Genomic DNA, 45,603 nt, shown 5'->3' on the forward strand with positions numbered 1-45,603 from the left:
GATCTCTGGAATCTCCAAATATAGAGGCAACTGCTTTTAGATCGAGGTTATCACTAATATCGCTATTATTTGCCCTTACAGTTGTAACATCCTGTGCAAAAACCTGACTTATAGTAAGCAGAGTAAAAAGGGCTATATGTGTTATTTTCGTTTTCATGATTAAAGTAATTTAGACGGTATGGTTAAATTATTTTATTGGTTGATTAGCATTATCCAATTACTGTGCCAATATTTTTTTTTACCTTTACACTTCTTATAAAAACCTGTAAATACAGGACTTTTTTAAAATTAATAATGATGGAAATAAGAAAAGCCGGCCTTGACGATTTTAAAACAATAAACGATTTAGCACTTAAAACATGGTATGATACCTATACCAGCATTCTTTCACCGGAACAGCTGGAATATATGCTTAAAGAGATGTACAGTCTGGAAGCCTTTACAGAACAAATAGCAGTAAAAGGGCATCACTTTTTACTTTTATCTGAAAATGATAAATACCTTGGCTTTGCCTCCTATGAGCTTAATTACACATCCGGCACCACAAAACTCCACAAACTATATGTTTTACCTGAAACGCAGGGTAGGGGAGCCGGAAGGCTGTTAATAACTACAATAGAAGGTTTAGCAAAAAAGAATGGTAATAATAAGGTAAGCCTTAACGTTAACCGATATAATGATGCTGTAAAGTTTTATCTTAAAAACGGTTTCGAAAAAGCCGGAGAAGAAGATGTCAATATTGGTAATGGTTACCTTATGGAAGATTTTATTATGGAAAAAGGCCTTTAAGGCCTTTTATATTTTTACTTTTTTTCATCAGTTGGCGGAATAGCATTTACGTTTTTTTCGGTTTCTTTTACTTCAATGAATACGGCATATTCTGCAGGTATAATTTTTGCATTATTAGCATTTGCATAAGCTCGTGTAAATTCTGCACCAAAGTAAAGAATGGCGGCAGTATAATACACCCATAATAAAATAATTATTATAGACCCCGCTGCTCCATAAGGCGATCCGGCTCCGGTAGTTACTATATACAACCCAATAACATAACGGCCCAGCATAAAGAGGCATGCTGTAAAAAAAGCTCCGGCACGCACATCTTTCCAGGCAATTTTTGCATCTGGCAGTACTTTAAATATTACTCCAAACAGAACAGTAATTACAAGAAAGCTCACTGCTACATTTATACCATTAAACAGTATAATTGTAAAATCGGGAAAATAGCTTTTAAGAATGTCATTAAGGGCTACAAGGACCCCATTTACAATAAGTGTAACAATAAGCAGGAACCCAAGTCCTATAATAATAGAACCCGAAAGCAATCTGTCTTTTACAAGTTTTAGCCATCCTTTTTGAGGCTTTGCCTTAACTTTCCATATAAGGTTGATGGAATCCTGAATTTCTCCAAAAATTGAGGTTGCACCAATAACAAGTGTTACAGAACCTATAATAACCGATAGTGTTGTTTTGCCTGAAAGTTCGAGGTTGCTGATTATCTGCTGAACCTGCATAGCAGCCTGACTGCCTATAAGTTCATTTATTTCTTCAAATATTCTTCCTTCACTGGCTTCTTTACCAAAGAAAGCACCGGCAAGTGATATAATAAGTAGTAATAGCGGAGCTAATGAAAATATAGTATAATAGGATAGAGAGGCACTTAATTTAAGTCCCTTGTCTGCCATAAATCCATTAAAGGTATCTTTGAGTATACCCCATCCTTTTTTTAAAGACGCTTTGCTGAAATATTTTTTCATAGTCTCACTTTAATTAGTGTTTAAAAATACAGATTACATCAGGCAAATACTACCATATTAACATATATATAAAATAGATAATGCAAAAAATTATAACCGTTTTTTGCTAAAATATAATTAGCATTTTAAAATCCCAATTATTTCACAAAATTGGTCTGTAATTTTACATTTGGTTGTCTGTCAACGGTAAAATCCGTAACTTTATATGAATATTAAGGCGCAGTAAAATCTTACGCGTATAAAAAAGTACTTCATGAAAATAGTGATAATTGGAGGTGGTTTTGCAGGTATAAATCTTGCACAGGATCTCGCCGGGAATAAGAATTTTGATGTTACACTGGTTGATAAAAATAACTACAATTTCTTTCCGCCCCTCATTTATCAGGTGGCCACCGCTTTTCTTGAACCTTCCAGTATCAGTTATCCTTTCAGGAAATTTTTCTCTAATAAAGAAAATGTTAGTTTTCGTTTAGGAGAGGTATTATCTGTTCGAATGAGCGATAATACTGTTGTACTTAATAACGGCGAACTTCAATATGACCGTTTGGTATTTGCTACCGGAGCAGAGACTAATTATTTTGGTATGGAAAACGTTCGAAAGAATGCTATCCCTATGAAAACGCTTAATGATGCCATCGAAATGCGAAACAAGTTATTGCAGCGAATGGAAAAAGCAGCAATATGTAAAAACAGCCGTGAACGAAGAAAATACCTTAATATAGTAGTAGCAGGTGGAGGCCCCACAGGTGTTGAAGTATCCGGTATGTTTGCCGAAATGCGTAATGGTGTGCTGCTTAAAGAATATCCTGAACTTTCTACAAGTGTTAGCAATGTTTATCTTGTAGATGGGGGTGATGCTTTATTGGCTCCGATGAGTAAAAAGTCACAACAGGATACTTATGATGCGCTTACTAAGCTGGGTGTTGTAGTAAAACTAAATACTCGTGTAGTTGATTATAAAGATGATACCGTATATTTTCAAAATGGAGATACCATACAGTCTAAAAATCTTATATGGGCAGCAGGTGTTTCTGCCAAAACTTTTGAAGGTATCCCACCAGAAAGCTTTGGCAGGGGAAAAAGGTTTAGTGTAAACGCTTACAACAAAGTTGAATTGACCGATAACATTTATGCACTAGGTGATACGTGTATTCAGTTAACCGATGACGCTTTTCCACAAGGCCACCCTCAGGTAGCACAGGTAGCCATACAGCAGGGAAAGAACCTTGCTAAGAACTTTATAAACGAAATTAAGAATAATCCGCTTAAAGCCTTTAAATACAAAGACAAAGGTTCTATGGCTATAATTGGTAAAAACAAAGCCGTTGCCGATCTTCCTAAACCCGAAATGCACTTTAAAGGTTTTATTGCCTGGGCAATGTGGTTGTTCATTCACCTTATGTCACTTATAAGCTATCGTAACAGAGCAACTACTTTTTACAACTGGATGGTAGCCTATTTTGCAAAAGATCATTCACTTCGAATGATTATCAGGCCAGATAAAAGTAGGAAAAAAGATAAAGAAGAAGTAAAAGTCTAATCGTTTAGAGACGAACTTATTTTAAATACTAATTCGGGGCATTCTATAATTATAGGATGCCCCGAATTTATTATGCTATTACTTGATATTTTTAAGTAAGACTTCTTTGTAGAGATAATTTAAAAAGGATATCCAATTGCAATATTAAATACAAGGTTTTCTCTACGCCAGTATTTGCTGCCAAAGTCGATGTCTTTAATTACCCATCGTTCACTTTCTGGTAAATAGGGCTTACGTAGCGGAAATGCTAAGTCGAAACGTAATACAAGGAAGGAGAGATCGAATCGGAGTCCTGCACCGGTACCTACAGCCATTTCGCTTAAAAAGTCTTTACTAAATTTCCCTCCGGGTTTATCCGGGTCGTCATTCCACAACCATATATTACCCGCATCTACAAATAAAGCTCCATGAACAATACTGAAAAGTTTAGCACGATACTCGGTACTCATTTCCAGTTTTATATCGCCGGATTGATCCGGTAAAAAATCATTCGCAGCAACTTCGGGTCTAAAGGACCCCGGGCCAATGGAACGTGCCCTAAATGCCCTGATACTATTTGAACCCCCAATAAAAAACTGCCTTATAAACGGTAATTCAGTTGAGTTGCCGTATGGCATACCAATACCTGCAACAAATCGTGTAGCCAACTGTGATTTTTCACTTAACTTTAAATAGTGCCTAAAGTCATGTTCCATCTTTATAAACTGACTGAAGGCAACACCTAGTACATGTGATTCCTTACCTTTTTTTACATTAGCACCCGTTACAAGGCCTGCTATAGTACCTGCCAAATCAAAAGATCCCTTATAATAAAATGTATTTTCTTTACGTTTTTGCGCAGTATTGGTGTAGGTATAGGAGTAGGTAGGGCCAAAGATCAGCTGCTTATCAATTACTTTTTGTAGTGCCGAATTGTTGTCTGCCATTTCCTGATATAACGGTGTTACATTGGCAGGACTCACATAATTAATATCGGTAACCATCAATTGGTGCTCAACTCGGGAATTATTTCTCCATAAATACCCAAAAGAACCTTTAAAGGAATTAAGGGCATATAGTTTTTGCCTTTTTTGATATTCATAACTTATAAGAGCACGGGTGCGGGGTATAAATGCACTCGAATCGGCTATTTTTATAGGCGATATAAATCGTGGCCAGGTAATACTGGTTTCACCCCCAACACGATATACATTAAATCCTTTATTTTGTCCGGCTACCTGTACTTCCAGACCGCCAAAGACAGACACGTTAACAAGCTCGGCTGCCCTAAAGGCACTTCGGTTGCTCCAGTTTACATTTACTTCAGATCCGTTATAGTTTGCTGAATTCGATTTACCCAGCACTTCAAAACGAAGTGATTTTCGCTCTAACGGAGTCATAAAATAATAGGCATCGAGCGAATTCTCTTCCGACTTTGAAAGGCGAAACTCATTTTTCACAAATTTAAATGTACCTAAACTCACCAATCTGTTTAACGAGAGGTTATGATCTTTACGACTGTATTTATCTCCTTTATGAAAAAATAAAGTGCGGTCAAATATTATAGGCCTGAACGTATGCTCAGGATCTATTATAGTAAAATCTTTGTATTTCTGAATAGAATCTGTAGAATAGCGAACGGTATCTTTTACATTCGATAATGAATAATTCGGGTAAACATAGATGTCGTTTATTTTGTAAACTTTTCTGGCTCTCTCCGGTGTTTCTTCTTTTACTTTTACAATAAGGTCTACCTCATTACTTCCTACTGTACTATCAACCTGAACTAATAAAAAGTCAGGGTTAAAATAATAATATCCTTTATTTTTTAGGCGCTGGTCTATACGTTCGCGTTCCTGTTTAATTACATCAAGACTATAAGGCTGTCCTTTTTTAAGAAGGCTTCTGCGCTTTACAGTTGCTATTGTACTATCTAGAGCCGATGTCATTGTATCCTTAGGGAATATTACTTTTCGGATAGTATATTGCTTTCCAGTAACTACTTTATATATAGCTTTCGCCCTGCGGTTTTTAGATACAGAATCGGTAGTAGTCCTGGTTTGAAAATAGCCTTGGTTTTCGACATAATTTTGTACCACATCGGCATTATAATCACGATCAACCTGACTAAAAAGCACTGGCGGTTCGCCAACTTTATTGCGAAGCCAGTAGCGCAGGCCTTTTTCTTTTTTAGGTTCGCCGGCAATATTATAGATATACAGTTTTATGCGAAGACCAAGAAAAGACTTGTTGGGTTTAGGCCTTAGCAAACCTTCAAGCTGCTGTTTAATTACTTTACGCTCTTTACCGGATATAAGAGAATCTTTTACAGTAACCTCACCTCCGGTATAAAGCATTTGGCCTTCTGCCAGATATTTGGTATTGCTGCAGCCATAAGCAAAAAGCAAGGCTATAAATAAAAGATAGTATATAGGCTTATTTATCATTATCAATGCTGTTTGGCGTTGTATCTTTTTTAGTCTCTTTCGATTTATTTTCTTTTTCCTGTTTCAGTTTTTCCTGTTCATTTCTTCTCTTTTCCATTTTCTCGCGCTGTTTGCGTTCTTTTTCTCTTTGTTTCAGCTCTTTTTCGGCCTCAGTCCTATGGAAAAGTTCCCTGAATTTATTGTAATCCATTGTGATCACAAATGCGACACCGGTTTCTACAACCTGCCCCTGCAATGCTACCTGATATTCATTTTTACGATAAGCCCTTATAAGATAACGTCCGTCGGGAGTTAATTGATAATCTGCCGATACATCACCTGCAATATTTGTTGCATCTTCATTAGATTGTTCCGGGCCTTCAAGACCAAAACTGCTGCCTACTGTTACTTTAAGCCTGTCATTTAAAAGTCGTTTAGAAACGGCTACATTCAGATCTGTCCTGTTTTCCTGTTTCCCTGTAGTGTAATCATCGGTCGATTCAAGATTAAAGTCAAGCTCTACACCTTTGATAAGATCACCTGCAAGATTATTTAGCTGCTGAGAAAGAATTTTACTAACACTCTGTCTTGCCAATGCTTCACCGCTTGTACCGCCAGATTCACTCGAAAATGGGTTTTCACCAATAAAACGGTTAAGCAGGAGCAGGGCAAATACCTGCTTGTTCAGCTCCGATGGTTCCTGACGTAATTGTGCCAGTTTTGCTTTGGTCCTGCTAATTATATCTGGTGAAATATTGTAATTACCATCAGGTAATACAATATCAAAAGAGATGTCCGGTTTTAACAGTTCACCACCTATTTTAAGTAGCGTCTGGAACGGTATTTTTTGTTTATATGTATTTCTTACTGTTGGCGACTCATTAAGCTGATCGTCTAAAAGATCTAATGGAGCTGTTTTAGTTTCATATACTGCTGTTATGTTAACATCTGCCTCAGTAGGTTCTCCTGTCCATAAAATGTAACTGCCTTCCTGTATGGTAAATTTTCGTTTAATTAAATTAAAGGTCATTTGGTAGGCACCTTCACTAAACTCATATCGACCTGTAAGAGTTGTTTTACCGGACTCGTCTATACCACCCGTAAGCTGTGCTTCACCTTTAAGCTGCAGATAATCTCCATTACCTTTATCGATTACAAGGTTTAGTTCTGCTTCTTTTACAATTTCAATATCTACAGAGGCATTAATGCCTTTCATCTGAGTCTGGTTAAGTCGCTGCTCTATTACCAGACGCTGCTGCATTTGCATATTGTCCTGATCAATGAATTCCACAATACCTTCCCTGTCTGCAATAGAAGGATCCTGTTGCGGCAGTACTACGGTAAATTTAGTGCCATCATTTATTTTAATCTTTCCACCAACCACAGGACTATCCATTGTACCCTTTATAGTAAGGTTAGTATCTAAAAACAGGTCACCATAATAAAAGTCATTTTCTTTGGCTGTAGAGTTTACCGCTCTAAAGTTTTTTGCAGTTATCTGCAGATCAAATCCATATTTCCTGTAATCTGTAGTAAGGACATCACCATCTATAGTAAGTGGATTATTTTTTTCATCTTCAATAGAGAAATTTTTAAGCGAAATTCCCTTATCAGTAAAACTGATATTGTCGTTCATTCCATCAAAGTAAGAATCCAGCTGAGTTACTTTTAATCCCACATCATTAAACTTAAGGTTTCCTTTTACATCAGGTTGTGTCGCCGTTCCTTTAATTTTAAAGTTTCCGGATAAGTAACCTCTACCATCTTTAATTGCTCCAAAGCTAAAGCCCTGAACGCTGGCTATGTTTATCCTTTCGATATCAAGGTCAAGGTCAAAAGTTTGGTTTGGAGCATTATAATTTCCATTTAAATCCAACTGATTTCCTTGTCCGGTTATTGAAACCTCGGCCGTGTAAGTATCGGCAATCTCATTGTTTACTTTTATTTTTATGTCACCTACAGTATCTTTACTTATAGTAAAATCGGCTATTGTAAGATCAGATGTAAATAGGGGCTTGGTGGTAAGATTTTTTAGTTCGGCCTTACCATTTATTGTTCCGCCTATTTTAAGGTCATCTTTACGAACTATATTGGTTAGTGTTTCTATTTTAAAGTTTTCCAGATCTACATTAAGCGGAGCATTTGGTGTTTCTGCAGCCGATTGTAGTTTTATAGAACCACCATTGTTACTTAATTCGAAATTATTGGCATAAATACCATCTTTGCCAAAGCGTATAAGATTATCAACTGCAATATTCCACGGGTCATAATTTAATTTAAGACCATCCGTATCTAGTACCATTTCGGTATTGCCTTCTGTAGCTTTTACGCTTCCGGCCAGCATGTATTGTTCTTTTTCTTTATTGTCCAGCACCTGTAGTTTATAAGCAACAGTATTGTTTTCTACATTTCCGCTAAGTGTAGTATGGGGTAAAACAAACTGTTCACTTTTCACTTGGTCAATTACAAGATTATAGCCTAAAGCATTTTCCTGATTTTCAACTTTCAGGGTAGTGCCCGATATGGTATAATTACCATAGACAATACGCGGAATTGAACCGTTTATGGTAATGCTGTCGTTTACACTATTGTATTTACCTTTAATATTTATCTGCTCAAGACGGGTTAAATCCGGAAGAAGTTTATATAAAATCGGATTGTCATGTACTACAAGCCCAAACTCAAATTGTTGTGGCAGACTTGATTTTTTAGCTGTAGACGGACTTGTATTGTAATATTTAGCAATAGTATTAGTTAGGGCAGGACCTATTCCTGTAAGTTTATATTTTCCTTTAATATGGGCATTTGCCAAAGGTGATTTTAAAACTACAGAGGTAGAGTCTGCCGTACTGATTGCTACGATATTGATAGAATCCATTGCAAACTGTTCTTTATCATTAGCAAACATAAAACTGTGCAGATTGATGGTTCCATTTAAATTATCCGGATTAGCATCTGTAATATCAGCATCTACATTACCTCTTAGTTTTAAAGGCCCTGCATGCAGGTTCAGTTTATCCAGATCGGCAATATCTACATTCAGTCTTATTTTTCCGTTAGGGTATTTTCCTTTAAAACCACCACTTGCAAGCAGTGTAAAGTCTAAATTAGGATCGGCCATACCGGCTTTAACATCAAAATTACCTTTAGCAATACTTCCGGTAATATTCAAGTTTTGATAGGTGTAACCATTATAATCTGCTTTAATCAGAGTACCTGTAAGTGCAGTATTAGCAGTCTGTGGATCAAGCCCTGTGCCTTTTACTTTAGCTTTAAAACTAATTTTACCAATAGAATCATTCTTTATTAGTTTGCCTAAATCAAAATTTATCAGTTCGGCATCGGCATTATATGTTTCGTTATTTTTTCTACGTTGGTCAAATGTGGCTTTTACTTTTGCATTACCAAAACTGCTCACAAGATTTAGGTTGGTAGTAAAATTATTTAGCGTTCCTTTAAAGGTGGCTTTTGCCGAAAGTCTGTCAGGAATTCTGATGTTTGCAGGAATTGTTCCCGCCGGAACAAAACCATTAATATCTTTTGCAGTGGAGCTGAATTCACTAACATTCAGATCAAAATATGCTGTTTTTACATCGGGTAATCCTGTTATTCGTCCACTTGCTGCCAGCGTAGTATTTCCTATACCACTTACTTCCAGATGTGCAATACGAATATCGCTTACTTTACCTTCAACACGGCTGTTAATATTAAGGGTACCATTAGGGTTACCTTTAAATGGAGGAGTATCGGCTAATGTTGGTACAAAAAGAAGTACATCTTTAAAACCTACATGGCTTCCGTCAAAGTTGGCATCTATAGAGAGGCTTCCAATATCTTTAGAAACCAATTCTAAAGAAGGGTAAGCAACAATGATCTGGTCTTTTATTTCTGTATAAGGAGTTTCAAGATAAAGTCCCTTTAGTTCTGCGCCTTTAGGGCCATAAAAGAATTTAGTACGAAGTTCGGTAATATCTAATCCGCTTTTATCATTTACTGCCAATGTATTTATATTTCCCGAAATTGCATCAGGAGCATAAGAGATATCTTTTGCTTTAAGATGAAAATTAGTAATATCAAGGTGTTTATAATCCATACCTTTCGTTACCGGAGCAGAATTTTGATCATCAAATTTAAAGGCGACATCTTTAATATCAGCATTAGCTAATTTAAATTTCCATTGCGCTGAAGCTGTAGCAGGAGTTTCTTTTGGAAGTGCTTCCTGTACTTTTTTTTCAAATTTCCCTAAAGCTAGCTGTCCTTTAAGTCCATTCAATTCAATGTTGTCTAAATCGATAAGCTGTGTTTTAAGATCAATAGTATTAACCCTAACCAATAACTTTTTAAGTTTTAATCCGGTATCAAGACGACTGCCCTCATTATCATAACCTATATCTATGTTGGCAATATCAATAGTACTGAGTTTTAATTTTACGTCAGGTTTTTTAGAGGCTTCCTCTGCCGCCTGTTGCGTGTTATGAACAATCTCTGCTATAACACCTTGTTTTAGTTTTACTTTAAGTCCATCAAGATTGATCTTAGGCACGTCAAATTCCATCTTATCAAGATCGAAGTTTTTTATGCGGGTATCAAAATGATTCAGGTTGGCACTCAGGTTATTTTTAGAAATTGCATCGTCAAATTTCACCCTTATTTTATCAAGGTTTACTCGTTTAATGGAGAACTTCATAGGTGCCGATGTAGTGTCTTTAGGCTTATCTGAAGCAAAAGCATCAATAATATAATCAAAGTTAAAAACCGAATCCTTATTGCGTTTTACATTGGCAACGATACCTTCAAGATCAATAGAGTTGATTTCTACTTCACTGCTAAGCAGCTTGAATAAACTAATATCTATTTTTAGTTTTTGTCCGGCAAACAGAGTATCTCCCTGCTGGCTTTCAAAGTAAACACCACTTAATACTATTTTTTTAGGCAGGCCAATTTCTATCCTGTCAATATTTACATCAGTTCCAATTTTACCTTCCAGATAGCTGACCGCTTTGTCTTTAACTATATTTTGTATATATGGGACTTGCAGCAATAGCACTATCAGTAGGAACAACGTGATTATCGATCCTATTGTCCAAAGAAATATCTTTAAACTTTTGCGTAAGTATTTTTTCAGTTTTGCATTCATTTATAGCCTAAAAATAGACATAATATATACAGGAGCATTTTAAAGTTTTGCTAAAAAATAACTTACAATTTATGATACAAAGTAATAATATTCCTGACCTGTCTGTTAATCAGATGGTTTAATGAATATTTAGACTTGGTTTTCTCGTCTTATTTCCTGGTAGAATATAAATGATAGAGATTTAATTTATATGTTTTTGGATACAATAATTCATTTGTTATTTGGACTAAACATCAAATTCATTGACTTCAAGTACTGCTCCTGGCTGAAGATCGTTTAGATGTGTATTACCAATACGAACACGTACCAGCCTAAGCGTAGGAAAGCCAACAGCGGCAGTCATTTTACGAACCTGCCTGAATTTACCTTCATTAACTGTTATTGAAACCCATGAGGTAGGGCCATGGCGCTCATCCCTGATTTTTCTTCCACGTTCAGGGAAATTTGGTTTTTCTTTCACTATATGTGCCTCACAGGGCAGGGTAGTGTAGCGCGTTCCTTTAAAACCTATTTCTACGCCTTGTTTAAGCATTTCTACAGCATCCTGGTTAATAAGTCCATCTACCTGTGCATAATATTCTTTTTCTACTTTTTTACTGCGTACGATTTCGCTCATCATACCATCTGTAGTAAGTAATAATAAACCTTCAGAATCTTCATCAAGACGGCCAATAGCCATAATACCCTCAGGAAAATCATGGAGTTCCCCCAATAATTTTTTGTTGCGTTTCAGGTTGTAAATAAACTGACTCAGGTAACCAAAAGGCTTGTAAATAAGGAAGTGTCGATGTGTACTCATAATAGTAATGCTCCTGCAAAAGTAATTTTTTATGCAGGGTTATCTTAAAATTACTTTAAAAAAAATACGTAACCAAAAGGTTTTGTATATATTTGTAACCGATTGGTTACTTAAAAGTATATACTATGAAGCCACAAACTCTTGAAATCAAAACAAGCATTCAGATACAAAAGCCGGTACATGAAGTATTTGAAGCGATAGTAGATCCTGCAAAAATGTCTAATTATTTTATTGTCTACGGTTCTGGCCGTATGGAAACAGATACTAAACTTACCTGGCGTTTTCCGGAACTTGATGTTGATGTTCCAGTGTGTGTAGCTAAAGTCATGAATGATGAATACATTTCTTACTACTGGGATAATAATAAAAAGGAAATGCTGGTGGAGATGAAACTAACGAAACATGGAAACGATACAGTCGTTTCAGTTACAGAGAAAAGTGCTGAAAACGACGAAGCTGGTATTAAATGGCTTAAAGGTAATACAGAAGGATGGGCTAATTTTCTGGCTTGTCTTAAAGCGTGGCTTGAATATGGTGTCCATTTAAGAAAAGGAGCTTTTGACTATAGATTTGAGAAAAAATAATTATGAGAAGAGATGTATTTCAGGCAATTGCCGATCCAACACGAAGAGAGATTATTAATATGCTGTCACACAACGAACTTAACCTTAATGCGGTAGCAGATAATTTTACGATAAGCAGACCTGCAATATCCAAGCATGTAAAGATTCTTACAGAGTGTGGTCTTGTTATAATGACAAGAAGAGGCAGGGAGCGATACTGCCGTGCAAATTTAGCTAAGCTTAAAGAGGTAAATGAATGGACCAATCGTTACAAGGAGTTTTGGAATGAAAAATTGGATGCTTTGGGCGATTTTTTAGAAAACGAAAAATAAACTTTAAACTACTTATTATATGCAAACAAAACCGTTAGTGATAGAGCGCACCTATAATGCACCTATCAATAAAGTATGGGATGCGATTACCAATGCAGATAAAATGCGTCAATGGTATTTTGATCTTGAAGATTTTAAACCTCAGGTAGGCTTTACGTTTGAGTTTAGTGCTGCTTGCGATGGAGTTAGTTACCTGCATTTATGTGAGGTTACAGAAGTCGAATCTGGCAAAAAGATTAGCTACAGCTGGAAATATAAAGATCACCCAGGCGACTCTTATGTAACGTGGGAATTGTTTCCTGAGGGAGATAGTACCAAGTTAGTGCTAACACATAAAGGGCTCGAGACTTTTCCTGCACTCAAAGACTTTACAAGAGATTCGTTTACAGGAGGATGGAATCATTTTCTTGGAACTGCACTTAAAGAGTTTCTTGAAAATTAAAACAAAAGGCGGTTATAAGACCGCCTTTATTATATAATATAAGTGTTTATTTTTCTAATATCACGGTCATTCCCTGTCCACCTGCAGCACAAACAGATATAAATCCGCGGCCACTGCCTTTTTCGTGAAGTAGTTTTGCCATAGTTGCGAGAACACGACCACCTGTAGCTGCAAATGGATGCCCGGTTGCAAGGCTGCTACCATTAACATTCAATTTACTTTTATCAATAGAGCCCAACGTTTCAACTCCAAATTGTGCAGATAGTTCAGGGCTCTCCCAGATCTTAAGTATAGCTAACACCTGTGCAGCAAAAGCTTCATGGATTTCATAAAAATCGAAATCCTGTAATGTCAATCCTGCTTTTTTCAGCATTCGCGGTGCGGCATATACCGGTGCAAGAAGTAAATTCTGTTTGTCCTTAATATATTCTATAGCTCCCATTTCGGCATGCGTTATGTAAGCAAGTATCGGTAGATTGTGCTGCTTTGCCCATTCTTCACTGGCTATTAAAAGGCATGAAGCACCATCTGTAAGAGGGGAGGAGTTACCTGCTGTAAGCGTACCGTTTACTTTATCAAAAGCCGGACGCAGTTTTGCCAGTTTTTCCATTGAGCTGTCACGTCTCATATTATTATCACTTTCTAAACCAAGGTTAGGAGAGATCATATCTTTAAAAAATCCTTTATCTGTGGCTGCAGCCATTTTTATATGACTTTGTAAAGCATAAGCATCCTGTTCTTCACGGGAAATACCATAATGTTTTGCTGTATATTCGGTATGCCCTCCCATTGATAATCCGGTACCCGGTTCAAGATTTTCAGGAGCAACAGGAGTAAAGTCGCTAAATTTGATTTTAAGCAATTGCTTAAATTTATCGAATCCACCTTTGCTTCGACGTACCGACAAAAATATTTTCCGAATGTGCTCATTAAATTCCAATGGAACATTACTGGTTGAATCTACGCCTCCGGCAATACCGCATTCTATTTGTCCTAGTGCTATTTTATTAGCGATATAGATTGCCGATTCAATACCTGTATTACATGCTTGCTGTATATCGCAGGCAGGTGTTTTAGGATCTAGCGATGTATGGAGTACACATTCACGCATGAGATTAATTTGCCAACTGTGTTTAATCACTGCGCCTCCGGCTACCTCACCAAGTTCCTTACCTTGTAAATTATAGCGGTCAATGAGCCCATTTAAGGCAGCGACCATCATATCAATGTTGCCTGCCTGAGTATAAGCGGTATTGTTGCGTGCAAAAGGAATACGGTTGTATCCTACAATGGCAGCTCTGCGAAGTGGAGTATCTGTTGGCATTGGTTTGTATTTAGGTACACTAATATACAACAATAGCTTATATTATGCTTTAGAGACGGTGTGTAATATAATAGTAATATAATGTTTCAGTAATACCCAATAACATGAATCTTATAAGATTTGCAGGATATAAACAATATATAAGTAAATGGGAATTTTTGACAAAAAGGAGAAAAAACTTCGAAAAGAATTCAGTAAAAAAAATGCTTCATTTTGCCGGGATGGTGTAAAGGAACTTGAAGAACTGCATAGTGAGCTAAAAGCTTCTTATGAAACAGTAGAAACCACTGTTGCAGAATTTACTGAGTTTAAAGAAGCGATTTCGCAAAAATTAAATGCTGAGGATAGTACAAAAATGGACTATTTTTTAAAACGTTTTAAAAAGGTAGATAAAGTAAGTCGAGATGCCGAAAGGGATGTTCGCGACTTATTACGTGTACAAAAGAAACGTTTAAATGAAGCATTACAGGATGAATAAAAATCCTTAAAGTAAAAATCCTGTATCTTAAAAACGGATGCTTATTCCGTAGAGATACAGGATTTTATTTTCTAATAGCAGAGAATTTATTGTTTAATAAATTTTAAAGGTTTATTTCCTTCAATCTTTATAAAATAAATACCAGCCGATAAGGAGCCGATAGAAATTGGAGCGGCCGGAGTTGTATTGAAATCTATTACTTTTTGCCCTAATGTAGTAATGATTATTCCTTTTATACCTGCATCAATTCCTTTTATTTCTATATTATCGGAAGTCGGATTAGGATATAAAAAAATATTTTCTCTTTCCGGAATCTTTATACCGGCTGTTCCATGACTTATTTTTGCAAGAAAAGGATAGCTTTCAAACTCTGGCGCGAGATGTTCTACGGTATCAAAATTTACATTTCCGGTTGCTATACCCGAAATAAAAATATCACCCAATTCATTTATAGTAATACAATCAATTTTATCTTCAGATGGACCGCCTGCCGTTTTTGCAAAAAGTACATTTCCATCAGAATTGTATTTTAATACCAATGCATCATTTTGTATGGTTGTGGAGATAATAGATGTACTTATTCCATTTCCCCAATTTAAAGTGCCTGAAGTACTGCCCGTAAAATAGATATTACCCATACTGTCAAGGTTAAGATAATTTCTATTCCCGATCGTTACACTTCCTGTTCCTGATGCTTCACGAACCCATTGGAAATTTCCTGATGCATTCAATTTTGAGATGAATATATCTTCAGAAAAATCCCCGGGGCCTTCTATTTCAATATCATCAAAGCCAGTGTTTACAAATAAATAAGAGCTGAAATAAATCTCATCAGGTGTGTTTGCTAAAACAGTCGGACTATCCGGGCATGTAATATCGTCAATATATTTTAACCATTGGTAAGTACCTTGTGGGGAATATTTAACGACATAAGAATTATAATTAAAATCTGTCGGTACATCAACACCCGCATATTTAGAATCGATACCCGCACAGCCGCCAGCCGCATAAATATTACCTTCGGTATCAACAGCTACAGAGGTTATCCTGTTTACATTTTGCTGTTCTATATTTAAAAGTTCACTGCCGGAAGCAGAATATTTCGTAATATATGAATCCATAAAACTATCGTAACCGATATAAATGGCATCATCACCATCTGTTGCTATAGCCCTGAAATCGGCAACATCGGCATCAGTAATAGAAAGTCTTTTGTACCAAAGTAAATTACCGTTGGTATCCAGTTTTGCCACTAAATAATTCATATTATTGTTAGGGGCTGCAATAAAAGTAGTGTCGATTGTAACCGAATCTAAATAACCTATTGCTATAATAATATTTCCCTGTGAATCTGATTTTATAGCATAGGGGTTGCATTTACCAGTAAATACCTTGGAGAACAAAACATCTCCATTTGTGTTATATTTATTATAATAGATGTTCCCTAAAAGGTCATTGTAATATATAGGAGTGTCTTTAAATCCTGAGAAGTATATATTTCCAGAATGATCAGAAACAGTAACATAGCCAGTTGTTTGTGTATTAGCAGCACCTATTGAAACTGTTTTTAGCCATTGATAACTTTGACTATAGGCAGCCATTGTAAAGAAGAGTACTATGTAAGGTATAATTTTTTTCATTTTAGCATATTTTACACTAAGGTACTTATATCCATTGATTTAGTTTTTGCTTATTGAGAATTTGCCGGGTTTGATTTAGAATTTGATACAATAAAAAAGCGTGACTGTTCAAATGAACAGCCACGCTTAATAAATGTGTGTGAAGTTAAAAAATTATTCCTGCCTGTTTATATAGATCCATCCGGTAGTTGTACCACCTACTGATCGTTCTATAACATAATAATATGTACCGGTTGGCAGTTCGTTTCCGTTACTGCTTTGTCCGTACCATTCATCTTTGTAGTTTCCTTTTGTATATACATCCTGTCCGTAACGGTTAAAGATAGAAAGCTTTTTAACCCCCATAAATTTAAGGTCAAAATTATCATTCAAGCCATCACCATTTGGCGAGATACCTTTTTGAATTGCACAGGCTATATCTTCTACAAGGTAAGATTTTGTAGTCTCACAACCATTGCTAGTTACTGTTAGTGTAAATTCAATAGGGAATACTTCGTTTTCAGGAGTACTGTTTACATAATCATTAACATCAAAGTTCTCACTGTCCAGTCCTACAATTTTACCAGAAGCAGTAGCCCACTCATAAGTAACATCTGAAGTAATAAATGAACCTTCAGCAGGAGTAGCAGAAATTATAAATGTACTGCCATTACATTTCCCATCTAATGAGAAATCAATCTGGCCATTAATGGTAAATGTAAACTTAGATGAATTTCCTGTATTACAATTTGCAGGATCTGCTGTAACAGTATAAGTCACAGTATGCGTACCTGATGTACTTCCTGCAATATCAATCTGACCTGTAACTGTATTAATACTAAGTCCGGTTGTACCGCTAAATGTACCGCCAGTAACAAAACCTTGTGCAAGATCAGGCGTTGCATTAGCTGCACCAAAACAGAAACTAGGATCAAAATCAAAATCAGTAACAGGAGTAATTGTTTGCGTAATAACTATTGTTGCAATACCGTTACCGGCAGCTACACAATTAACTACACTTTGTGGAACATCATAGCTTATTGTATATGATCCAATTGTACTTGCAGCGATGTTAATAGCTCCGGTAGCTGCATCAATTGCAAGACCCGCATCAGATGAAGTAAAAGTTCCGCCCGATGTAAAGCCTGCAGCTAATACAGGAGTCTGATTAGCAGAAGATGTACAAACCGGAGTAGTGTAAGAGAATGTAGTTACTGCTGCCGCAAGCGGTGTTACTGTTATAGATACAGAAGATGAATTTCCGATATTACAAACAGTAAGATCAGGATCTACGGTATAAGTAACCAGATACGTTCCCGCTGCAGTTGCAGTAAGGTCAATTTCTCCTGTAACAGGATCAATGGTTAATCCTGTTTCAGCTGAATAATGTCCTCCTGTTGTTGAGCCGGTAGTAAGAACTGCAACAGGATTGGCGTCAGCTTTACAAATAATGCCTGTAAGAGTAAAGTTAGTTACAGGTATTATTGAAGGCTTAATAGTGACAGTAATCGATGCCCTGTCGCCTTCACAAGTTTGCCCTGAAGTCTGACTCACATAATATGTAGTTATACCCGGTACAGTTGTATTTACTATAGGAGCAGTTGCCGAAGCAGTGCCGCCTGTAGGAACGGTATACCAATTTAGTGTATGTCCTGGAAGAGCATCAGCTGTAAGCGGAGCAGGAGTGATATTTTGACAATATTCAATAACTGCAGTTGTCACAGGCGCCAATGGAAGTGCATGAACAGTAACTTCAATTGGTACTCTTGGGCTTTCGCAATTTGCATTTGAAAGTTGAGAAACATAATAAGTAACTACACCTTCAGCAGTAGTGTCTGGAGTTGGAGTAGTTGTTGAGGCTGTTCCACCGATTGCCGCAGTATACCATTGAAGTGTATGATCTACTAATGGAGTAGCTGTAAGTGGCACAGCAGTTTCATCAATACAATACTCAACTGCAGCAATTATTACTGGTGCAGCAACATTTCCATTATCGTAGATAACTTCAATTGTACTTTTGCAATATTGAGTCGTCCAGTCAAATCTATAAATACCACTTGCTGTAAAGCCGGTAATAGTAGTTGTATTACTTTCAGGATGATCAATAATAGTTTCGCCAGGGTTGTCATTTTTAGCACTCCATTCTCCTGAACCTGCCGCAGACACTGTAGTAGTATTATCAATACAGTTAAGTAAAGAAGGGCTAACTGAAAGTACACTATTATTAGCGGTAAATTCAATTGCATCCAGCCAGTTACCTACACTTACTCCTCCAACACTTGAAACCGATTGGAATATAAATCGTGTTATTGGCTGGTTTATCGGTGTTGTGTAAGAGCCTGTATATAATGCCCATGCAGTATTAGTAGTTGTAGCAGTAGTTACATCTACATACGGTCCTCCGGGAGGTCCTGCAAGTAGTTTACAGGTATCTGTTCCCTGTCTTCCACGGTGTGCAAAACTATAATTAAATGCTGTGCTTTGTGGAGTAGGGTAGTCCTGATAGATACCAGATACCAGGTTAGCATTTAGTTCTATGAACTGGCTTCCTTCGTAAGCATTTACGTTTTCATAATTTGGTGTTGGCCAAAATTCCATAACGTCATCAGCCGCTGTAGTTCTCCATCCCTGTACTGTGTTCTGATTTATCATTTGAGGATATGGCGAAACAGTTAAAGGAACAGGGTTTTCAAAACCAAAATTTATAGTAGTAACTGTGCAGGCACTTTGGTTTTCTCCCGCAGGAGGCTCAGGTGTATTAATACAAATCTTAAATTCAGTAGTTAAAACAGGAGCTATCTTATTAAGAATAAGCCTTACTTTATAAGTATTTCCCGGAATTAAATTCTGACCTATAAGTACATTTGTAATACTACAGTTTTGTTGTAAAAGTGATCCGCATTGGTCACCTTCATACAGAGCGATCACAACTGGGTTTGGTTCACCTGTGAAACTTGAAAGTTCAACATTATGCCTATCTTCTGTAGCAACAAACTGATACCAGATATCAGCTCCGTTTGATGCAGCACATTCAAAAGGCTGAGGTGAAGCTGTCGCTCCGTCATAAGATGTCATTAAAGAAACTAAACAGTCGTCTCCTTGTGCATTTACACCTAACGTATAAGCACCTGTACAATCATCATTCGCTATTTTTGTCTTAAATGCAAGAGGTCCCGACCATTTACTTTTGTCGTTAGTCCCACAAACAGAGCGTACATAATATACATAATTTGTTGATGCATTAAGTGCTGGTGTGGTATATATGAAAGGCTTAGCAGGCGCCGAAACACCTGTACTTGTACTTGTTGGCGCTGGAGATCCTGCAGGAACCACATAAACTTCCCATGCAGAGGCTGTACCTATTTCTGTCCAGTTAAAGGTGGCACCTGTTTGTCCAACAGATGCAACAGTAAGCGTTGTAGGCTTAGGACAGGTTATTACAGAAAGATCTATATTATCTATAGCACCACCGGAACCAGTTCCTAAAGTATTATCATTTCTCCATTCAAATACAAAACGTACTGTTGTTCCTTGGTATCCGGTTGAATTAAGAATATAATTTGCAGTAGTCCAGTTACCATTGCCTACAAATTCACCGCCTATTTGTTCGCGGCCGGCACCAGCAACTATTTGTACTCCTGTTGTAGGTACAAAATTTTGAGGTACTCTCCATACTCTTATAACGTCCCAGTTAGGTGTTTCCCCCAGGTTTTTCCAATCAAAAGAAAAATCCAGTTCAGCCGCTCCGGTTGGTATAGTAACATCTTTATAAGCATGTACTACTGAAGCGGCGCCTGTACTATAGTTATTATTTAACCCACCATCATTTGTTACATATAAAGATTTAGAAGGACTGTTATTTACAGCCGATCCTACAATCCATCTATTCGTTTGATTGCCATTAACAATTGTCAAGCCGTATGTTGGGCCATCAAAATTTTGAGAATAATTTAAAGGTGAAGCGACCTGAGGTGTACTAAACTCAAAAGGACCAAGCCATAAACTTTTATCTGTTGGTCCGCAATTGCTTCTAACCCAGAAAAAGAAGTTTGATGAATCAGGAAGCCCATTTAATACTGCTGTAGGAGTAAGTACAGTATCAGTAGGTGTTGTGCCAGCTGTTGGTGGAGTTCCGGATAATGAATAATAATATTCATAAGATGGTGGCGCACTAGCCGGAGGAGTCCATGTAAACGTTGCAGATGTCGCTGTGAGCGTTGGCATCAATAAATTTGTTGGGGCAACGCAGGTAACAACAGAAAGGCTAATATTATCTATAGCTGCCGGAGGAGTTGTGCCTCCAAAAGTATCATTTCTCCATTCAAAGACTAATCTTCTAATCTGTCCGCCATAAGCTGCTGATGGTATGATTGTATTTGAAGTTACCCATGAATTATTATTGGTAAAGTTACCTCCTACCTGAACACGTCCTGTACCAGCAGTTATCTGAGTGCCTGGTACCGGGCTGTAATTGATAGGAACCATCCATATTCTAAAATAATCGGCTGCATCGCCAAGACATTTCCAATCGAAAGTCAATAGCAGTTGATCCAGTGTCGCTGGCAATTGGATATCCCTGTATGCCTGAACAACAGATCCTGCAGTATTGGTATAACTATTTGTCACACCATTATCGTTAGATACATATAATGAGTTCGTAACACTGTTACTTGTTGCTGATCCTACAACCCATTTATTGGTTTGTGTACCATTAACCAGATCCCATCCATGTACCCCAATATCAAAATTTTGGGTATAATTCATAGTTGCAGGAACCTGTGGTGTAGTGAAGTTTAATGGTCCTATCCAGAAACTCTTATCTGTTCCACTGCAATTACTTCTTACCCAAATATTATGATTTGTAGATGGAGGTAAGCCGTTAACTACTACCGTTGGTACTAGAGAATTGCCAGTAGGAGTAGTAGCAGCAGTTGGTGCAATGGCATCTGTTGCTACATAATAATCATAGCTTGCCGGCGGTACAGTAGTTGGTGTCCAGGTAAATGTAGCAATACCAGGTAAAAGTCCGCTCATTACAATATTAGAAGGCTGCGGACATGTAATAACTTTAAGATTAATATTATCAATAGCTGCAGGACCTTGTGTGCCTGTAGCAGCACTGTTTCTCCATTCAAAAACTAATCTTCTTATAGAATTGTTTAAAGTTGCAGCATTAATTACACTGGTTTGATTAGTCCATGTACCATTTTGCATAAAGTTACCGCCTATCTGGATACGGTCTGCCGCTGCTGTTATCTGTGTACCCGGAGTTGGTACAAAGGCAGCAGGTACAATCCATACTCTAAAATAGTCTGTATTGTTTTCACCTACATTTTTCCAGTCAAAAGATAAAAGTAACTGGTCTAATGTTGCTGGCATTTGTATATCCCTATAAGCTTGAACAACAGATAATGCATTGATGTTATAAGTATTGGTTATGCCATTATCTTCAGATATATATAATGAATTTGCTGCACTATTGCTTGTAGCAGTTCCAACGGCCCACTTATTCGTTTGTGTGCCATTATTCAATGCCCATCCATGTGCACCAATATCAAAATTTTGGGTATAATCCATTGCTGCCGGCACTTGTGGCGCCACAAAGCTTAAAGGTCCAGTCCATATACTGGTGTCTCCAGTTCCACAATTCGATCTTACCCAGAAATAATATGAGTTTGAAGGAGTAAGTGTTGTAATGGTTGCAGTAGGAGTAGTAATGGCTGCTGTATTTGTAGGAACAGTAGCACCTGTAGGAGCTATTGGACTTGAAGATAAATAATAATCATATCCGGGTACAGCTGTAGTAGGTGCTGTCCAGTTTATTATAACCTGATTATTCGTAAGGCTGTTTGCAGCAATTACCGGTGCTGTTGGAGCAATACAGGTTATCACAGAAAGATTAATATTATCAATCGCAGCCGGAGCTTGTGTACCGACTGTAGTATTGTTTCTCCATTCAAAGACCAATCGTCGTATTGAGTTACTGAATGCGGTGGCATTAATTATACTGGTCTGACTAGACCAGCTTCCATTTTGCATAAAGTTACCACCTATCTGGATACGATCTGTAGCTGCGGTTATTTGTGTTCCCGGTGTAGGTACAAAAGTTGCAGGTACAATCCATACTCTAAAATAATCATTATTGGCTTCACCCATATTCTTCCAGTCAAAAGATAAAAGAAGTTGGTTTAGCCCTGTTGGCATTTGTATATCTCTATAAGCTTGAACAACAGATTGTGCATTGACGTTATAGGTATTTGTTATCCCATTATCTTCAGAAATATATAATGAATTTGGCGTACTGTTGCTTGTAGCACTTCCTACAGCCCACTTGTTCGTTTGTGTGCCATTATTCAATGCCCATCCATGTGCACCAATATCAAAACTCTGAGTGTAATTCATAACTGCGGGTACTTGCGGCGCTACAAAACTTAAAGGCCCTGTCCATGTACTTGCATCGCCAGGACCACAATTAGACCTTACCCAGAAATAATAGGAGTTTGATGGTGTAAGTGTTGTAATTGTAGTAGTAGGAGTAGTAATAGCGGCTGTATTTGTAGGTACAGTAGCACCTGTAGGAGCAGTTGGATTTGAAGATAAATAATAATCATATCCAGGTACTGCAGAAGTAGGTGCAGTCCAGTTTATTGTTACCTGACTATCAGTAAGGCTGTTTGTAGCTATTACAGGTGCGGTTGGTGCAGAGCAGGTAATAACCGAGAGGTTAATATTATCGATAGCTGCAGGAGGTTGTGATCCTCCAAAAGCATCATTTCTCCATTCAAAAACCAATCGTCTTATTTGTCCTGCATATGCTGCAGCATTTATAACGGCATTATGAGATAACCATGCAGGTGTATTGGTAAAATTACCACCTATCTGCAAACGGTCTGCTGCTGCTGTTATTTGTGTTCCTGCTATTGGAATATAATTGGTAGGTACTAACCATATTCTAAAATAGTCGGCTGTATCACCAATACCTTTATAGTCAAAAGATAAATTTAACTGATTTACATTGGCAGGTATTTGTACGTCTCTATAAGCCTGTACAACAGCATTAATATTTATTGTGTATATGTTACTAAGGCTATTATCATTACTTATATATAATGATTTATTACCGCCATTGTTTGTGGCTGTACCTACAGACCATTTGTTAGGCTGAGAAGCATTATTTAAAGACCAGCCATGTGAAGCTGTTTCAAAATCCTGAACATAATTTAGTGTAGCAGGTATTTGTGTGGTTGAAAAATAGTATGGACCAGTCCATATACTATATGTACCATTGCCACAGCTTGCTCTAACCCAGTATTCATAGTTAGTAGCCGGAGTAAATAAATCGCCTGCTGTTGTTTGGGTTGCATTAAAGGCAGTATTTTGTGTTACATTCTGTCCAGGGCCAGTTGGAAGGCCGGTATTTGCTGGTTGTACAGCAAGCTGCCAGGATGTAGCCGTGCCGGCAGCCCATGTAAGTTTTGCAGATGTAGCATTTGAATCACTTGATGTAAGGCCTGTTGGTGATGCACAATATACTTGTTGTAATGATAAAGTATATGGCGTAGTTGCTGCAGCTGTACTTGTAGATATAACTATATAATAAGTATTACCTGCCGTAGCAGCAAATGAAGGAATAATAACAGGCGTTGTTGCATTACCTGTACCTCCGGCTAAACATGATACACCTATATCGGTGCAATTGTCGTATATAAATAACCCGGATCCTACACCGTTATTAGTAATACTAATGTGTATGTTGCCACTTACGGCAGGTGTATATTCATATACAACATCATTACCGGCTAAAAAATTACCTGTAGCATTACAGCCTGTTCCTGCTATACCTTCATAAAAATCAGTGAAATTTGCAGTATTATTTGTGTCTGTAAAGGGAAGAGCAGCAGGAATGAGTATAGGTGCAGAACAGCTTTCGCCAGGAGCCGCTGTGCTAAAAAAGAAAGGTCCTACAGGAATACTTTCTCCACCATCACTACAAATTGCCCGGATGTAGTATTTATATTCAGTATCGGCTAAAAGTCCTGATTTTGTGTATGGAGGCTGACCTACATATACATCTCCATTACCGGTAGGTGACTGAGACGAAAGTACAACTTCAATATTCCATGATGTTGCCCCACCTTGATTTATCCAGTTAAGAACGGCGTTGTTTAGTCCTGTACTGGTTACAGATAGTGTTATTGGAGATAAACATTGCGATACAACTTTTACATCGTCAACTAACCATCTGTCACAATCGCTGCCTTCCATAACAAAGGCAATATGTACAGAACCTGTTATTGCAGGAAGTGTAATAATTTTTTCAAAGTAGGTGGTTTGAAGTGGGTTTAAGCTTGTTTCGCTCCAGGTTTGCAGATCGGTATAACTTGCAAGATTTGTGGGATCTGGATTAGTAGAGATTTTTACTTTATAAATACCTCCCTGATCGCCCGTTTGTACCAGTCTGGAAAAAAAACGTAACTGGCCGCTGGCAGGCATATTAAAATAAGGTGTAATTAGCCAGTCCTTAGGGGCTGGAGTTGCCGTTTCTCTGGTGAGATAAGCAGCATGGCTACCTGTATTTGCAGGCTGAAGGGTACTCCCTGCAGCACTTTGAACCCAGGTAAAAGCAGGTCCTTCTTCGTTAATAACTGTCCAGTTAACAGGATGTGCTGGTGTACCGACCCAGGGAGTTTCAAAACTCTCGAGAGGCAGCTGAGCATAAGTGTTAAATGACAATAATAATCCGAAGATAATTAGTGTAATTTTTTTCATAAAAAATAGTTAATATTAGGTTTAAGTTTTAAACTTAATCAAAAAAATCAACTAAAAAGACATGTTATTTATATTAATTCTTATTAATAGTTCAAAATAAACAAAAAGAATATGAAATGTTATATTCTTACTTATTTATAATAATATAACGAATTTATTTATTCAATATATAAATGTTTTAAATAATATATAAATTAACTATTTTGTGTGCTTAACAATTTTAAAGAACTTTTAAATTGATTTTTAGAGCATTAAATATTCGTTAATATAAAAAAGCAGGGCCGTTCATCGAACGGCCCTGCTGGTATTTTGGCTAAATTATATTAACCGGTTATTGTTTACTCTTGTCTATTAATATAAATCCATCCTGTAGTGGTTTCACTATTAGAACGTTCTATCATATAGAAATAAGTACCTGTAGGTAGTTCGTCACCGTTGCCACCTTGGCCATACCATTCTTTTTTGTAATTCTTTTTGCTGTAAACTTCCTGTCCGTAACGGTTAAAGATACTTAGCTTAGCGACATTAAGCGCCGTAAGGTCAAACTCATCATTAAGTCCGTCACCATTAGGAGAGATACCTCTTTGAATATCACAGCTAGTATCAGTTACTTCAACAGATTTCTGTCCAATACATCCGTCTGGAGCTGTTACTGTTACAGTATATGTACCAGGACCTGCTGCAGTAAATTCACGATCTGTAGATACAAAACCTTGTGGGCCCGTCCAGGCATACTTAGCAGTGTCTATATTGAATGAACCCTGGTCATCTGTTACACCGATCATATAAGTATTGCCTTCACAACCGTTTGTTATAATAAGAGCAATACCATTGGTATCCTGTGATATCTTAACGCTTTCGGTTTGTGAACAGTTACCTATGAATACTGTTACTGTATATGTTCCAAATCCTGAAGCAACAATGCTGTTGTTTCCTGGGATCTCAACACCTTCTAATGTCCATAAATAAGTTGCATCATTAACATTAAAGTTGTTAGTTGGAGTAACATTTATTGTAACATTTGAAGCGACACAAACAGTTTGTGGGCTGCCCAGGCTAAATGCCGGAGTTGGTGTAATGAGTACTTCAAATGAGTTCTCATCTTTACAATTACCGTTTTGGGCAAACACATACACTGTTGTTGTTTGTGTAATGTCCTGACCGGCTAATAAAGGTGTTCCTGTTCCGTCAGGACCTGTAAAGTAATTACCTGAAGCTAAAACAGGAAGCTTGTAAGTATCACATGCTGTAACATCAGCCGGATCATCTACAACAGGTGTAGTGTCAATTGTTACAGTAAAGCTTACTTGTGCCGTACAAGGAGGGGTCATTGGTGTATTACTTGTTGCGAATACGTAAATAGTCTGAGTCGAATTGATTACATCAGTTTCGCTAAGTGCTGTACCTGTTCCGTCAGGGCCAGTGAAGTAGTTTCCTTCGCCAACAATTGCAGGAAGTGTATAGCTGTCACAAGCTTGTACATTAGCGATCGGTTCTATTACCGGAGCTGGTACTACAGTCACACTAAATGTGTTTGAAGCAGTACAGTTAGGAGTAGTTCCGCTAGAAGCTCTCACTTCAATAACCTGAGTTTGGAATAATTCATCAAAAGCAGATAGTATTTGACCATTTGCATCATAATAATTATTACCTGCACTAAGGGTAGGAAGAATATAGCTTCCACAAGCTGTTACATCGGCCGGATCATCAGCAACCGGTGTTGGAGTTACAACTACATTTACTGTAGATGTAGTAGTACATCCAGTTCTGTTTAATACTACTGTATAGGCACCTGCCTCAGTAACCGTGATTGATGGAGTTGTATCAGGAAGCGGTGCTCCGCCTTTAGTCCATGTGTAAGTTACCGGAGTAGTATCAGTATCAGTAATTATAACACTTATTGTTCCTGATGTTCCTTCACATATTGAGAAATCAGGATTAATAGTATATACAGGTGTAAGATCCTGAACAATTAAATCGAACGGCTTAATACCTACGCATCCGGATACATTATACAATGTTCTAATCCAAAGTGTTTGTAATCCCGGAGTTGTATTAGTGTATGCGGTAATATCCACAATAGGATTATCGCCACTTTCTGCATCAGCTTCACTAGTATGTATAGTGTTTACAAAGTCTGTTGGAGTTGTAGTACCTGCAAGGATTGCGTTTACATTTGGAGTTAAATCAAATGTTGCAAAACCAGAAGCATCACATACTGTAAGATTTGCAGGATCACCTGTAATTTCTTCAACAGGAGGATAGAATTCAATTACTACGCTTCCTTCATAAGAACATGAGATGTTTGCAAATGTTGCTTGTACACCATAGTTTCCAGATTCAGTTACCTGATATGTAGAAGAAGTAGCTCCAGGAATTACAGCTCCATCTTTAAACCATGTAAAGATGTAGTTAGCACCTACAAGTTGTGTATCAAGTGTAGCAGTTTGTGCATCACAAATTGCTGTTCCTGTATCAACAAGTAAATCTCCACCTAAATCCAGGCTGCCGATATCAAAACTACCTCCATCAAGGAAAACGGCAGAGTTCCAGCTAGCATCAGAATAATCAGCAATTACCAGTTTAATGTGGTATGAATTGCCGGGAATTACTGCCGCAGAAGCAATTAATGGTTTTGTTTGACCATTATAATTAATTGCTGATGCAAGAGGGTCATTCAGGTTATACTGTCCAAAATATGCAATATTTTGAGAAGCACATCCTGTATTGTATATACCATCTCTAATTGTTGTAACTCCAACAGGAATATTAGTATTAGGAATTACAGCAAGGTTTTTAGATACACCATTTGAATCTGTAAGGATAAAGGCGAATGCATCAGAGAAAGTACATTGGAATGTTCCGTACTCATTTGAAGCAAAAAGGAAATTAAACTTAAACAGATTGGTTAACGGTATAAAATCAAACTCAAGTACTGTCGCGTTTCTTGTACCGCTTAATTGTGTAGGTTCATTTGCAACAATAATAGCATTTAAGTCATTGTCACCAACCCAATCATTTGTATTACCAACATTTGGACCTCCAAATGGACCTTGGGCAGCAAGTGCACCTCCTGTAGATAGTACTACACCATAATCAAATGGGAAATCTGCACCATTGGCATCAAAAGAACCAAGACTTACTACATCGCCAAATGTTGCACCTGATCTTGAAGTTATATTACTTACAAGAGCGCATGGTGAATTGATAAGTACTTCGTTAACAAGTTGTTCTGGAGTAAACTGAGTTACATTCACAGAAATTGGAGTATTTGGTGTTCTTATACAAACATTAAAGCCTGTTGTTTGGTTAATGGTAGCAGTATTAGTATATACTCTAATTTTATAAGTATTACCAATAATCAGTCCATTTGCAACGCTGCTGTTTGCATCACTGCAATACAACTGAGTTAAAGTGCCACATTGGTCACCAGAATATACTACATGGTATAAGTCTGTTGTGCTGCCTATAATATCAATTAATGATATAAGGTGTGAATTGTTTGTAGCTACAAATTGGAACCATATATCATCTGCATCGTCGCCACCACAAGTATTGGCTTCCGGAGATGCTGTAGATCCGTATACGCTGCCACCTGCAACCAGAGTACATGATGAGTTAAGGTTTACAGGTACTACTATAGCACCGGCACAATCATCATTTGTTGGAGGTGGAGGCGGTGTGCTTACACATACATTAAATGCAGATGTTTGATTAGGAGTAGCAGTATTTGTGTATACTCTAATTTTATATTTCTGACCTACAACTAAACCTAATGCAAGACTATAGTTTGGATCACTGCAATATATTTGAGTTAATGCACCACACTGATTTCCACTATACAATACATGGACTAGATCCGTAGTACTTCCTGTTATATCTTTAAGTTCAATAATGTGAACAGTATTGGTTGCTGTAAATTCGAACCATACATCATCATCTTTTGTACCTACACAAGTAGTAGCTTCTGGAGATGAAGTAGCAGATTGTACTGTTCCAGGAACCGTTTGCTGACATATCATTGTAGGATTTACAGGTACAGTTACAGCTCCGGCACAATCATCGTTTACTGGAGGAGGAGGAGGTGTACCTACACAAACTTCAAACGCTGAGGTTTGGCCAATAGTCGATGTCCATGAATAAACTCTTATTTTATAAGTCTGTCCAACAGTAAGACCATTTGCCCAGCTGTCATTAGGGTCACTACAATAAAGTTGTGTCATTGTGCCACACTGATTACCAGTATAAACAGCATGAACAAGATCGGTTGTGCCACCTGTAATGTTTAATATGTTTATCTTATGAGTAGTATTAGTTGCTACAAATGAGAACCAAACATCATCATCTTTTGTACCTACACAGGTAGTAGATTCTGGCGATTGTGTTGCAGAATATATTGTACCCGCTGTTGTTTGAGCACAAACAAGCGTTGGGTTTACAACTACAGGGAATGCACCTGCACACTCGTCATTTAATGGTGGTGGTGGTGGTGTAGTAATACAAAGCTGGAACGCTGAAGTCTGATCAGGTGTAGATGTCCATGTCCATACTCTTATTTTATAAGTTTGTCCTACAACAAGACCGCTCGCGATACTATTATTTGGGTCACTGCAATACATTTGTGTCATAGTGCCACATTGGTTACCTGAATAAACAGCATGGAATAGATCGGTAGTACTACCGGTTACATTATTAAGGTTTATTAAATGAGCAGTATTAGTTGCTACAAATTCAAACCAAACGTCGTCATCTTTAGTACCTCCACAAGTAGATGCTTCAGCTGATGCTGTTGCACCAAGTACAGTTCCGTTAACTGTTTGCGCGCAAACAAGAGCAGGATTTGTAGGAGCTACAATTGCATTAGCGCAATCGTCATTAATAGGCCTAAGTGAGAATTTGTAAGGTCCGGCCCAGTTGCTTAGACCATTTGCTCCACCACAGTTAGAACGCACGTAGTATACATAAGATGTACCATATACAAGTGTGCCTACCGGTGGGGTATAGCTGCTATCTGTAGTTACTGGTGTTCCTGCGCCTGTTGGTGCCGGAGGGATAGTAGTTCCTACAATCGGTGAGATCGAAATTTCCCAGCTTGTAGAAGATCCGCCTTCAGTCCAGTCTAATGTAGCGTTAGTATTGGTAACATTTATTGCTGTAAGATTTTGTGGTTTTGGACAAGTTACAACAGTTATATTAATGTTATCTATGGCTGCAGGAGATTGTACATCTGCAAAACCGTCATTTTTCCACTCAAATACTAATCTTCGAGCCTGACCCTGATATGCCGTTACCGGAACGTCAAAAGTAGAAGTTGTCCAGGTGTTTTTTAGGTATAGAGAAGCTGCTAATTGTACTCTGTCAGCTCCTGCAGCAATTTGTGTTCCTGCTGTAGGTACAAAGTTTACAGGTACCATCCATACTCTTAAGAAATCATAAGGGTTAAAATCATCTTCACCCACTGCTTTCCAGTCAAATTTTACGCTGATCTCTGCCGCAGTAGTTGGAATTAATATATCCCTGTAAGCCTGAGTTACACTGGCTACACTAACATATGTATTTGTTGTACCGTCATTTGTAATATACATTGACTTAGTTGGACTATTACTTGTGGCAGTACCAACGGTCCATTTGTTTGGCTGTGCGCCATTAACAAATGAAAACTCATGAGCACCAGTATCAAAATTTTGAGTGTAATTAATAGTTGCAGGGATTTGTGGAACTGTTACACTTACCGGTCCGGTCCAGAAACTTTTATCTGTTGGGCCACAACTGCTTCTCACCCATACATTATAGGTTTGAGACGATGTAAGTGGGCCAATATTTGCAGATGTTGTTATGCTGGTTCCTAAAGGTCCTGTAGCTGCTGTAGGTGTTACTAATGGATCACTAGTGTAGAAGTACTCATATTCTACTGGAGGTGTGCCCGTAGGTGCTGTCCAGCTGTAATTAGCACTTGTAGCAGTAGCTGTTCCTAATGTAAGTGCGGTAGGAGCAGGACAGGTAACTGCCTTTAGGTTAATATTATCTATAGCACCGGCAGGTTGAGTTCCTGTGAAATTATTATTCCTCCATTCAAAAACCAAGCGTCGAGTAGATCCTCCAAAAGCAGCTCCATTTATTACTACATTCTGGGTTGTCCATGTTGGGATAAGACTAAAATTGCCTCCTACTGCCACACCACCGCTATTAGCGGCACTAATTTGTGTACCTGGTGTTGGAACGAAACTTGTAGGTACAAGCCAGGCTCTAACATAATCGGCAGCATTCTCTCCTCCGGATTTAATGTCAAATGAAATACCTATTTGGCCTATACCAGCAGGTATTGCAATATCTCTGTAGGCATGTGTAACAGAGTTAACAGTTATTGTATAGTTGTTTGAAATACCATTATCATTACTTATATATAATGATTTTGATGGGCTGTTACTTGTTGCAGCACCTACATACCATTTATTTGGCTGTGCAGCATTAAGTATAGACCATCCATGAGTAGCACCATCAAAATTATCACTATAAGGCATAGTACCGGGAATTTGCGTTGTAGAGAAAGCAAAAGGTCCTGTCCAGATACTAAATGTGCCATCTCCGCAATCTGCCCTAAGATAATATTCATAGTTAGTTGCAGGAGTGAAAAGAGTACCCGTTGTAGTTTGTGTTGCTAGGTACCCGGTATTTGTATTTATTGTCTGTCCGACTCCGGTTGGTAGTCCTGTACCTGCAGTTTGTATAACTGCCTGCCATGATGTAGCAGTACCCACTGCCCAAGAAAGATTTGCAGAAGATGCTGTTTGACCACCAGCCGTTAATGCTGTTGGAGCAGCACAGTATACTTGTTGTAAAGTTAAGGTGTATGGAGTTACTTGCGGAGTTCCATTTGTAGATACAACAAAATAGTAAGTTGTATTCGCTGTTACTACAAGTGCAGGTATAACACCGGCAGCTGTGGCACTTGCAACAGCACCATTTATACAGCTAACACCAATATTAGTACAACTTGTATATACAAATACACCTGCTGCACCACCTGTGTTTGAAAGGCTAACGTTAATAGTACCGCTAGTTGCTGGAGTATAAGAATATACTACATCATTACCTGCAAGATAACTACCTGTTCCCACACATCCTGTTCCTGGTGTACCTTCATATACATCAGAGAAGTTGGCTGTATTATTACTTGTTGAGTAAGGCAGTCCCGGTACAGCAGGTATAACGATTGGCGCTGTACAGTTTTCACCTTTGGCAATAGTACTAAAGAAATAAGGACCTACCCAGTCGCTTTTACCGCCACTGGTACAAATCGATCTAACGTAGTACTTATATTCGGTATCTTCTAGAAGTCCATTTTTTTGATAAGGTAAGCTTCCTGTGTATTCTACACCAACGCCAGTTGGAGTATCGGCACCTAGTACTACATCAATATCCCATTTGACTACGCCAGTTGGGTTAACCCAGCTAAGTTTAGCAGAATTAAGAGTGATATCGGTCGCAGTAAGGGTACTAGGCGCAGAACATCTTGTGATTACTTCTACGTTATCAATTAACCAACGGTCTTTATTATCTCCCTGCATAATAAATGCAATACGAATCTGCTGATTAGTATAAGTTGCAGGGATGTTCACTATTTTCTCCGTATAGGTTGTCTGTGCCGGATTAAGTGTAACTTCTGTCCATGTTTGCAGATCTACCCAGATTAAGTCGGCTACCGGTGTTGTGCTGCTTGGAGCAAGAGCAATCATTGTTTTGTAAATACCACCCTGATCACCAAGCTGTGTTAGCCTGGAGAAAAAATGTAATTCCCCATTAATAGGAGCGTTAAATTGTTTGGTAATTAGCCAGTTACTCGGTATTGGTGCACCTGGGTTAACATCTTCCCTTGCAAGGAAAGCAGCATAGTCACCTTGATACACGGGTTGTTGTACGGTGCTCCCTAAGGTACTTTGTACCCAGGTAACCGTTCCTACTTCATTTCGCACGACCCATCCTCCGGGAGGAGCAGGGGGGGCACCTGTCCATGGAGACTCAAAACCCTCCAGGGCCAGCTGGCCATAGCTGCAAAATGACAGCAATGATACAATAATCATTAATGTAATTTTTTTCATAATTTTAATATTTAGCTAAGTTATTCTTCAAATATAAATAATTTTAACATATATAATACATTATATGTTGAATCATTGATAAAATTTACTATAGGATTTTATATGTTAAAACGAAGAAAAATCATCATTTTTATAACGTATTTTTTACTGATTGTGATATAAGTTAAAACTTTAAGATATATTTTTACTTTTAACTTGTTTTAACTAGAATTTGTTAAACTAATTTTTTCTCTAAAAACGCCATTTAAATAAAAAAAACGTTAATTAAACTATATTCATATTGTAATTTTAATAAAATATTCAAACTATATGATTTACTGTTGATGTTTTATTTACTTCAATTAATTTATGGTTCTTTATAAGAAACTTGTAACAAAGTTGCCCTTATATTGTTATTTAATTTTAAACTAATAAAATCTAATTGTAACTATATTTGCCATGTGATATATCTGTAGGTTTTGATGCTTAATTTTATTACAGTTTAACACAAAAAAAATAAATGAGGTTTACTATAAAAACGTTTTTGAAGCTAGGCACTGCATATCAAACTATTTTTATGCTTTTTATTAGCGCAACATTATTTTCGCAGGAGAATGCAGAAGAAAAACTTTTATTATTAAAAGCCAGTGAATTAGCTGTTTCTGATCCTGATGAAACAATTAAAATTGCAAATCATTTACTTAAAAAAGCAAAATCTGAAGAAAATAGCGTAGCAATAAATCTATTAATTGCCAGAAGTTATGATACTAAAGGCGATTATTTCAAATCAGTAAACTATGTGTTTGAGGCCAGTAAAAACTTTAGAATTGTAAATGATTCATTAAAGGCTGAAATACTATTTTTAAAAGCTGAAATTTCAAGAAAGCTGCATTTATATAATCAGGTTGATAGTTATTTGTCTGATATATCATTTGCTATTAGCGGTTTAGGATCCAGGGAGATTAAAAAAAATATTCATGCAAGAATTGATTTAGAAAAAACGCTTGTTGATTTAGAACGTACTCATTATAAAGAAACTCTTAAGCGATTAGGTGATATAGAGGTAAAGTACAATGCGGTTTTGGCAGATAATTATGGATTAATACAAAATTTGAGTTTAATAAAAGCTTTGTCTTTTAATGGTTTAAATGATTATAAAACCAGTGAGAAAAATTTTGAAAAAGCACTTTCGGAATATCATTCTCAAAAAAAAACTAATATCATTTTAGAGACCGAAATACTAAATGGTCTTTCAAAAATATATTATGAAAGAAAGGAATATTTAAAGTCTATTGATACACTTTTAATGGCTTTAGATAAGGCTACCAAGATTAATAATATTCCTCTTTTGGAAAAAATTAATTATCAATTGGCAGTTAATTATCTTGCATTGAGCGATAAACCTAGATACCAGCAATATAACGATAAGTTTCTATTATTAAATACGGCATCTATCGAAATGGAAATAGAAGCTGTTAATTCTATGTATAATTTTATAGGAGAAGAGCAGGAAGCTAATTATAAATATGAGAAAGATAAATTAGTAAGATACAGCTACATTGCATTAGCTTTTTTAATGTTAATTATATTTTCTTTTACTGTTTTGTACAGTATAAATAAAGCAAAAAGAAAGCGTTTAAAAGAAATCATAGGATATCTTGAAGTGACTAATAATTTATTAGTTAAGTCATATGTTGATAAGAAAGAGCCAAATAAAAAGATAGCAATTCCTACAGAAACAGAACAGAGTATATTAGCAAAATTAAAGCGATTTGAGGGCTCTACAAAGTATACTAATAAAGACATGTCGTTAGCAACCTTAGCAGCACATTTTGATGTAAATACAAAATACCTGTCTGAAATAATCAACAAACATTATCAGGATAATTTTAATACTTATATCAATAGACTGCGTATCAATTATATCATTGAAAAGCTTAAAAATGAACCTGAATATTTAAATTATAAAATAAGTTACCTGGCAGACGAAAGTGGTTTTTCTTCTCATAGTAGCTTTGCAACAGTGTTTAAATCAATTACGGGTATAGCACCTACTATTTTTATTGATCTGATAGGTAAGGAAGTAAATAAGAAAAAAGCATAATTCTATGTCTCATATGTTTATATACAGAAGGAATTATTTAATTGTTGCTCTGATATTTTTTAGTGCTGTAAATAGTAATGCACAATCCAAACGTAAGATCGATAGTATTATAGCTACAGCTAAGCTGGATGTTTACGAGAATCCGGATAGAGTTATAAAAATAGGTGATTCTATTTATACAGATCCAGAAAGTACTATCGAGGATAAAGTTATGGGACTGATGCTTATATCTGATGCTTATTCATCAAAACGTGATTACCAAAAATCATTAAAATACTTCCAGACGGCTAATACATTATCAAAAAAGGTCAATAATATTGATTTGCAAATTAAGGTATTAAGTAAAATGGCTGTAAAATACCAGCAATTAAAGGTTTATGATAAGGCAATACAATATCTGGATGAATGTGATAAACTAATTGCTTCAGATCCAATTAATGAGTCTACATTAGGTAAGCAGGCTACAAACGATATTATTAGAGGTGTTATATATAAGGAACAGCTTAATTGTAATATAGCTATTGATTATTTTAATAAAGGAATAGCAAAATATGAAAAGAATAATGCACAAGCGGTACAGCCAAATTTAAGTATTGCCAATTATAATAAGGGCAACTGTTATATTCTTATCTCTGATTATGAGTCTGCTAAGAAAAGTTTTTTGCAGTCAATTAAAAATGCAGATAATATAAATGCCAATAGCTTAAAAGCATTTGCTCAAAAAGGATTGGCCGAAGTATATGCACTTGAGGGGAATCATCATCAAGCGATTAAAGTATTGCAGGAGGCTTTAAAAATATCAAAAAATGTAGGAGATTTGATATTGAATAGAGGTATTTATAATGGACTCGCCAATAATTATCTTGCAGTAAATGACTGGCAGCAGTATCAAAAATACAATAAGCTCTTTTTGCAAAATCAGCTTATAATTAAAGAATCTGAAAGAAGGTCTATCAATGACTCAATCGATGAATTAACAGAGGTTCATAATCAAAAATTAACACAGGTAAAAACACGATATTCCTACATAATTTCCATTGTTGTTTTTTTAATTCTTATAATGATTTATCTACTATATAAGTATCAAATGCGAAGTGTTAAATCAATTGAAATGTTAAATTTAGAAATTAAAAGGATAAAAAGTACTTTGAAAAAAGAGTAGTTTCCTGAGTTCTATTTTTAACTATAAAAGTTTGTTATATAGCAGTTTTGCTGACTTTTTTACCTTTTTAAATTACCGAATTGCAAAAGAGGTTTATTAGGCTAGTGTAAATTTAAAGTTAATATTTGTATTATGCGTAAGCATGGTTTTATTAACCGAGAAAAGCTATTAACTATGAATCAAAAACTACGAATAACGTCAAAGTTATTATTTGAAAAATCCCAAGATTTTTATTCGTGCATTAATCATTTTTTGAATCTAAAAAATCGTATTGGGAGGGCAGTCCTGATGGTGTTTTTTATTTTATTTTCATTGAATGGATTTGCACAGTTAGCACTGGAAACGTTTGAAGGCGGCATTCCATCATCATGGAATAAAGCCACAGGGGGTACAGCAGAATGGACAATTTCTAACGATGGCTATCTGGGCGGTAATGCAGCCTTTATAGATCCCTCAACAGATAATATTGGAGCAGGCAATACTGCCAGATATTATTTGTTTACAAAATTAATTACTGTTCCTCAAAATGGGAAACTGCGTTTTTTCACAAAGCAATCAAGTACTGTTGATTATGGTAATATCTATGAAGTTAGATTATCTACCGCTACGCAGACAGATCCGAATGGTTATACTACTCTTTTAACATCATGGACAGAAACTGAACTTAATCCTGCAACTCCTTTGGGATATGTAGAAAAAGTTGTTACTATCCCATCTAATATTGCGCCTAATATACAGGTTTATATCGCTTTTGTATTGGTAAACAATCAGGTTGGTACAACACCAAACGCAGACACATGGTTTATTGATAATGTTAGCTTACTGGAATCGGCAATTTGTGATCCGGTAACGGCAGAAAGTTTTCAGGCTTCCGGATTTACGCCAGGATCGGCAAATTTAAGCTGGTCACATCCTACGGCTTCACAATTCGAAATTCAGGTACTACCACATGGTAATCCTGTTGGGGCAACCGGAATTGCTACAGGAAATTCATACCAGGCTTCTGGATTAGATGCTGGAGAGGAATACGATGTTTATATAAAAACTTTATGTTCATCTTCAGATTCTTCAGGTTGGGCAGGACCGTTTAGTTTTTCTATACCAAATGTAGGTACTGCATGTTCTTTTCCCATTGTAATCCCTAATACCGGGGCACCCTATGTTTTTTCTTCTAATCTGGATCAATTTTCAAATCCTGAAGTAGTATATACAAACCAGGGGACAAACTGTCTTCCGGCTTCCGTTACGGGTAACTATCTTGAAGGAGACAAAGCTTTCTTTTCATATACGGCGACACAAAATGGCTTAATGACAATTACTCAAATTGCAGGACCAACAGGTTGGAATTATATAACCGGAGTTTTTGTTTATGATGGGTGTTCAAATGTTGGAGTAGCATGTCTTGGAGGTTTACATACTTCAAATGCAGGAGAAGCTAAAGTAATTCCTAATTTATTTGTTGAAGCAGGACATACTTACATTATTGTAGTATCATCAGTACTACCAGCAGGAGCAACTATAGATTTTACTCTAAAAGTAGAGACAGCACCATGTGCACCACCTGCTGTAATTACACATAAAAACTTATTACAAAATAGTGTAGTAGTTTCATGGAATAATGTTGGAAACTTTGCCAGCGCATGGGAATATACTATTCAACCTGCTGGATCCGGTCTTCCAACAGGAGCGGGTACAAGTACAGCAACAAATATTGATAATCTTATTAATACAGGATTAGCTGCAGGTACTTCTTATGACTTGTATGTTAGATCTGTTTGTGGAGGAGTTCCGGGAGCATGGAGTGCTCCTTATAACTTTACTACACAATGTACTGTATTTAATACACCATATACCGAATCATTCGACAATGCCTCTGCATCAAATCCAACTCCTTGCTGGGCTCCGCTGGATGTTAATGGAGATGGTAATAAATGGAGATTTTCATGGGAAAATATTATGCTGTCAACAGGTAATGCCATTACAAATAATAATGACATGATGGTTTCCCCGATGATAAATTTAGGAACTACACCTAAAAGACTTAAATTTAAATATCAAACCTCAAGTGGGGTAAGCCGTTATTCTGTTGTAATTTCTACAACAGGTATAGGTACTGGTAATTTTACAACGGTAATATTGCCTACCCAGTCAGTAGATACTAATTATGAAGTTTTAGAGAAAATAGTTAATATCCCAACTTCGATTACAGGCAATGTAAATATTGCATTTTATGTAGATCCTGGAGCAGATGAAACATCTAACAGTATAATCCTTGACGATATTGTTGTAGAAGATAAACCGGTATGTCCGGATCCGGTTGCACTTACAAGCGGTACAATTACGACAGCAACAGCACAATTGTCGTGGGAAGCAGGAGATATTGAAGGCCAATGGCAAATAGTTGTTCAGCCTAAAGATGCAGGTATTCCTACCGGAACAGGAACTCTTATAAGCAGCAACACTTATTTAGCAGAAAACCTTACTCATGCTACTCAATACGAATATTATGTAAGAGCATATTGTTCATCAACTCAGCAAAGCAGCTGGGTAGGGCCATACCTTTTCACTACGCTATGTAGTGTTTTCACTGTTCCTTTTTATGAAAGCTTCAATGATGATGATGTAAATACACATAAATCTTGCTGGTCTTTTAATGATGCAAACGAAGATGGTGCAGCATGGCATATGAATGCAACTGAGCCTTCTATACAAGGTGGTTTTTGGGGAACTCCAAGTTTTGATGACTGGATAGTATCTCCAGCTATTATTGTTAACGGAACAAAAGCTTTAAAATTCAAATACAAAGCAGTCTATTCTCCTTTCTTTGCTAATCCAAGATTTGGGATGGAGGTATTAATGTCAACTACAGATACTAATCCTGAGAGTTTTAGTGTAGTAATGCCTCTAATTAATTTTACTAACGTCGAATATTTAGAAAAGACGGTTTATATTAATGCTAATGGCCCGGTATATATTGCATTTAGAGTACCTCCTGCATTCGATACGGAAGAAGGAACATCGGCACTCCAAATAGATGACGTGAGAATTATAGATGCTCCGGTTTGTCCTCCTCCTTCAGAATTAACAGCTTCTAATATTACTCAAAACACGGCAAAGCTTGCATGGTCTAAAGCAAGTCTTGAAACCCAGTGGGAGGTAAAAGTACAGCCAGCCGGAACAGGCATTCCTACAACAGCCGGAACATTAACAAGTAATAATACAGCATATTCGGCAGAATTATTATTACCAAATACACAGTACGAATATTATGTAAGAGCATATTGTAATACAGCAGAGCAAAGCACTTGGGTTGGTCCATTTGTATTTACTACACTATGTAGTGCATTTACGGCACCATTCATTGAGACATTTAATATTGATTCAGTTTCTGAAGCTTGCTGGAGAGTTCTTAATGGTAACTCTGACACATTTGCATGGAACCTTAATATGACAATAGATACTTATGAGGGTAATCAGGCTGCAGGTATGTTTACAGGATCTAACGGTAATAATAACGATTGGTTAATCTCTCCAACAATAACAGTTACTGCGGGTCAACGTCTTCGTTATTATTATAGAGTAAACCAATCAGACTTCCATGAAGATCTTGATGTAAGATTATCAACAAACGGTATTGATATTACTGAGTTTACAACATTATTATACACTGCAGATTTTTACGATGAATCGCCGCTTAATAATACTGAATGGAAGGAAAAAGTAATAAATATTCCGGCAGGAATTACTGGTAATATAAATATTGCATGGCATATACCAAAAAAAGCTCCTCATTGGGAAGGGTATAGAGGTCAGATGCTGTTAATAGATAAAGTAATTATCGAAGATATACCTGCTTGCCCTACGCCATCTAATCTGGTTGTACAAAATATTACTGATACAACAGCTTTACTATCATGGGATGCTAACGGGACTGAAAATCAATGGGATGTTTATGTTCAGCCTGCCGAACTTAATGCTCCTGTAGGAAATGGAGACGTACAGTATCTTCATTTAGCATCGACTAATCCATATACGATAGAAGGCTTAACTGCTGCTTCAAAATATGAATATTATGTAAGAGCAGTATGTGACGGAACTAATAAAAGCGAATGGATTGGTCCGCTTGAATTTATTACAATGTGTAGTTTTGAAAACCTGTGCCAGTATACCATTACTTTAAGTACAACACAAGGAATGAGTGTGGGAGGAGGAATTGATGTAATACAGAATGGCGTTAAGCTTCAAACTCTTCAATTCCCAACTGGAGCATGGAATGAAGTTCCGGATCCGGCTAACTTTACAATTATGTTATGCACGGGTGTTGAGTTCTCATTATTTTGGGATGCAGTAGGAACGGCTCCGGGTCAATATCCTGGTTCTTTAGTTGAAGTTAAAGACGATCAGGGAGTTGTTCTTTGGACAGGAGATCTGGGAGTTATAACACCAAGAAGTACTATTTATAAAGCTGTTTCAACATGTGGTGTTATTGCTTGCCCTCAGCCAACTAACTTAGCGGTTAGTGGGACTTCTGTTTTTTCATGGACAGCAGGAGGTACAGAAACCCAGTGGGAAGTCGCTATTCAGCCTGTGGCTAATAATACTTTGCCGCAATCAGGTATAATAGTAACAACTAACTCATATTCGCCTCAGGCATCTGATTTTATAAACTTACAAGCTGGAACTTATGAGTTTTTTGTAAGAGCAATTTGTGGAGCTGGCGATACCAGTTTTTGGTCAGGACCACATAGATTTGTACGTAATGATGATGCTTTAAAAGCTATTAATGTACCTGTTAGCTCAGGCGAAGTTTGCGAGCAATCGATTACTATGGTAAGTTTTATGGGAGCCACCGTTTCAGCAGAACCAATGACATGTAATGGTGTAAATGCCGGCGATGTTTGGTTTGAATTTGTTGCAGCTTCAAAAGTACATTTAGTTGAATTAAGTAATTTCTCAGCTAAAAATATATACCAAGGCGGAAATAGTGCTGATGTTAAAGAGCCTAAAATTATATTAACACTGTACAAAGTTGTGGGTACAGCTTTACAGCAGATTGTATGTACATCTAACAACGTAATTCTTGCAGCCTACAGTTCAGAACTTGAAGTAGGTGCAACATACAAAGTGAGGCTAACGTTGAATGATTTAGCACCTAATCTGTGCACATTTGATATTTGCGTAAAAACACCTCTTGACCTTTGTAAATTGGATATTGTTAACGGCGGATTTGAAAGACCTCAAGCAGGTATGGGAGGCCTTGGTAATTTTTATTCACAAAACATCGTGCCGGGATGGAGAAACAATCTATTACCTGCTGATGCACCTTCGTTATATGAAACATTATACATTTCAAGTGGTTTAGGCCTTGATGGTTTTACACCTTATGAAGGCGGACAAATGATTCAGTTGATGAATCCAGATTCTGATCTACCATTACCTGATCCTAATGACCTGATTAATATCAAAGGTATGTTCCAGGATCTTGATAGTTCTGAGATTACAAAATACCAATATAGTTTTGCTCACTTGTCAAGAGGGCAGGGTATTGCAGTACAATTGTATGCAGGCCCACCAACAGGTCCTTTTGTATTATTAGAAGAGTATGTAGGTTTTATGACATGGAATTTCTATGAAGGAACCTATAATGTTCCTGCCGGACAAAATGTTACAAGATTTATTTTTAGAGCAAAAGATAGTGCAATAGGTAATATGCTGGATGCAGTTAGTGTTGTAGCTGTAACTAAAATTATTACTGAGCCACACACATTAAATTGTAATGTAAATAGCACAGAATTAAAAGCTGAAGGAGTAGGGACTTGGATTGCTGCAGAAAATAATCCTGCTGCAGTAGTAATTACAGATCCAAATAGTACAACTACAACAGTTACTAATTTTACCAAATCGGGTGACTACACTTTCTACTGGAAAACGCGTTACTGTGAATATAGTATTGTGGTTACTAAAGAAGCTGTAGACGAGATACCTGAAGTTACAAGTCCTGTTACTTATTGTAAAAATGCGGTGGCGGTTCCTTTAACAGCTTCTGTTTTTGATGGACTTTCTTTAGTATGGTATACAGAACCAGTAGGAGGTACAGCTTTAAATACTGCTCCAACTCCAGATACAACTATAACAGGTACAGTATCTTACTATGTTGCCTATGTTAATGCTTTAGGTTGTGAAGGAATAAGGACAAAAATTGAAGTTGTGGTAAATGAAAGCAGAATTGCTATTACAGAATTTAGCTACAAAAAATCTTATTGTGTTGGAGAAGAAAATCCTTTTCCAACTTTAGTTGGTAATTTCGATAATGTTGGTACATTTGCCGCCGTTCAGGGTTTAGCCATTAATACTGTAACAGGTGAGATTAACTTAGCAAACAGTACAGCTGGTTCATATGAAATAACCTATACAGTTCAGCCTGATGCTGCAACATGTAATGAAGGTGGTTCACATAAATTTACGGTATTGATTGTTGATGGATTAGACGCAATTATATCACAGGAATGTAAAGGACAGCAAACATGGTTACTGGTTTCTTCAAAAGATAACACTTTTGATATTCATGAAATGAACTATGTATGGAAAAATGAGAATGGTGTAGCTGTTGGATCTAATAGTCCTGAGTTTAATGTAGCAGAATATTATGCTAATAACGGTAATAATGAGCTTCCATTACTGTTTACAGTAACGATAAGTTCAGGTTCTTGCTCTAATGACGTAGAATATACTGTTAATAGTATAATGTGCGAAGTTCCACGTGGTATATCACCAAATGGAGATGGACTGAATGATAATTTTGATCTTTCAGGTTCTGGTATTACAAGCTTAACTATTTTTAACCGTTACGGTAAAAAAGTGTATAGCTATGGTAAGAACTATACGAATCAATGGCATGGTCAGGATGAAGGCAATAATGAATTGCCGGATGGTACATATTTTTATAGTATAACAAATGCCGATGGCAGTAATGCTACCGGATGGGTTTATATAAATAGACAAAATTAATGATTAATTGGTGGTTGGTCTGTCAGCTTTTCCGGTTGACAGTCCTGCCATTAAATTTTAAAAATTGCAAAATATAAATAGGTGGTTGATAAGATTACCTATTTTGTCGTTTAATAAATACTTGCTACATGAAAAGGATTATTGTTTTAAGTTTGTTTTTGTTGCTTTGTTTTAATGCAATAGCTCAAACACAGCCAAATGATTGCGCTAATGCGATCACTATATGTGGAAACGGGAGTTTTTCCTCAAATGCCTCCGGTATTGGAAATGTCCAGGAAGTTAACGCGTGTGGAGGATCTGAGCACAATTCCATTTGGTTAAAGATTAACATTGCTCAAGCAGGAACACTAGGGTTTGATTTGATTCCTAACGATCCGGCTTTAACAGCAGATTATGATTTCTGGGTTTTCCCTGCAAATGCAACATGTGGATCTTTAGGCAGCCCAATACGATGTGCTACAACCGCTCCAAGTTTGGTAGTTCCTACACCTACAAATAATCATACAGGTATGAAAGGTACTATACTAAGTACTTCAGTTGGTCCTGGTGCAAATGGTAATGGCTATGTTTTTTGGTTAAATGTTTTACCGGGTCAATCCTATTATATTGCTATAGATAGGCCAGGAGGCGACGGAGGATTTCAGTTAAACTGGACAGGTAGTGCTACTTTGGGTACTGGTGCTTTTCCTCAGCCACCTACTGCAAATAATTTAGGAGAAGTAAGGACATGCAGTAATAATCCTAATGTTGGTATTTTTGATTTAGGTGCTCTAAAAAGTCAAATCAATCCTGATTTGGTTAATAAGACTATCAACTTTTATAATACCCAGGCAAATGCTATTGATGGAGTATCTCAACTGGGTAATATTATATCTAACATATCCAATCCACAACAGATATTTGCTAAAGTAACAGATAATATAACTGGTTGTTTTACAGTAACCGATTTTAATCTAGTTGTATATCCTGTTCCAAATGTTGATGTATCAGCTTCCTCTTCAAATGTATGCCCTGGCGATAATGTAATATTTACTTTTACAGGAACTCCAAATGCAACGTTTAATTATTCTGTCGATGGAGCAGCAAATGAAACGGCTGTTTTAAATGCTGCCGGAACATTTACAATTTCACAACCTGTTTTAGCTAATACAACATATACATTGTCAAATGCCAGTATTATAAATTCTGGGGGTGTTGTTGTATGCAGTCAGGCATTAACTGATTCTGTAACTGTAACAGTTAATATAATGACCCCTTTGCAATTTTCTTCAAATACTCCAATTTGTGTAGGTCAAGATGGGATTATTACATTAACAGGTCCTGCTAATGCTGTTGTTACTTATACGATTAATGGTACTCCTGGTACTCAAAATATAACTTTAGATGCTGCTGGTACAAATACGATTACAATTCCGGCACTTATTTCCAATACCAATTTTAATATAATAAGTGTAACAGATACAGCTGCTCCATTTTGTAGTGAAATTATAAATACACCTGGAACAATTGTTGTAAATTCTCTTCCACAAGTAACTGCACCACAGCCAATGCATATATGTGCATCAGGATTAGGTATTTTTGATCTTGATACTAATAATGCGGTAATTTCCGGAGGTAATACAGCTTACATTGTAACATACCATTTAACTTCAGGTGACGCTGCTCTTGGAATTGGTGCTATAAGTTCACCTTATCAGAGTATTTCAGGTAATCAAACAGTATATGTTAGAGTGAAATCTTCAGCGACTTCAAACTGTATAAACTTTACGACTCTGGATATTATTACCAGACCAGCCCCTGTTGTTTCCCCTGCTACACCTTTAGAGGCTTGTGCTAATAATTTTGACGGATTTTCATTTTTCAATCTGACTACAGCAGGTAATGAGATCTTAAACGGGCAGACTGGTTTAACGATAACGTATCACCTTACCGAGATTGGCGCTGATTTTGGTACTACTCCAATAACGACAGATGTAACGAATTTCCAGAATACTGTTGCTTATACACAAACGGTATGGGCTAGTGTCATCCAGAGTGGAACCACTACGAACTGCCGTACGGTTGTTCCGATCCAATTGATCGTTCA

At 36.9% G+C, this 45,603-nt stretch carries 18 protein-coding genes and 1 pseudogene (1 of these 19 cut by a window edge); 10 read left to right on the plus strand and 9 right to left on the minus strand.

What is annotated here, in order from left to right:
- Positions 1 to 157, minus strand: partial view of a hypothetical protein gene (locus EPI11_RS17360; protein ID WP_128391261.1) — the 5' portion only. It extends 971 nt beyond the left edge of the window; the window shows 157 of its 1,128 coding nt (coding positions 1–157); it begins with the start codon at positions 155 to 157; its stop codon lies off the left edge, out of view.
- A 140-nt stretch (positions 158 to 297) separates the two neighbouring features.
- Here EPI11_RS17360 and EPI11_RS17365 point away from each other — a divergent pair, with 140 nt between their 5' ends.
- Positions 298 to 789 (plus strand): GNAT family N-acetyltransferase, encoded by a 492-nt coding sequence (locus EPI11_RS17365; protein ID WP_128391262.1) that lies wholly within the window; start codon positions 298 to 300, stop codon positions 787 to 789.
- Positions 790 to 803: 14 nt separating this feature from the next.
- Here the strand turns inward: EPI11_RS17365 and EPI11_RS17370 are convergent, their stop codons facing one another.
- Entirely contained in the window at positions 804 to 1,757 is a 954-nt protein-coding gene (locus EPI11_RS17370; protein ID WP_128391263.1) for a YihY/virulence factor BrkB family protein, read from the minus strand.
- A 253-nt stretch (positions 1,758 to 2,010) separates the two neighbouring features.
- Here EPI11_RS17370 and EPI11_RS17375 point away from each other — a divergent pair, with 253 nt between their 5' ends.
- Positions 2,011 to 3,297 (plus strand): NAD(P)/FAD-dependent oxidoreductase, encoded by a 1,287-nt coding sequence (locus tag EPI11_RS17375; RefSeq protein ID WP_128391264.1) that lies wholly within the window; start codon positions 2,011 to 2,013, stop codon positions 3,295 to 3,297.
- Between the two features lie 119 nt (positions 3,298 to 3,416).
- On the opposite strand, the gene tamL is transcribed toward EPI11_RS17375, so the two are convergent.
- The 3 genes from tamL to EPI11_RS17390 form a co-directional block, all read right to left on the minus strand.
- Positions 3,417 to 5,723, minus strand: coding sequence for a translocation and assembly module lipoprotein TamL (tamL, locus tag EPI11_RS17380; RefSeq protein WP_128391265.1), 2,307 nt, complete (start codon positions 5,721 to 5,723; stop codon positions 3,417 to 3,419).
- Positions 5,713 to 10,839: a translocation/assembly module TamB domain-containing protein gene (locus tag EPI11_RS17385; protein ID WP_128391266.1), complete on the minus strand. Its 5,127-nt coding sequence runs from the start codon at positions 10,837 to 10,839 to the stop codon at positions 5,713 to 5,715. The genes tamL and EPI11_RS17385 overlap by 11 nt, the downstream gene beginning before the upstream one ends.
- 226 nt (positions 10,840 to 11,065) lie before the next feature.
- Entirely contained in the window at positions 11,066 to 11,638 is a 573-nt protein-coding gene (locus EPI11_RS17390) for a pseudouridine synthase (RefSeq protein ID WP_164879200.1), read from the minus strand.
- Positions 11,639 to 11,763: 125 nt separating this feature from the next.
- Between EPI11_RS17390 and EPI11_RS17395 the strand changes: the two genes are divergently transcribed.
- Genes EPI11_RS17395 through EPI11_RS17405 form a run of 3 tightly spaced genes read left to right on the plus strand, consistent with a single transcriptional unit; the run spans position 11,764 to position 12,975 of the window.
- The gene (locus tag EPI11_RS17395; RefSeq protein WP_128391268.1) at positions 11,764 to 12,222 is read left to right on the plus strand and encodes an SRPBCC domain-containing protein; all 459 of its coding nucleotides are present in this window, start codon (positions 11,764 to 11,766) and stop codon (positions 12,220 to 12,222) included.
- A gap of 2 nt (positions 12,223 to 12,224) precedes the next feature.
- The gene (locus tag EPI11_RS17400) at positions 12,225 to 12,533 is read left to right on the plus strand and encodes an ArsR/SmtB family transcription factor (protein WP_128391269.1); all 309 of its coding nucleotides are present in this window, start codon (positions 12,225 to 12,227) and stop codon (positions 12,531 to 12,533) included.
- A 19-nt stretch (positions 12,534 to 12,552) separates the two neighbouring features.
- Positions 12,553 to 12,975, plus strand: a complete 423-nt coding sequence (locus tag EPI11_RS17405) for an SRPBCC family protein (protein WP_128391270.1) — start codon at positions 12,553 to 12,555, stop codon at positions 12,973 to 12,975.
- A 46-nt stretch (positions 12,976 to 13,021) separates the two neighbouring features.
- Here the strand turns inward: EPI11_RS17405 and EPI11_RS17410 are convergent, their stop codons facing one another.
- A complete protein-coding gene (locus EPI11_RS17410) occupies positions 13,022 to 14,299 on the minus strand; it encodes an acetyl-CoA C-acetyltransferase (RefSeq protein ID WP_128391271.1) in 1,278 nt (425 codons plus the stop codon).
- A 148-nt stretch (positions 14,300 to 14,447) separates the two neighbouring features.
- Between EPI11_RS17410 and EPI11_RS17415 the strand changes: the two genes are divergently transcribed.
- Positions 14,448 to 14,777, plus strand: coding sequence for a hypothetical protein (locus tag EPI11_RS17415; protein ID WP_128391272.1), 330 nt, complete (start codon positions 14,448 to 14,450; stop codon positions 14,775 to 14,777).
- Positions 14,778 to 14,863: 86 nt separating this feature from the next.
- Here EPI11_RS17415 and EPI11_RS17420 read toward each other — a convergent pair whose 3' ends face one another.
- The 3 genes from EPI11_RS17420 to EPI11_RS17430 form a co-directional block, all read right to left on the minus strand.
- Positions 14,864 to 16,417, minus strand: a complete 1,554-nt coding sequence (locus EPI11_RS17420) for a T9SS type A sorting domain-containing protein (protein ID WP_128391273.1) — start codon at positions 16,415 to 16,417, stop codon at positions 14,864 to 14,866.
- Between the two features lie 153 nt (positions 16,418 to 16,570).
- Positions 16,571 to 25,165 carry a fibronectin type III domain-containing protein gene (locus tag EPI11_RS17425; protein ID WP_128391274.1) on the minus strand — a complete coding sequence of 2,865 codons (8,595 nt, stop codon included), beginning with the start codon at positions 25,163 to 25,165 and terminating at the stop codon, positions 16,571 to 16,573.
- A 338-nt stretch (positions 25,166 to 25,503) separates the two neighbouring features.
- Entirely contained in the window at positions 25,504 to 33,264 is a 7,761-nt protein-coding gene (locus EPI11_RS17430; RefSeq protein ID WP_128391275.1) for a choice-of-anchor L domain-containing protein, read from the minus strand.
- Between the two features lie 499 nt (positions 33,265 to 33,763).
- Here EPI11_RS17430 and EPI11_RS17435 point away from each other — a divergent pair, with 499 nt between their 5' ends.
- The 4 genes and pseudogenes from EPI11_RS17435 to EPI11_RS17450 all read left to right on the plus strand — a co-directional run.
- On the plus strand, positions 33,764 to 35,347 hold the full coding sequence (locus tag EPI11_RS17435; protein WP_128391276.1) for a helix-turn-helix domain-containing protein: 1,584 nt from the start codon (positions 33,764 to 33,766) through the stop codon (positions 35,345 to 35,347).
- A 4-nt stretch (positions 35,348 to 35,351) separates the two neighbouring features.
- Positions 35,352 to 36,509: a tetratricopeptide repeat protein gene (locus tag EPI11_RS17440; protein ID WP_128391277.1), complete on the plus strand. Its 1,158-nt coding sequence runs from the start codon at positions 35,352 to 35,354 to the stop codon at positions 36,507 to 36,509.
- A gap of 312 nt (positions 36,510 to 36,821) precedes the next feature.
- Entirely contained in the window at positions 36,822 to 43,517 is a 6,696-nt protein-coding gene (locus EPI11_RS17445) for a choice-of-anchor J domain-containing protein (protein ID WP_164879201.1), read from the plus strand.
- Positions 43,518 to 43,645: 128 nt separating this feature from the next.
- Positions 43,646 to 45,603, plus strand: a pseudogene (locus tag EPI11_RS17450) (hypothetical protein); the annotation flags it as partial.

It is taken from the genome of Flavobacterium cerinum (genome assembly GCF_004028155.1).
GTDB classification, from domain to species: Bacteria; Bacteroidota; Bacteroidia; order Flavobacteriales; family Flavobacteriaceae; genus Flavobacterium; species Flavobacterium cerinum.

Coding starts and splice junctions, on each gene's coding strand:
- EPI11_RS17365 (WP_128391262.1), top strand. CDS start 298: ATGGAAATAAGAAAAGCCGGCCTTGACGATTTTAAAACAATAAACGAT.
- EPI11_RS17370 (WP_128391263.1), bottom strand. CDS start 1,757: ATGAAAAAATATTTCAGCAAAGCGTCTTTAAAAAAAGGATGGGGTATA.
- EPI11_RS17375 (WP_128391264.1), top strand. CDS start 2,011: ATGAAAATAGTGATAATTGGAGGTGGTTTTGCAGGTATAAATCTTGCA.
- tamL (WP_128391265.1), bottom strand. CDS start 5,723: ATGATAAATAAGCCTATATACTATCTTTTATTTATAGCCTTGCTTTTT.
- EPI11_RS17385 (WP_128391266.1), bottom strand. CDS start 10,839: ATGAATGCAAAACTGAAAAAATACTTACGCAAAAGTTTAAAGATATTT.
- EPI11_RS17390 (WP_164879200.1), bottom strand. CDS start 11,638: ATGAGTACACATCGACACTTCCTTATTTACAAGCCTTTTGGTTACCTG.
- EPI11_RS17395 (WP_128391268.1), top strand. CDS start 11,764: ATGAAGCCACAAACTCTTGAAATCAAAACAAGCATTCAGATACAAAAG.
- EPI11_RS17400 (WP_128391269.1), top strand. CDS start 12,225: ATGAGAAGAGATGTATTTCAGGCAATTGCCGATCCAACACGAAGAGAG.
- EPI11_RS17405 (WP_128391270.1), top strand. CDS start 12,553: ATGCAAACAAAACCGTTAGTGATAGAGCGCACCTATAATGCACCTATC.
- EPI11_RS17410 (WP_128391271.1), bottom strand. CDS start 14,299: ATGCCAACAGATACTCCACTTCGCAGAGCTGCCATTGTAGGATACAAC.
- EPI11_RS17415 (WP_128391272.1), top strand. CDS start 14,448: ATGGGAATTTTTGACAAAAAGGAGAAAAAACTTCGAAAAGAATTCAGT.
- EPI11_RS17420 (WP_128391273.1), bottom strand. CDS start 16,417: ATGAAAAAAATTATACCTTACATAGTACTCTTCTTTACAATGGCTGCC.
- EPI11_RS17425 (WP_128391274.1), bottom strand. CDS start 25,165: ATGAAAAAAATTACACTAATTATCTTCGGATTATTATTGTCATTTAAC.
- EPI11_RS17430 (WP_128391275.1), bottom strand. CDS start 33,264: ATGAAAAAAATTACATTAATGATTATTGTATCATTGCTGTCATTTTGC.
- EPI11_RS17435 (WP_128391276.1), top strand. CDS start 33,764: ATGAGGTTTACTATAAAAACGTTTTTGAAGCTAGGCACTGCATATCAA.
- EPI11_RS17440 (WP_128391277.1), top strand. CDS start 35,352: ATGTCTCATATGTTTATATACAGAAGGAATTATTTAATTGTTGCTCTG.